Genomic DNA, 55,946 nt, shown 5'->3' with positions numbered 1-55,946 from the left:
AGGTTCTCGTAAGGAACCTCGCCAACGACAAGGAAGTTACGGTTGTTATCAACGACCGTTGCCGCAAGAAGAGTTTCCCGTTCATCGATCTTTCACGGGCTGCGGCAAGGAAGCTGGGTTTCTTCGGAGAAGGGAAGGCCAAGGTGGCCATCATCCCGCTCACCGAAGGCGAATCCTAGAAACATCAAAATACAATCTGGGCGAACAGAGGAAAAGGCCGGGGGCAACCCCGGCCTTTTTTCGTTGATGCGCAGTCAGGCGCGCGAGGAGCGGCGCCGCTTAAGGGGGAGGAGCGCCGCGCTCGCGAGGACCAGTGCCGCGGCGACCGGCGGGTGAAGCATGAGCCAGGCGAAGAGGATGGCTGGGAGCAGCGCTGCGCGCACCGGAGCCTTGAGCCAGGGGTGTTCCTCGATGGAGTGCGCCCAAGCCGGACCATGGCGGTAATACCAGGCCACGAAGGCGCGGCCGGGAGCGTTGGTGACAAGGTAGCGGTCCCTGAAGCTGCGCAGCAGTTGCACCTTGGGAGCGAGCGGCGAGCCGTAGGCGGCGGTGGCGATGAAGCATCCTTCCTTCAAAACGATGACCGGGCCTGCCGAGGTGGTTGTTGCGCTCATACTGTTGGAGAGCGGGCTCAACTGGAGCGTCCCGACGCCTTGGCTCGTTTCCTCTGAATAGACGCTCTCGTTGCCGCTTCCCGGGGCGGGCGCGAGCGCCGGGTTCACCACCGCGGTGACCGCGGCGTAGACGGTGCGCTGCGCCAGCGCTGAAACCGCCACGAAGTAAAATACGTTTTCCTCCAGGCCGGACAGGGTGGTCATGAGTGCCGTCGGGGTGGTGCCCCATTCCCCTACATCGATGAAGGTGTCAGGGCGCGCGTTGTCGTCGAAGTTGGTTTTACTGTAGTAGATGCGGTAACCGGTTGCGCCGGGTACCGTGTTCCAGGTCACCTGGAAGGCGCCTGCGGCCGGGGCGAGGGAGACGAGCCCGGGGGCGGGCGGCGTAGCAGGCGGTATGGTCGAAAGTCCGCTCAGGCTGGCGCTGTTGCTGGTCAGTGGGATTTGGACGGGTGAAGCCCCCTCGCGGGCCTCTACGCCGTTGTACGTTCCGGTGGCGTTGCCGTAGTAGACGCGGTAGGCGCTGATCCCGAGCGAGGTGGCGGGAGTCCAGCTGATCACCATGGTGTCGGGGGCGCTCAGGGCCGAGTTGACCCCGCCGGGGGGAGCCGGGGAGACTACCGCGGCGGCGAGAGCGGGTTCCAGGGGGGCGGGCGTCTCCTGGGCCGCAGCCGGCAGCAGGGCGAGCGCCGCCGCGATGCATGCGCCAGAAAGAGTCACCCGCAGACCGGGCTTCATGTGGCCTCCTCGCCGGGCGCCTCAACGAGGCGTCATTCCGGACCGTGGAAGATTAAGAGGATCATCACCTGTCGCTAATAGTAATGTAAGGGCGGCCGCGCGCAAGGGGGCGTAAGTGCGGGAAACGAAAAAGGCAGCCGTTACCGGCTGCCTTTTCGCGTGGATCGGGGCCGCGGCCGCGGCTCTAATCTTCCTTGTGCTTCTTCTTGGAGCTCTTTTTCTTCTTGGAGGACTTCTTGGACGGCTTGTCGTCGCTGTCCTTGGATTTCTTCCCCTTCTTTCCTTTCTTTGCCTTGCTCCCCTTCGAAGACTTGGAGGAGCTGGACTTGTGCTTGCGATAGCTTCTCGGCTCCGGGTTGAACTCGTCCTTGATGTTGCTCAAGAGGACCTGGGCCTCTTCGAGTTCCGGGTCGGCCTTGCGGGCCGCCTCCAGCGACTCCTTCGCCTCGGCGATGTGGCCGTCTTTCATCTGGACCCTTCCCATCGCGTTCAACGCCTTCGCGTGGTCGGCCTTGAGCTTCACCGCCTCCTTGTACTCGTCCGTCGCGGCGGCGTAGTTCTTCTGGAACTCGTAGACCAGGCCCAGCTTGTAATGGGCGTTGGCATCGGTGGGAGCAAGCTCCACCCCTTCCTTCAGGAGCTTCGCCAGGGCATCGTAGTTCTTATTCTTTACGTAGATCGCGGTGAGCGCGGTCCGGGCGTCCTGGTCGTCCTTTTTCAGGCGCAGCACCTCCTGGTACTCGCCGGCGGCCTGGTCCATTTCGTTTCGTTTGCGCAGGAGCCCGGCGAGCTCGCGGTGGGCATCCAGCGACTCGCTGTCCAGCTTGATCGCGGTCTGGTAAGCGGTGATCGCCGAGTCGAGGTTCTTCGCGTTAACGTAGGCCCGCGCGAGCTTCAACTGGGCCCCCGCATCAGTCGGGGTCAGCTTGACGAGTTCCTGGTACTGCTCGAGCGCCTGCGGGAAGCTCCCCCTCAGGGTGTAGATGTCGGCTAAGCGCTGTCTGGCCTGGACGTTGTCCGGCGTGCTCGCGAGCACCTGGCGGTACTCGACCACCGCCTCGTCTAGGAGCGCTTTTCTCTCGTAGATCCCGGCGAGGTTCAGGTGCAACTGCGGGTTCTCCGCTTTGTTCCTGATCGCGTCGCGGTAGTAGTTCATCGCCTCGTCTTCGCGGCCCGCTGCGATCAGGGCGTCCCCCAGGCGCTGCTGCGCCACCGCGTCGTTGGGCTCCTCGGCAAGCCTCAGGCGGTACTCGCTGATCGCCATGTCGAGGTCCTTGGCGGTCCGGTGCTGCTCGGCAAGCGCCATGTGGTCCACCTTGGGGGCGTCCTTCTCGGCCGAGGCTGTTCCGGCGAGCATGCGCTCGTAGTCGGCGCTCTTCTGGTCACCCTTCTTCGCGTACCCCTCGGAGAGGAGGCGGTGCACCTCCTTGTTCTTCGGGTCGGCGATGGCCGCCTGTTTCAGCTCGTTGACCCCCTTATCGGTCTCGCCGCGGGCGAGCAGGAGCGCACCAAGGCCCAGGCGTGCCCGTGCATTGCCGGGCTGGATGGCGAGCGCCTTGCGGTACTCGTCCTCCGCTTTTTGCTGCTGCCCGAGGGCCTGGTAGGAGACGGCAAGGTCGCCATGCAGGGAGGCGTCTTCCGGGAAGGCGGCGAGCGCCTCGGTGTAGTGGAAGACGGCGAGTTGGTGCAGATCTTTTTGGGCGAGGATGCGGGCCAGCCCGCCGTGGTAGCGCGGGTCGCCGGCCTTGAGCCCCTGGGAGAGCTCGACCGCGGCCTCTTCGCTTGCCCCTTTCTGCTGGTGCAAGAGCCCCAGGTTTCCGCTTGCCGGGTAGAACTCCGGGTCGAGCGCGAGCGTCTCGCGGTACTCCTGGATGGCCGCGTCGATGTTGCCGCTGCGCTCGAAAGCAAGCGCCTTAAGGTAGCGCCCGGGGGCGCCGGTGGGGCAGAGCTCTGCCACGCGCTTCTCGGCGTCGTTTCGTTTCTGCTCGCTCGCCTGCGGCGGGAGCTCCATGATGATCTTCTTCGCCTGCAGGCAGCTGTTCGTCGCCGGGAAAGGCCAGCTGAAGCCGGTGCCGAACAGGGTCACCGCAAAAAGCGATGAAAGTGCTACGTATCGTTTCATGTAAGGCCCTTTTGAAAATTTAATGAGGACATGGAAGGCGCCGTGGGCGCCGGCGGCTCGGTCCTGGGGACCGTGCGAGGATGGCGGATTATACACATCGGGGGTGCTAAATTCAATTCCAAAACGCCAATCATTAACGATACCGATCCTTTGCGCCCCGGAAGCCTTGCCTGGCGCGGGGGCTCCAAGGTTAAGGCGGATTACCTTGACTTTCATGATAAAGATGGTTAAATCATCTGCACCGGTCCGGGTGGGCACCACGGGGCCGGTTTTTCTTTAGCGGTCACGGCCCCGGCGGCCGGGAAGAGGGCGTCGGGCGAGAGGGTCGAAATGGCGGTGATTCCGAAGGAACCGTTGGAGTGGTTGAACCTGTTCCGCCAGCAGATGGACGAGATCTTCCGTTATCTCACCACGCTTGAGGGGCGGGAGGGAGTCGCCGAAAAGGAACATGCCCCGCTGGTGGACATCTACGAGACCGGCAACTCGTTCGTCGTCGAGGTCGAGCTCCCCGGTTGCAACCGCGAAGACATCACCCTGAGCCTTTGCTGTTCCACCCTGGTGATCGAGGGGAACATCCGCGAGGAGACCGACCCCGGCGCCACCTATATCTGCCTCGAGCGCCCCGCCGGGCGCTTCTGCCGGGCCGTCGAGGTCCCCCCAGGCGCCGACCTGGACGGGGTGAAAGCCGGCTGCCGCAACGGTCTGCTTACCGTGGCGTTCCCCTGGCGCAAGAACGACAAACCGCACATCCGGGAGATCCCGATAGAGTAAGGAGAAGTACATGGAAAACAGGCAGGAGACCGAAGAACTGAACATACCGGATGTTCTGCCGCTGCTCCCGGTTCGGGACGTGGTCGTCTATCCATACATGATTCTGCCGCTTTTCGTGGGGCGGGAGATATCGATCGCCGCCGTCGATCACGCACTCTCCAAGGACCGCATGATCTTCCTTGCGACGCAGCGGGACGTGGGGGACGAGGACCCGGCACCCGAGGCGATCTACGAGGTCGGCACGGTCGCCATGATCATGCGCATGCTGAAGCTCCCCGACGGCAGGGTTAAGATCCTGGTGCAGGGGCTCACCAAGGCGCGCATCACCGAATACCTGGCCGACAAGCCCTTCTACTCGGTGCGCATCGACCGCATCCTGGAGCCCGCCGCCCCTGAGAATACCCTCGAGGCCGAGGCGCTCATCCGTACCGTCAAAGAGGAACTCGCGAAGATCGTGGCGCTCGGCAAGGCCGTTTCCCCCGAGGTCATGGTCATCGTCGAGAACATGCAGGAGCCTGGTGCCCTGGCCGACCTGGTGGCGAGCAACATAGGGCTCAAGGTCGAGGAGGCGCAGGGGCTTTTGGAGGTGGTCGATCCGCTGGAGCGCCTGAAGCGCGTGAACGACCTCTTGAACAAGGAGAGCGAGCTTCTCAACATGCAGGCGCGCATCCAGTCCGCCGCCAAGGAGGAGATGGGTAAGAGCCAGCGCGAGTACTACCTGCGCGAGCAGTTGCGCGCCATCCAGCAGGAGCTAGGCGAGACCGACGCGCGCAGCGAGGAGATGGCGGAGCTCAGAAAGTCCATCGAAAACGCCAAGATGCCTCAAAACGTCGAGAAGGAGGCCCTGAAGCAGCTGGGGCGCCTGGAGCAGATGCATCCGGACGCCGCCGAAGCGGGTATGCTGCGGACCTTCCTCGACTGGATGGTGGACATCCCGTGGGGGAAGGCGACCAAGGACTCCCTCGAGATCAACCGCGCCTCCGAGATCCTCAACGAGGACCACTACTTCCTGGAGAAGGTGAAGGAGCGCATCCTCGAGTTCCTGGCGGTCAGGAAACTCAAGAAGAAGATGAAGGGCCCGATCCTCTGCTTCGTCGGCCCCCCGGGGGTCGGCAAGACGAGCCTCGGCAAGTCCATCGCCCGCGCCATGGGGAGGAAGTTCGTGCGCATTTCCCTTGGGGGCGTGCGCGACGAGGCCGAGATCCGCGGGCACCGGCGCACCTACGTCGGCGCGCTTCCCGGTCGCATCATCCAGGGGCTCAAGCAGGCCGGCTCGAACAACCCGGTCTTCATGCTCGACGAGCTCGATAAGCTCGGGAGCGACTTCAGGGGGGATCCCTCCTCGGCGCTTTTAGAGGTGCTCGATCCGGAGCAGAACAACAGCTTCTCGGATCACTACATAAACCTCCCCTTCAACCTCTCCAACGTGATGTTCATCGCGACGGCGAACCAGATGGACACCATCCCCGGTCCGCTTAGGGACAGGATGGAGGTGATCAACCTCGCGGGCTACACCGAAGAGGAGAAACTCGGCATCGCCAAGCGCTACCTCGTGCCGCGCCAGGTGAAGGAAAACGGCATCACCGAGGAGATCGTCGTCTTCTCCGAGGAGGCCTTGAGGGCGATCATCGCCAAGTACACCCGCGAGGCGGGGCTTAGGAACCTGGAGCGCGAGATCGGCAGCGTCTGCCGCAAGGTGGCGCGGAAGTACGCCGAAGGGAAGGGTGAGAAATTCGTCATCACCGCGGGCACCGTCGCCAAGTACTTGGGCCCTCCGAAGTTCCTGCGCGAGGAGGAGATGGATAAGAACGAGGTCGGCGTGGTCACCGGCCTTGCCTGGACCCCCGTGGGGGGCGAGGTGCTCTTCGTCGAGGCGACCGTGATGAAAGGGAAGGGGGGGCTGACGCTCACCGGCCAGCTGGGCGACGTGATGAAAGAGTCGGTCCAGGCGGCACTCTCCTACATCCGCTCCCGGACCACGGAACTGCACATAGGCGAGGACTTCAGCTCCGGCATCGACATCCACGTGCACGTCCCCGCCGGCGCCATTCCGAAGGACGGACCCTCGGCTGGGGTCACCATGGCGACCGCGCTGGTCTCGGCGCTCACCAAGATCCCGGTCAGAAAAGAGGTTGCCATGACCGGCGAAATCACCCTGCGCGGCAAGGTGCTCCCGATCGGCGGCCTGAAGGAGAAGATCCTCGCCGCGGCGCGCCTCGGCGTCACCACGGTGATCATCCCGGTGCAGAACAAGAAGGACCTCGAGGACGTTCCGAAGACCATCCTCAAGAAGCTGAAGATCGTCACCGCCTCCAACATCGACGATGTACTGGCGGTCGCCCTCGAGAAGTATCCCCCCCCGGCGCCCAAGCCTCAAAAGGCTGAGCCTCCGAAGACCAAGGTGAGGACCAGGGTCCCGGTATCCACGGTGAGGGGCAAGGCTTGAAACTTGCTGAACTCGGGGAATTCGGCCTCATCGACAGGATAAAGGCACACGTCGCCGCGTCACCCTCGGTGCTTCTGGGCATCGGGGACGACGCGGCGGCGCTCGTTCCCACCCAAGGATTCGTCACCCTCATCACCTCCGACATGCTCCTTGAAGGGGTCCACTTCGACCTCTCCTTCTGCGATCCGCGCACCCTCGGCAGGAAATCGCTTTCCGTCAACCTATCCGATGTCGCGGCCATGGGGGCGCACCCGCGCCACTTCCTGCTCGGCGTGGCACTTCCCAAGGACGTACCTCTGGAATTCATGGACGGCTTCATGGCCGGTATGCTGGAGCAGGCGGAGCGCTTCGGCGCGACCCTGGTCGGCGGGGACACCTGCGCCTCCAAGGGGGGGCTTGCCATCTCGGTCACCGCGCTTGGCGAGCAGCGTCCCGAGCTGGTCTTGAAGCGAAGCGGCGCGCAGCCGGGGGATTTGGTCTGCGTGACCGGGACGGTCGGGGACGCGGCGGCGGGGCTGAACCAGCTCATGCGCGGGGAGCGGGAGGGATTCCTGGTTTCGCGGCAGCTCGACCCGACCCCGAGGGTGGAGGCGGGGATCGCCCTCGCCGAGGCGGGGTGCGTCACCGCCATGATCGACGTAAGCGACGGGGTGCTGCAGGATTTGGGGCACATCTGCGAGATGTCAGGCGTGGGTGCGCGTCTGGAGCTTGCGAAGCTGCCGCTGTCCGACGAATACCTCTCCGAGTGCGCCGAAGACCCGTTCGCCCTGGCGCTCTCGGGTGGGGAGGACTATGAGTTGCTGTTTTGCATTCCTGAAGGTAGGGATGCTGAAGCCATGGAGGTCTGTGCCCGCGCCGGAGTCCCGGTTTCCGTGATCGGAACGGTCACCGCCGGCTCCGGAATCGAGCTCGCCGCTCCCGACGGGACGCCCTACCGCGCGCCGAGGCGCGGCTTCGACCATTTCGCCTAATCCCCGCTGATCCTCACCGCCACGCGCCGCTCACGCGGGCCGTCGAACTCGCAGAAGTAGAGCGCCTGCCAGGTCCCCAGCAAAAGCTTGCCCCTATCGATCAAGAGCCTCTGGCAGGTCCCCACCAGGGTCGATTTCACGTGCGCCGCGGAGTTTCCTTCCGCGTGGGTGAAGTAGTGCGCGTCCGGCACCAGCTGGTCGAGGCAGTTCGCGATGTCCCGCTTCACCGCCGGGTCGGCCCCTTCGTTCACGGTGACCCCGGCCGTCGTGTGCAGCACGAAGACATCACAGGTGCCGCCTCCCACCATTGCCGCCGCGACCAGATCCTCCACCCGCGCGGTGATGTCGATCAACTCCGTCCTCTCCCTGCTTTTCAGCGTAATGTATTGGATCATCCGTCCCCCCGTCCGTTTATATATGGATCTCTCCTCCCCCGGAGATAGTTCCCCACCCTGCGGCGCTTCGTGGCACCCGCCACGGCATTCCCGGATGAGCCTTTTACTTTTTGAAGAGGCTGCTCCTTATCTTGCCAAGATACTTGTTGACCGGATTCCCCCTGGAAAGGAACGGGAGCACCGGCCGTTCCCGCTGCCCAAGTGCCTGCAAAAGTTTCGTGATGGCGGGATTCTTTCCCACCCTGAGTCCCAGATGCAGCGCCCTGATCGCCTCTTTCTTTCTTCCGGCGGCTAGGTAGATTGTGCCAAGTCGCAGGTAATGGTTCGAATTCTTGGGCTCTCTCTTGACCGCCTCCTGGCAGAGGGTTACCGCCGTCTGCACGTTTCCTGTCGCCTGGGCCAAAGCCAGGGCGTAAAGGGAGAGGTGCTCTGGCGTGCGCTCCTTTTCCAGGGCGGCATGCAGGTAGCGTTGCGCCACAGTGAAGCGGCGCGTTTCCAGCGCCTCCTTCCCGAGATGCACCAGTTCGTCGGTTTCCATTTCGGCAATCTCTGCAGTGTTCACGCGTTCTCCTGTTGTTGCTTCGCCGGTCGGCCGGTGCACGGGGAGGTCCGCGCCCTTGGCAGATTAAGATGGAAAAGTATAGCATCTAATCCACGTGCTGTGAAACTTCGGACCATCCTATCCGCCATGCCCGCGTTTCCACGAGAAATTTTACGGGCCCGGCCCCTGCAGAGAAAAGCTGCGGCGATTTAGGCTGAACCGGAACCTGATTGGGGTGAACCGGAACGAGCCCGTGGGAATTCGGAACGCGCGCGTGGGAATTTGCAACTTGCGCGTGCAAACTTGCAACGTGGTGGTGCAAACTTGAAACGTGCGCGTGCAAACTTGAAACGTGCGCGTGCAAACTTGCAACGTGGACATGCAAACTTGCAACGTGGTCGTGCAAACTTGAAACGTGCGCGTGCAAACTTGCAACGTGGACATGCAAACTTGAAACTTGCGCGTGCAAACTTGCAACGTGGACATGCAAACTTGCAACGTGCGCGTGCAAACTTGCAACGTGGACGTGCGAACTTGCAACGCGGACGTGTGAACTTGAAACATGGACGTGCGAACTTGAAACGTGGACGTATAAGTTTGCAACGCGCGCGTACCAACTTGGAACGCGTCCGTGGGGTGAACCGGCGCCTGATCCGAATCGCGGGGCAGGGTTGAAAAAAAAAGGGATTTATGTTCTAATCTGCCACTGTGGAACAATGCGCGTACATAGGACTGGGGAGCAACATCGGCGACCGCGAGTTGAAGCTTCTGATGGCGATTGCCGAGCTCGGGAAGCTGCCGCAAACGCGTGTCACCGCGGTGTCCCCCTTCTACGAGACCGAACCGGTCGGAGGGGTGCCCCAGGATAACTTCTACAACGCCGTGGTGCGCCTCAACACGGAGCTTGCGCCGCTCGATCTCCTGGCCCGGCTGAAGCGGCTGGAAAAGGACGTCTTCCACCGGGCGCCGTCGCAGCGCTGGGGCGCACGCAGCATGGACCTCGACATCCTCCTCTACGGCGAGCTGGTCATGACCGGCGACGAGCTCACCATCCCGCATCCGCGCCTGGCCGAGCGTCGTTTCGCCCTCCAGCCGCTGGCCGACCTCGCCCCCGACCTGGTACACCCGACCTTGGGCAAGCGAATCATCGAACTGTTGACGGAACTGACCTCTCCCGAGAAGGTGGTCAGGATCTAGGGGGAAACGTGAAATTTTTGATCTGGGCGCTTTTGGGGTACCTCGTGTACCGCATGTTCGTGGGGAAAGCGCCCCAAAAGATAGAAAAGCAGGAAAAAAGCGCCGCCGAGACCTTTCAGGACCCGGTCTGCGGCGTGTACATAGCCGAGGCCGACGCGGTGGTCGGCAGGCTGGAGGGGAAGCGCTATCACTTCTGCTCCATGGAGTGCCTGAGAAAATTCGAAGCGATGCAACAGCGGCAATAAACAACCAACCGGAGGAAAGATGAAGTTTTTTATCGACACAGCGGATGTTAAGGAAATTCGGGAGGCCAACGAACTGGGCCTGGTGGACGGCGTCACCACCAACCCCTCCCTGATCGCCAAGAGTGGCCGGCGTTTTGAGGAAGTGATCAAGGAGATCACCGAGATCGTGGACGGCCCGATCTCCGCCGAGGTCATTTCCCTTGAGCACGACGGCATGATCGCCGAGGCAACCGAGCTCGCGAAGATCCACCCGAACATCGTCATCAAGCTCCCGATGACCCCGGAAGGGCTCAAGGCGACCAAGACCCTGCACAAGCAGGGGATCAAGACCAACGTCACGCTGATCTTCACCCCGATGCAGGCTCTCCTCGCCGCCAAGGCGGGCGCCACCTACGTCTCTCCGTTCGTCGGCCGCCTGGACGACATCTCCCAGGACGGCATGGGGATCATCGAAGAGATCAGGACCATCTTCGACAACTACGGCATGGACGCCCAGATCATCGTGGCGAGCATCAGGAACCCCATACACGTGCTGAACTCCGCCATGATCGGCGCCGACATCTGCACCATCCCGTACTCGGTCATGCTGCAGCTTGCGAAGCACCCGCTCACCGACGCGGGGATCAAGAAGTTCCTGGAGGACTGGGAGAAGGTTCCCAAGTAAGGCGGGAGTTTCGAAGGGTGACGCGGGGGGCTCCCCCCCGCGACGGGTAACAAAGGCGTTATCTGAGGGCGGGTCTTGGACCCGCCCTTCATTTATGTGGGGTTATTCCGGCGAGCTGGCGCCGTTTCTGCGCTGCAGCTTCACGTAGATGGTGATGATCACGGCGCTTACGATGACGACGCCGATGAGCGCCTGGTGCGAGTACTTCATGATCAGGTCCTGGTTGCTCCCGATGAAGTAGCCGATGAAGGTGAGCACGGTGACCCAGATCCCGGCGCCCAAAAGCGTGTAGAGCGAGAACTTCACGTGGTTCATCCCGGCAAGCCCGGCGGGAAGCGAGATCAGGTGCCTGACCACCGGCAGAAGCCTCCCGATGAAGGTGGAGATTTCGCCGTGATCCTTGAAGAAGCGCTCCACCTTGGCGAACTTCTCCTCGGTGATGAAGACGTACTTGCCGTACTTAAGAACCAGGGGACGGCCGAGGTAGTGGGCCGCGTAGTAGTTGGCGTAGGCGCCGATGAGGCTCCCCACGGTGCCGCAGACGATGGCCGCGAGCATGTTCATCTGCCCCTGCTGCGCCAGGTAGCCGGCGGGCGGCATTACGAGCTCGCTGGGGATCGGGAAGACGGAACTCTCCATCGCCATCAGGAGGAAGATCCCCGGGTATCCCATCGCGCCTATCGTTTCTACCAGCCACTGTACCGCTGCGTGCATGCCTGACTCTCCTTTTGACTTTTTGTGCGGCGGTCATTCTATACGGGTCGCCGCAAAAAAACGACCAATTTAATATTTATCTCCGCCTGCCGGAACTGCGGCGGGCGGATGAAGGGAAACATGGACAAACAGATCTTCGTAATCGGCCACAGGAACCCGGACACCGACTCGGTCGCCTCGGCCATCGCCTACGCCCATTTGAAACGAGAGCTCGGCAACGAGCGCGTTACCGCGGCGATGGCGGGGAGCCTGAACCCGCAGACCACCTGGCTCCTTCCCCGCCTGGGGATCGAAGCGCCGCTCTACCTGGCCGACGTACACCCTAAGGTGCGCGACGTGATCCAGCGCTCGCCGGTCACCGTGCCGGCCGGGGCGCCGCTGTTGAACGCGCTGGAAGAATTCCACCACAACTCCATCAGGATCCTCCCGGTGGTCGACGACGCGGGTGTCCCGAGGGGGGTGATCCCGCTCAGAAAGATCGCCGAGCGCTTCCTTGTCACCGGTCCGGACTCCCTGCGCCTGGTATCCGCCTCGCTCGCCTCGCTCGCCGACTGCCTCGGGGGCAGCTTCCTTGCCGGCGCTCCGGACACGGCAGTGGAACACCTGCATCTCTTCGTCGGCGCGATGGGGGAGGAATCCTTCCTCGACAGGATCGCCGCCTTCGACCCCGCCACCCTGATCGTGGTGACCGGCGACCGGGCCTCAATTCAGCTCGCCTCGATCGAGCGCGGCGTGCGTCTGCTCATCGTGACCGGCGGCCTTGCCGTCTCCGATGAGACCGTGCGTGCCGCCGCCTCCCGCGGCGTTGCTCTCTTGACGACGCCGCTCGACACCGCGGCGACCGTCTCCCGCGCCAGGCTCGCGACTCCGGTTCTCGAGCTTGCCGTTCCGAGTTTCGAGAGCGTCTCCGTGGACGAGCCGCTCGGGCGCCTGCGCGACAAGCTCCTGCATTCCGGGGAGACCGCGGTCCTCGCCCTCGAGGAAGACGGGACCCTCGCCGGCGTCGCCACCAAGTCTTCACTCTTCGCGCCGCTACCTTACGCCCTGATCCTCGTGGACCACAACGAGCTCGGCCAGGCTGTACCGGGCGCAGAGGACGTGGAGATCCTGGAAGTGGTGGACCATCACAAGCTTGGGAACGCCCCGACGAGCCACCCGATCCCGTTCATCACCGCGCCGGTCGGAAGCACCTGCACCATCGTCGCGTCACTCTACGACGAGCACCGCATGCTCCCCCCCGCCGAGATCGCTGCACTGCTGCTCGCCGGAATCCTCTCGGACACGGTGATCCTCAAGTCGCCGACCACTACGCAGCGCGACCGCAGCACCGTGGAGCGGCTCGCGGGCATCGCAGGGCTAGACTGGGAGTCCTTTGGCGCCGAGATCTTCGCCGCCTCCGGGGCCCTTTCCGGTTACGGAAGCCCCGAGCGCGTGGTCGGCTCAGACTTCAAGCTCTTCAGTCAGGGCGAGGTGACCTTCGGCGTCGGGCAGGTCGAGGTGTTCGGCTTCGATGAATTCAACGAGATGAAAGCGGAATTGCGCAAGGCGCTCGCGGCGCGGCGTGAAAAGGAGGGGCTGGAGCTTGCCGGCCTCATGGTCACCGATATTTCGAGCGAAAGCACCATGTTCGTCATGGAAGGGGGACAGGCCTTCGTCCGCTTCATGGGGTACCCGCAGCCCGAGCCGCACGTCTTCGAGATGAAGGGTGTCATGTCGCGTAAGAAACAGCTGGTTCCGCACCTGATGAAGGTGCTCGGGGGCGCCCGATGAGGGAAAGCTTTCTGGAGCGAATCGCGGCGGGTGTCCTTGTCGGCGACGGTGCCATTGGCACCATGCTCTACGCCAAGGGGGTGGCGCCGGAGGCGAACTTCGAGCACCTGAACCTGGTGCGTCCGGAACTCGTACTGGAGCTGCACCGCGAGTACCTCGACGCCGGAGCGCAGGTCATCGAGACCAACACCTTCGGTGCCAACTGCGCCAAGCTCTCCGCCATCGGTCTGGGCGCCAAGGTGGCCGAGATCAACCGCAAAGGGGCGCAGCTTGCGAAAAGCGCCGCGGCCGGTCGTGACGTCTTCGTGGCCGGCTCCATAGGTCCCCTCGGGCGCGGCAAGGCGGAACTCTCCGCCGAGCGGATCGCGGAGTGCTTCCGGGTCCAGTCGGCGGCACTCGCCGAGGGGGGCGTGGATCTGCTGATCCTCGAGACCTTCTCCGAGCTCGACGAGCTTCTCACCGCCCTGGCAGCTGCGAAAGAGACCGGGCTCCCGGTGGTCGCTAACCTCGCCTTCGGCGAAGGGGGGCGCCTCCCCGGCGGAACCCGCGCCGAGGACGCCGCGCAGCGTCTCGCCGCAGCCGGGGCCGACCTGGTCGGCGCCAACTGCGGCGCCGGGCCGCTAGAGCTCCTTGCGACGGTGAAGCGGATCGCCGCCGCCTGTTCCCTCCCGATCGCCGCCTATCCCAACAGCGGGTTCCCCGAATACCTGGAAGGGCGCTACATCTACCGCACCACGCCCGAGTACTTCGCCGACCGCGCCGAGGAACTGGTCGAAGCCGGCGCCTCCCTGGTGGGTGGGTGCTGCGGCACCACGCCGGAACACATCCGGGTGATGGCGGATCGGATGCAGGGGAGAAGCGCTCCTGCATCCGCAGTGGTGAGAAAGGCGTTGGCAGTAGATGGAGGCGTCGCAGTAGGCGAGGCGCCCATCCCCGTCCCAGACACCGTTTCCGGATCTGAGCCGGTCGCGTTGGGGAGCTTCCTCGACGCGTGGGGCGTGGAGCCGGTGATCACCGTGGAGCTCGATCCCCCGAAGGGGCTCGATTGCGAGAGGGTGCTGGCCGGGAGCCGCGCGCTCAAGGACGCCGGGGCGCATGCCATCAACCTCGCCGAGAATCCGCTCGCGCGCGTGCGCATGGGGAACCTCGCCCTCGCCGCGACCATCCGCCGCGTGGTCGGCATCGAGGTGATCGCCCACGTCACTTGCCGCGACCGTAACCTGATCGGGATGCAGTCCGACCTGATGGGGGCGAGCCTTTTGGGGGTCACCTCCATCCTCGCCGTCACCGGCGATCCCGCGAGCCTTGGCGACGAGGCCGGGGCCACCTCGGTCTTCGACCTCAACTCGTTCACTCTCCTTAAGCTTTTGAGCGATCTGAACCGCGGGGTGAACGCGCTCGGCAACCCGATCGGCGCCGGTACCGGCTTCACCTTGGGGGCCGCCTTCAACCCGAATACGCAGCGGATGGACGTACAGGTGGGGCGGCTCGAGAAGAAGGTTGCCAACGGCGCCCGCTTCGTGCAGACCCAGCCGATCTACGACATCGCGCGCTTCGAGGAGATGATGGAGCGCACCGCCGGTCTTGGCATCCCCATCCTTCCAGGCGTGCTGCCGCTGGTATCGGGGCGAAACGCCGAGTTTCTGCACAACGAGGTCCCCGGTATCGTCATCCCCGAGGCGATCAGGAAGCGGATGGCCGGCAAGACCGGCGAGGAAGGTGTCGCCGAGGGACTAGCCATAGCCCGTGAATTCATCGAGGCGGCCGGAGCGAAGGCGGGCGGCTTCTACCTGATCCCTCCCTTCGGCAAGTACGAGATCGCGGTGGAACTGGTTAGCTTCATAAAACAGAGAACCCGGAAAGCGGAACACAGAGGACACTGAGTATCACGGAGGGCACAGAGGTGAAATCAGGATTCCGGTTCTCCTCTATGGTGTTCTCTGTGACCTCTGTGCACCTCCGTGACCTCTGTGTTCCGGGGTGTGGTTTTTACTTATTTTGACCTGCATCAATTTCAATTGAGACCAAGGAGCAGATGATGACCGAGATGAAGAAAGACATCCTGGAAAAAGGCGCCATCCTGCAGCGCGACCGTGAAACCTACGCCATCGCACCGCACATCCCCGGGGGCTTCACCGACACCGCCACGTTGAGAAAGATCTGTGACGTGGCCGACAAGTACGGGCTCACGCTTAAGATCACTTCGGCGCAGCGCATCGCCATGTTCGGCGTGAAGGAAGAGGAACTGGACGCGGTCTGGACCGACCTCGCCCAGGAGCCGGGCGCCGCCATCGGCCTGTGCGTCAGGAGCATCAGGATCTGCCCCGGCACCCAGCAGTGCAAGCGCGCCGTGCTCGACTCCGCCTCGCTCGGTCTCAAGCTGGACAAGATCTACCATGCCATGGAGCTCCCCAACAAGATGAAGATGGGTGTCTCCGGCTGCCTGCTTGCCTGCGCCGAGTCCGGCGTTAAGGACATCGGCATCGTCGGCCACAACAAGGGGTGGCGCGTCCTCGTCGGGGGGAACGCTGGTCCCCGCCCGCGCCTGGGCGAGATGCTCGTGGACAACATCCAGACCGAAGAAGAAGTGCTCGAGGTGGTGGCGAAGGTGATCGAGGTCTACAAGAACGATCCGCAGCAGGGACGGCTGGGGAGGCTTATCGAGGAGATCGGCATCGAGGCTTTCCGCGCCCGCATCTTCGGCACGCAGCAGTAGGTCGGGATGAGAGCGGCAACGATGACAAGAAAAGATCTACGCGCGGGAGGGACACGTGGCGCTTATTGAGGACGCGCTCTTCACGCGCATCAAGAACAGGGTAGGCAGGGCGATTTCCGAGTTCGATCTTATCTCGGAAGGGGACCGCGTCGCGGTCGCTGTATCGGGTGGGAAGGACTCCTACGCGATGCTGCACGTGTTGGAGACCCTGCGTCGGCGCGCTCCGGTGCGCTACGAACTGGTCGCCATCAACATCGATTCCGGCTACCGGGGCTACCGCGCCGACATCATAGAGGAACACCTGAAGGAGCACGGCTTCACCTATCACATGGAGAAGACCGAGCACTACGACATCATCTCCGAGAAGCGGCGCCCGAACTCCTCCTACTGTTCGATCTGCGCAAGGCTAAAGCGCGGCACCCTGTACACCCTCGCGCAGCAGATGGGGTGCAACAAGCTCGCGCTCGGGCACCACATGGATGATTTCGTCGAGACGCTGCTTTTAAACCAGTTCTTCGTCGGCTCGCTGAAGGCGATGGCCCCCAGCATGCTGGCGGACAACGGCGTAACCACGGTCATCAGGCCACTGGTCTACGTTCCGGAGAAGGATATTATCCCGTTCTCGCGCAACAACCGTTTTCCCGTGGTTTGCTGCTGCTGTCCCGTCTGCGGGACCGCGGACCTGCAGCGCAAGAGGATGAAGGAACTCCTCTCCACCTTGGAGCGGGACAACCCCTTCGTGAAGAACAGCCTCCTGAAGGCCTTGTCAAACGTCCACCCGCGCCATTTGCTGGACAAAGGGTTGACGAGAAAGCCCTCCTGACGCAGGTCGGTGATGATGTCCTTCACGGTGATGTGCCCGCAGTAGATGACGATTCCCACGGCTCCTATGACCATCGGTTCCATGTGCTACCTCCGCTTCGTGTGATGATACGACGGTAGCAGGTGGTAGCGACAAAAAAAGTCGCAACTATATAAGCAAGGCAAAGCAAGGTGAGGTTCATGTCAGAAAAAAACGTGCAAAAGGTTCGCTTGGCCGTCCAGTGGGGCTTCCTTCTCTTCTCCCTGTACCTGGGAGTAACCTTCTACCGCTTCGTGCTGCACTTCCAAAGCGGCGGCGCCACCCCGTTCGTGGAGCGTCCGAACGGCGTCGAGGCCTTTCTCCCCATCTCCGCTCTGGTGAGCCTGAAGGGGTGGATCGTTTCCGGCACCATCAACGACGTGCACCCCGCTGCGCTCGTGGTCTTTCTGAGCGTGATCGCGATGTCGCTTCTCCTGAAGCGCTCCTTCTGCTCGTGGGTCTGCCCGGTCTCCACCATCACCGAGCTCTGCTGGAAGGCGGGGTTCAAGATCTTTGGGAAAAACTACAAGGTCTGGCTCTGGCTCGACTGGCTGCTGCGCCCCATCAAGTACCTGCTGCTCGCCTTTTTCGTGGTCTCCATCCTGGTGTTCATGGCGCCGGACAGCGTGAGCGACTTCATCGCCGGCGACTACAACAAGATGGCCGACATCAAGATGCTGGACTTCTTCGTGCACCTCTCGGGGACGCCGCTCGTGGTGATCGGCATCCTGCTCGCCCTGTCGTTTCTCTTCAAGAACCCGTTCTGCCGTTTCCTCTGCCCTTACGGCGCGCTTTTGGGACTCGTTTCCCGTCTGTCGCCGGTCAAGGTGCAGCGTAACGAAAGCGCCTGCATCTCCTGCGGCGGCTGCACCAGGGCCTGCCCCTCTTACATCGACGTGATGCACAAGGAGCGGGTCTGCTCCGAGGAGTGCGTCGGCTGCCTGCGCTGCGTGAGCGCCTGCCCGAAACCGGAGGCGCTGCAGCTGAAGGCGAAGAACGGCAAGGTGATCCCGGGGATGGTGTATGCGGCCCTCGTCGTTGCCGTCTTCGTCGGCGGGACCCTGATCGGACGCGCCACCGGCCACTGGCACAGCTCCATCACCAAGAGCGATTACCAGAGGCTCATCGCCGCACCGCCGGTGGAGCACCCGTAGTCCATACTCCCTCCCCCGGAGGGGGAGGGCTGGGGAGGGGGACGCGCCGCGGCCGGGTGCCCCCTTTCCCCCTTCCCGACCTCCCCCCTCCTGGGGGAGAAGTGACGAATGAAACGAAAAGAGGGGACGGTATCGCTACCGTCCCCTCTTGTTATTTTCAGAATGGCGAGGGTGAAAATGGATCGTGCCGTTTCTCCCCTTTTCCCGCCTGATTCTCCCTGCTTACCCTTCTTCTTCCTCGCCGAGGGCGATCTCGCGGTAGGCGCGGTCTTCCTCGAAGCGTTTGGTCTGTGCCTGCTGCTTCTCAAGGTCCGCCTTGCACTTGACGCAGTGGCGGGCGAAGGGGACGATGCGCAGCCTGCCGATCGGGATCTCCTCTTCACACTCCTCGCAGATGCCGTACTCACCTTCTTCGAGGCGAAGTAACGCCTCGTCTATATTACGCAATTTCTCGCGCTCCCGGTCCCCCAGCAAAAGGCCGAGCTCGCGGTCGCGCTCACTGGAAGCCTGGTCGTAGATGTCGCCGCTCGGCTCGTTGATCGGTGCATCAGAGCCGGACTTGACAGTCTTGTTAATCTCTTTAAGCGTCTCCTCTTTCATTTTGAGGAGCATCGCTTTCATTTCTTCTGGTTTTTCTGTCATGTATAAACTATCTCCATTGATTCTTAATACCCTCAAAAAGCGACGCAATCATACAGCAATAGAGGTTCATGTCAAGTTCAAAAGCCTAGTCGATGATCTCCCCTATGAGGTCATAGTCTGAGGAGTCTGTGATCTTCAATCTCACTATGTCGCCGACATTGGCATTGCCTGCGGTGATGTATACCTGGCCGTCCACGTCGGGTGCCTGCCGGGAGGAACGACCCTTCAGAAGCAGTTCGGTTTCCTCGCTGTACCCCTCGACCAGTACGTCCTCCTCGCTGTCGACCAGGGTGCGGTTGTGCTTGAAGGAAACGCGCGCCTGGGTGCGCATCAGCTTCTTGTGACGTTCGCGCTTCACGCGCTCGGAAACCTGGTCCGCCATCTCGGCGGCCGGGGTTCCCTCCTCGCGCGAGTAGCAGAAGACACCGAGGCGGTCGAAGCGGGTCTCTTCCACGAACTGCAGGAGCTTCTTGAAGTCCTCGTTGGTCTCGCCGGGGAACCCGACGATGAGCGAGGTGCGGATGGCGATGTCCGGGATCTCGCGGCGCAGCTTCTTGATCAGGGTGCGGATGTCGTCCTCGCCGCTTCTGCGCTTCATGTTCTTAAGGACCGGATCGGCTATGTGCTGGATCGGGAGGTCCAAGTACTTGCAGACCTTGGGCTCGTTCTTGATGAGCTCGATGAGCGAGTCCCTCACCCCGTCCGGGTAGGCGTACAGGAGCCGGATCCACTTGAGCCCTTCGAGTTTCGCGAGTTCGTGGATCAACTGCTCGAGGCTCGGCTTTTCGGGAAGATCACGGCCGTAGGCGGTGATGTCCTGGGCGATCAGGTTCAGCTCCTTCACCCCTGCCGCCACGAGCGTCTTGGCCTCCGCCATGAGCGTTGCGAAGGGGCGGGAGCGGTGTGCGCCGCGCAGCGAGGGGATGACGCAGTAGGAGCAGTTGTTCGAGCACCCTTCAGCGATCTTCAGGTACGCGGTGTAGTGCGGTGAGGACTGCAGGCGCGGCAGCTCGTCGTTGTAGACGAAGTTCGGGTCGCCGGTGTAGCAGAGCTGGGCGTCGGTCCCCTTCTTCTCCGCGATGATCTCCGCTATGCGCGGGTAATCGCCGGTGCCTATGAAGATGTCCACCTCGGGAAGCTCCTTGGCGAGCTCCTCCTGGTAGCGCTGCGGAAGGCAGCCGGTCACGATCAGGAGCTTGCAGCGCGCGTCGTGCTTTCGGTCCGCCAGGTCGAGGATGGTGTCGATGCTCTCCTGCTTCGCCTCTTTTATGAAGGAGCAGGTGTTCACCACGATGATGTCGGCCTGCATCTCATCGGTGGTGACTTCGTACTCGTCCTTGGAGAGGTAGCCCAGCATCACCTCGGCGTCCACCAAGTTCTTCGGGCAGCCCAGGCTCACCAGGCTCACTTTTTCCTTAATCTTCTGGTTCAAAAAATTCCCCTCTTCTTGATTAGCTTCTGAAGTTGACGAACTGCATGTCGATGTCGAGGTCCTTACCCTTGAGGGTCTTGATGACATCCTGCAGGTCGTCGATGTTCTTGCCGGTGACGCGGAGCTGGTCGTCCTGGATCTGGCTCTGCACCTTGAGCTTGGTCTCCTTGATCACCTGGCCGATCTCTTTCGCCTTCTCCTTGGAGATCCCCACTTGCAGGGTGATGATCTGGCGCACCATGCCTCCGGAGGCCTGCTCGACCTTGCCGTACTGCAGCGCCTTGGGCGAGATGTTGCGCTTCACGAACTTGGATTGCAGGATGTCGATGACCGCCTTCAGCTTGAAGTCGTCCTCGGAAAGGACCTTGATGCTTTCCTTCTCCAGGGTCACCTCGCTCTTGCTCCCCTTGAAGTCGTAGCGCTGGCTGATCTCCTTCACGGTCTGGTTGATGGCGTTGTCGACTTCCTGCATGTCGACCTTGGAAACGATGTCGAATGACGGCATAGAACCCCCTATTAAATTCAAGCTGCTGCTATCTGTTCTTGATGACCTGCACCCCCGAAGGGATCTTGAAGCTGAACTTGCCGCTGGAGATGCCGCGGTTCGTCCTCACGTTGCTGAAGTCCATCCTGGTCGTGTTCCCGATCTGGTCAATCACCGTGGAGGAGACCACCGGGAAGGGTGTGGAGGGCTTCCCCTTGGCTATGAAGCTTTCGACCGCATCGCCGGAGATGGTGAGCTGCAGCTTCGCCATGGCGGCGCTCTTCTTGTGCGGGGTGAGCTCCAACTGGTAGTTGCCGTTTTTGTCCTTCGCGTTATCGGCGAAGGCGATGGCGAAGTCCTTGGAGACCTGACCGAGACCGGTCAGGTAGTTCATGGCGATGCCGTTGCCCGCCTCGAACATCTGCGCGAGGTCCATCACCATGACCTGCTTCTGGTCCGGGATGTAGTACCAGACCGTCTTGCCGTTGGAAACGATCTGCTGCTTCGGTTTGGTGTAGTTGAAGCGGAACATGGAGTCCTTGCCCCCACCCTTCTTGATGAAGAGCTCGCCCCCCCCTTTTTCGTCGCGCCTGAGCGCTTTGACGTGGCTTTTCTGGCTGAAGTCCGCCTGCAGGTCGTTCAGGGAGGCGTACCCCTGCTCCAGGGTGCGCACCACCTGGGAGAGCTCGGCGCAGAAGGCGGAACTGACGGAAAGGGCGATCAGGGCGACACACAGGACGACGGTTCTGGCAAGTTTCATGTTCGACCTCTGAAAATTAGTGAAGGTCTCGGGCGTGAGCTCGGGACCCTCTTGGTGCCGCATAAGCGGCGGTTTGACCGGGCATTCTGACATACAACCGGATATCGTGCAACTGTTTCATTGACCTAGGGAGGTGAGCATGGCGCCCAGCGACGTGGGGGAGGGCATGAGGACGATGCTCCCCCCGCAGCGCGTGTCGGAAACGTCGAAGACCGTGTCGATCATGACCACTTTTTCCCCGTCGGCGCCGGGCTCCATGGCGCGTTCAAGGATCTCCCGGCCGTTTCCGGAGCAAAGTGCTGGGACCGAGGGGAGCAGGGTCATCTTGAGCGAGTTCCCCAGGGCGTTCAGGCAGGCCGAGGCGAGGATGTTGCCGACCTCCATGAGGGTGGCCCTTTCCATCTCGGAAAGCGGCTCCCCCGCCTTCGGGACCGCCCCGAGGAGGAGTTCGAGAATCCTGTTGGCGTTCTCCTCGAGAAGGAGGATGAGGATGCTGCCGCGCACGTTGCCGAGGATCTGCAGCTGCAGCACGGTCGCCTCGCGCGACTCCATCAAGCCGCTCATCCCGGGGCCGTCGAGCACCTGCAGGCGCGGCACCTGGATGTGCACCCCTTTACCCATGAGCTGCGACAGGGCGACCGCGGCGTGCTCCATGCCGAGGCTGCACACCTTGGTAAGCGTCTTCAGTTCGGCTTCGTATTCTGCCTGGTCAGCCATGTCAGCCTCCGGAGGTTCCCGCGCTGAAGCGGGTAACCGCGATGCGTCCTAAAGGAGTTCGGAAATGTCGAGGATGGTGACGATCTCGCCGTCGCCGAGCGTCGCCCCGCCGGCCAGCCCCGCCATCCCGTCGAGCGGTCTTCCCAGCCGCTTTACGAACAGTTCGTGCTGCCCCAGGAGGCGGTCCACCACCATCCCTACCCGGCGCCCCTTGGCCTCGGTGACGAAGAGCGGGAGGATCCCGTCGGGGAAACGCCCCAGGGGGAGCCCCAGCACCCGGTTCAGGGATAAAAGCGGGATCGACTCGTCGTCGAGCTGGAACATCTGCCTTCTCCCCACCGTCTCGATCTGGCGGCGGGAGAGCTCTACGGTGCGCTGCACCGCGTTCACCGGGATGGCGGTCTTGATCTGGCCGCACTGCACCAAAAGCGCGTGGATGATGGCGATGGTGAGCGGCAGCTTGAGCGTGATGGTGGTGCCCTGTCCCGGCTCGGACTCGATACCGAGGGTCCCCCCAAGTTTCGCGATGGCTGCGTTCACCGCGTCCATGCCGACGCCGCGCCCTGAGATGTCGGTCACCTCTTTGGCGGTGGAGAAGCCGGGGATGCAGGAGAGCATGAGCGCCTGGCGGGGGGAGAGGAGCTCCCCCTCCTCGGGGGTGATGAGCCCCTTGCGCACCGCGGCAGCGATCATCGCCTGCGGCTCCATGCCGCGCCCGTCGTCGCGCACCGTGATGTGGATCCGGTCCCGGTCCCGCGACACCGACAGCTTAACGCGCCCGCGTGCCGGCTTCCCGGCCCGCTCCCGTTCCTTCCCGTCCTCGATGCCGTGGTCCACGGCGTTTCTGAGGATGTGGTTCAGGGGATCGACGAGCTGCTCCAGGACGCCGCGGTCCAGGCCGATCTCGCGCCCGGTGAGCTCGAAGTTGATCTCCTTGCCGCTTTTCTTGGCGACGGCGCGCACCGAACGCTGGAAGCGGTCGCTGATCGCCTCGAAAGGCATCAGGCGCACCTTCATCACCTCGTCGTGCAGGGCGCGCAACAGCTTCGAGGTTTCCGATACCGCGTCGTCCAGGGCGGGGGACGCGAGCTCCCGGCCGATACTCAAAAGGCGCTGCTTGTTGGTGACCAGCTCGCCGGTCAGGTTGATCAGGTGGTCGAGGAGCTCGGTTTTCACCCGCACCGTGCCCCCCAGCTCGGGCGTGCTCTCCTTCGCACGTTCCGCTTCCGCGGCGGGGGCGGGCTCGGAGACCTGCGCGGGTTCGACAGCCGCAGGGGAGGCCTTGGGCGCTTCGTCCGGCTTTTTCGCCTTACTCGCCGGGGCGGCGACGAAGGCCGCGAGCCGCACGGCGTAGCCGTCGGTCGGAAGGCTCGAGGGACGCTCGTCCTCCACGTCCTTCAAAAGCGCGTCGATCAGGTCCACCCCTTCGAGCAAGAGGTCGGCCACCCCGGCTCCGAAGGGGAGTGCGCCGTCACGCACCCGCGCCATCATGTCTTCCATGCTGTGGGCCACCACGACCACGTCGCCGTACTCCATCGAGGCCGCCATCCCCTTCAGGGAGTGCGCGCCGCGAAACAGCGCGTCGATGGCGCTTCGCTCGGCCGGGGACTGCTCGAGCGCCACCACCTGCTCCGCGATGGTTCTCAAGTACTCCCGCGATTCCGAGAGGAAGAGGGCTTTGTACTGCGACATGTCCATCGGTTACCCCTGGACCACTTCCCGGAGCACCCGGGTCACGAGCTCCGGGTTGAACGGTTTGAGGATGAAGGCCTTGGCGCCCGCCTCGGTGGCGGCGGTGGTGAGGGCCTCCTGGCCTATGGCGGAGCACATCACCACGCGGGCGGCGGCGTCGTACGCCATGATCTCCTGAAGCGCCTCGATGCCCCCCTTGTTCGGCATGACGATGTCCAGGGTGACCAGGTCCGGGAGGGATTCGCGGTACTTGGCCACCGCCTCATCGCCGTCGGACGCCTCGGCGGTTATCTCGTAACCCTCTTCGGTGAGGATGTCACGCAGCATTTTCCTCATGAACAGGGAGTCGTCTACTATCATGACCTTGATGGCCATCAGTTACCTCCTGAGGCGGGCTTGGGGGCGGCCGCGCGCAGATCCTCCTCCAGGGAGGAGAGAAGCGTCTCGAGTCTCACCAGGCGCAGGTTTCCCTGCGTGGTCTCAAGGAGCGCCTCGATAAGGGGATCGTCGGAGCGGGTCGCCCCGATGATCCCCTGCGCGTCGATGATGGAACCGACGGCGTCGACCTTCAGGGCGAGGTGGGCGCGCTTCGTGTCGATCACGAGGAGCCTGCCGGGAAGGGGGCGGCTTCCCGCTCCCAGGTACTGTGCGAAGTCGAGGAGGGCGGTCAGGTTGCCGTGAAAGTTTATGAGTCCCAGGTAGTAGGGAGGGGCGCCGGCAAAGGGGTAGCTTTGCTGCGGCTCCATGACCTCGCAGACCTCGGTCAGGTTCAAGGCGAAGAGCTCCCGCCCCACGCTGAAAACGAGCAGGCGCTCCGCAGTCACGCCTCGGGCTCCGGCGCGGTCCCCGGGTCGACCTGGAAGCGCTCCACCGAGTGGAGCAGCTCGTCGGCCAGCTTCGCGAGTTCCTGGGTCTGGTACACCATTTCCTGCATCGCGGCGTGCTGCTCTTCGGTGGCAGCGGAGACCTCCTCGGTGGAGGCGGCGTTGTCCTCGGCCACCTTGGCGATCTCGTCGACCATGGTCACCATCTTGGCGGCACCTGTGGTCTGCATCTGCGAGAGATCGGCGATCGAGTTCGCCTTCCTCTCGGTATCCACGACGGTGGCGAGGATTTCCCTGAAGGCCTCGGCGGTGGTGTCCAGGTTCTTCTTGCCGCCGATGATGCCGCGCGAGCTGTCGGTGATGGTCTCCTGCACCCTGCGGCTTTCCACCTTGACGATGTCGATCAGCTCGACGATCTCGGTGGCGCTCTTCGCACTCCCGTCGGCGAGCTTTCTCACCTCCTCGGCCACCACGCCGAACCCCTTGCCGGACTCGCCGGCGCGGGCCGCCTCGATCGAGGCGTTCAGGGCGAGGAGGTTCGTCTGGCGCGCCATCTCGACGATGAAGTCGGCGATCTTGCCGACCTGCTGCAGTTTCCCGTTCAGGTCCATGAACTGCATCGAGATGAGTTCGACCGAGTCGAAGAAGCTCTTCATCCGCTCCACCGAGTCGGTGGCGAGCTCGCCCCCTTTCTGCGCGGTCTGGCTCGTCTCGCGCGCCGCCTTCGCGGTCTCCTTGGCGCGCCGTGCCACGAGGTCGATGGAGATCGCCATCTCGTGGATCACCTTGGCCCCCTTGGTCAGCATCTCGGCCTGGTTCTCCGCGCCGCCGGAGATGGTCTCGATGGCCTGGGCCACCTCCTCGGTGGAGGCGTTTATCTGCAGTGCGGTGGAGGAGAGGGTGCGCGCCGAATCGGAGACCCGCTCCGAGGTGTCGCGGATCTGGCGCACCAGGGCCCTCAGGCTCTCCAGCATGGTGTTGATGGACTGCGCCATGGAGTGGGTCTCATCCGGGAACCTGGGCTCTGGGAAGTCGACGTCGCTCGAGAGGTCCCCCCGGCTGATCGATTCGGTCGCGCCGGTCAGGATCGAGATGTTCTTGGTGAAGCTCTTGGAGAAGAAGGAGCCGAGGATGAGCCCGATGGTGAGCGCCACGACGTAGGAGATGACGCTGGTCATCTCGGGGGAGTATTCCAAAAGCTTCACACCGGACGGTACGAAGACCACGGCGGCGACGACGGCCAGAAAGCCTAGGATGAACTTGTAGCCGATTTGGATGTACATGAAGCGAGCTCCTTTTTGCTGCAAGAATCGGTGCGCTACACGGCCCGGTAGATCCGTTCCACCGGGCAGACGGTCCTGAACCGCCTGCGGGCCGTGCCGAAGAGGGTCTCGGACTTGCCGAGCACGAGGTAACCGTCGGGGGCGAGGGCGTCGGCGAAGGCGTTCAGGATGGTTTCCTGCCGCTCCCTCTCGAAATAGATGAGGACGTTGCGGCAAAGGATCAGGTCACACGGCTCCCACTCCCTCTGGTGGTTCAGGTCGGCCTGCGAGAAGGCGACCATGCCGGAGAGCTCGGGGCGCAGGCGAAAGCGTGCCCCCTCCGGCTCGAACCAGCGCTCCAGCTGGCCCGGGGCGAGCTCGCCCAGCCGGTCCGGGTGGTAGATCGCCTCGCGCGCCTGCTCGAGTGTCGTGGCATCGACGTCCACGCCGCGGATCTCGACTTTCCCGGCGTACTCGGCGAAGCGCTCCTTCAGGATCATCGCCAGGGTATAGGGCTCCTCGCCCCCCGCGCACCCGATGCTCATGAGCCTCAGCCGCTCGCGGGAGGCCAGGAGCTCGGGCAGTACCATGGTGGCGAGCTTCTCGAAGACGGAGGGGTTTCTGAAGAAGTGGGAGACGTGGATGGTGAGAACGCGCAGCAGGTGGTCCTGCTCCGCGGTGCTTTGGCCCAGGAGCTCGCCGTACGCCTCCGGGGAGGGGGACTGGGTGGCGCGCACCCGGATGTGGATGCGCCTCTTGACGCATTTGTCCTTGTACCCCTCCAGGGTGAACCCGGAGCGTGTCTTCAGGATGCGCCCGATGACCTCGAAGGTTTCCGGGGCGATATCCGGCTCGGCGCCGCCGCTTAAGCCGTCAAGCATCTGCCGCGCCGCGGGCGTTTGTCGCCGCTACCGTGCCTGGTGCAACCGAGGTCATGAAAAGCCCCTGTGAGCTTGGTGATTGGAGATGCCGTTCAAACAGCAAATCAGATAGCACAACTGCGGCTCAAAAGTCAATGAGGACGTCTACTTGCATGAAAAAAGCCCCGCCTTGTCCGGACGGGGCTTTTTGTCCTTCACGTGTGAAGGGGTGACTCTAGGATGCGAGGTAGGCGGCGATGTTCTCGGTGAGGGTGCGGTAGATCTTGCGGCACTCCTCCTCGTCGCGCTCAAGGAGCGTCACGCGGAAGCCCAGAAGCTCGGTGTTGAAGGAGGAGAGCGGCACCACGCAGATCCCGGTGTGGGCGAGGATGTAGTAGACGAAGCGCTTGTCCGGGGCCACTCCGGGCTGGTTCACGATCCCCTCCACTAGGGCGCGGACCTCGGGGTTCGCGATGGGGAGGCTCTGGGTGTCGTTCAGCACCCCCTTCTTGAAGGGGACCGCCATGTAGAACGCGCCGTTCGTCCGGTTCACCGAGAGCTCGGGCACCTTCGCGAGCGCCTCGTACATGATGTTGCTCATCTTCTCGTAGCGGGTGATGCGCTCCTTCAGGTAGTTGTGGTACTCCGGGTGCTTCATCACGGCGGGGAGGCAGCGCTGCGGCAGCGTCGTGGAGCAGACCTCGTTCATCTTGGTGGAGAGGATCGAGTTGACGAACTTCTTGAAGCGCGGGTCGCGCTCGCCGTTGTAGACCTCGATCCAGCCGCAGCGCGATCCGGGCCACGGCAGCTCCTTGGAGATCCCCTTCATGGCGATGGCCGGGACCTCGCCGATCACGTCCGAGATGGGAACGGTGTGCTCGCCGTTGTAGACGATGTTGCCGTACACCTCGTCCGCGATAAGGAACAGGTCGTACTTCTTGGCGATCGCCACGATCTGCTTGAGCACCTCGGGGGGGTACACCATCCCGGTCGGGTTGTCCGGGTTGATGAGCATGATGCCCGAGATCTGCGGGTTGTACTTCACGTGGCACTCGAGGTCCTCCATGTCGGGGTACCAGTTGTCCTCGGGTTTCAGGCGGTAGCAGACCGGGACGGCGTTCGCGTGGGCCGCCTCGCCGATGGAGTGGGTCGTGTAGGTGGGGGAGGGCATGAGCACGCGGCTCTCCGCCCTCAAGTTCCCGTACACCTTGGCGATGGCGTCGCCGAGACCGTTGAAGAAGATGATGTCGTCCGGGGTGATCTGCGCGCCGCCGCGGCTGTTGGTGATGCTGCAGATGAACTCGCGGGTCTCGAGGACGCCGCGCGTCGGGCAGTAGGCGTAGCTGTCGTCGTTCATCGCCTCTGCCGCCACGATCTCCTTCATCCAGAGCGGGATCTTCTCACCCTTGACGATGGGGTCACCGATGTTCTCCCAGTTGATCTTCACGCCGAAGCGCTGCACCTTCTCGGCCACGGTGACGATGTTTCGGATTTCGTAGGTAAGTTCTCCCGCGCCGGGAGTAACTATTTCGTTGCGCATCTCTTTCCCCCTGATGGTATGTATGCAGCCGTTGTTCGTGCGGATTTTGTATAAAAAAAGGCCGTGGGGGTCCCCCACGGCCTTTAGTAGAAATCTTTTGTTTTCTAATCAGCAGTGGCGGCTCTGGAAGTTTCTGGCCGCTGCTGCTGCGTGGACGATGCCACGTGATGTAACGCTGTTAGTATACATGACGCCTCTGATATCATGCGAAAATGTCAAAGTCAACGTTTTTTCTTTCTACCGGGCAAGTTCAGTCGCCACGGTGAGCCTGCCGTCCGGGTCGCGCCAGCGCATCCAGCCTGCCGGGCTCTCAAGCCGCGCCCAGGCGTCCTCCACCTCGAGGATGCGCACGCGCTGGTCGCGGGCGACGGCTCCCGCCGCGCTCCCCGCAGCACCCGGGGCGCTTTTCACCTGGTACCACTCCTTCTTCATGCCGGGGAGCACGCGTACGCTACGTCCCGGCAGGAACTCGCGCCAGGCGAGGTAGCGCCAGCTCCGGTCGTCCTGCACCCACCCCTGGCGCCCCGCATCGTCCAGGGCGACCCGGGACCAGCCGCGCCGCCTCTCGTACACCGCGACGAGCGCACTGTCAGCTGCTCCGCTAAGGTGGGGCAGGGAAAAGGGGGGCAGCTCGGTGAGCCGCTCCACGCCCGGCTCGCGGTAGAGCGGGACCGTTCCCGGCTCACGCCCCGGGGCGTCCTGCACCATGAGGACACCGCTGCCGCTGTAGGGGCGCGGCGCCGGCGGGGCGCCCGCCGCGGCACCGGCGGTAAGGGCCAGAAGCAAGGCTCCCAGCAAAAGGTGTCTCACATCTCCACCAGGGCGAACTCGTTGCCGTCCGGGTCGGCGACAACCGCCATTTTGCCCCACTGGCTCTTCTCCAGGGGCTCGGTGAAGCGCACCCCTTCGCGCACGAGCTTCGCGTAGAGTTCCTCGAGCCCCTTCACGGTCAAGGTGATGCCGGTGTGGCGTCCGACGAGCTTTATCGCCGCGTCGTGCATGGCGAGCGAGACGCCGAGCGCGGTACCCTCGCCGGGGAGGAACTCCATCATGTACTCGGTCTCCTGACCGGCGGGGAGCCCCAACTGCTCGCGATAAAAGCGGCGTGCGGCCTTGATGTCCTTGACAAATACAACAACATTCTTAATTTTCTCTACCATGGAAACCACCTTGAATGGTATGTTGTGACAGCGTTTTAACTACATAGCAGAGTGAGCGGGCGCTGGCAAGGTTAATCGGCCGCCGACTTTTCGTCCGCGGGAGGGATACGTGACGCAGCATTTCAAGCCCAGGGAGGTCTACGTCGCCTCCTCGTACATGGCCCCGGTGGGGCGCTACAACGGTCGCGAGCGCGAGGCGCTCACCTTCCTGCAGATGGCGGAAAAGGCGGGCGAGGTCTTCGCCGGGAGCCGCATCCGTCGCAGCGACGTCGGCGCGGTCGTGGTCGGCTGCCAGAACCCGGTCGCCTTCTCCGGGGTGGACAACACCGCGGCCAAAATCGCCGGGGTGCTCGGCATCTCCGGGGCGAAGTCGGTGCTGATCGACACCGCCTCTTCGTCGGGAGCCTCGGCGCTCGAGTACGCCTACCTGCAGATCGCCTCGGGGCGCTGCGACCACGTCCTCGCTATCGGGATCCAGAAGATGAGCGACGTCCCCACCGGGCAGGCGACCCGCATCGTGGCCGGGGTCATCGACCGCGACGAGGCTGAGTTCGGCCTCTCCATGCCCGCCTGCGGCGCCCTGGTCGCGCGCTCCCTCATCGAGCGGCTGAAGCTCTCCACCGAGGAGTGGACCGCCTTCTCGGCGCTTTTAACGCAAAGGGCGCATCGCTTCGCCGCGAAGAACCCGGAAGCGCACCTGAACTTCGAGATCCCGCTCGAGGATTACTACCGCCAGATCGTCACCGGGAAGAACTACCGCTACTGGTGGCCGCTTCGCTACCACGACTTCTGCCCCATGTCCGACGGGGTCGCCGCGGTCCTTTTGTCGGCCACGCCGCACGAGGTGATCGTCTCCGGCGTCGGGAGCGCCACCGACATCCCCACCATCGCGGACCGCCCCTACTTCCACAGCTTCCCCGCCTCGGTGCGCGCAGCTGCCGAGGCGTACGCCATGGCCGGGATAAGAAAGATCACCGACTTTGCCGGCAAGATCCACGTCAACATGCACGACCCCTTCAACGGCTTCGGCCCGATCAACATGGTCGACCTAGGCTTCGTGCACCGGCGCCGCATCCTTGACGGGCTACTGGACGACGAGCTCACCGGGGAAAATGGGGCTTTCCCCACCAACGTGACGGGAGGGCTCAAGGGGCGCGGCCATCCGCTCGGCGCCACCGGGATGATCCAGATCGTCGAGAACCACCGACTCATCACGCAGGGGCGCTTCCAGGCGGGGCTCGCCCACTCCATCGGCGGCCCGATCAACAACAACGTGGTGACCCTTTTGGAGAAGACCTCGCACTACCGGCAGCGCCCCCGTCCCGAGCTCGCCCCGTGGGGGCTTCCTCCCCTCGGGCGCATGAAGCCCAAGAACCTCACCGTGAACGAGCTCGTTAACGGCACCCCGGTAGCCGCGCGCTTCGTTGCCGCCACCACCCGCTTCAATTTCAAAAACGGCGAGCCGGAGGGGATCATCATCATCGTCTCCTGTTTCGCGGAAGGGAAGCGCTACTCCTTCCTCTTCGGTGTCGCAGGCGAGCACTACGCGGAGATCGTGCAACTGAAGACCGGTGATCCGGTGAGCCTCGAGCGCGCCGGGGAGGAGATCCTCGTGAACCGGATCCCGGTGCGCAAGTTCTACCGGCGCACCATGGATGGGGTGCTGGAGCTTGCCGGCAGCGGATGGAAGAAACTCACCGGCAACGGCTAGAGGGTTTGCCTTGACAGGGCGTGCCGGATCGGTATATTAGCCGCCGGTCCGGGGCTCCCCGGGCAAGCAAGCAGTGAAGGAGCAGGAAGGATGACCATGCTGTTCAAGATCCTGGGCGTGATCTTCGCCCTTTTTGTCGTTTTGTTCGTCGCCATCGTGATCGAGGAGTCTTTCCTCGGGGGACGCCGCAGGAGGCGGCTCGAGCGCAAGGCGCGCGCCGAGGCCGAGGCCAGTGGCGAGAGGGGGTAGGAGCCGGCGGCCGGCGGGGAAGGGGGCTTCATGGATGGCGCGGTGAAGGTCGTCGCGATCGTTGGGAGCTACGTGAGGGGGGGCGTCATCGACCAGGTGGTGGACGAGGTGCTCGCCGGGGCGGTCGCTGCGGGGGGGAGCGCAGAGAAGCTCTACCTCCTCGACACCCACGTGGAATTCTGCACCAACTGCCGCCTCTGCACCCAAGAGCCCGGGATGGCGCGCGGCATCTGCCCGATAGCCGACGAGATGTCCCGGGTGCTCGACCTGGTGGAGGGGTGCCAGGCGTTAGTCCTTGCCTCCCCCACCAATTTCGGCTCGGTGACCGCCGTTACGAAGCGCTTCGTGGAGCGGCTCGTCTGCTACGCCTACTGGCCCTGGGGGACGCCGGCCCCGAAGACACGCTCGCAGGAAAGGCCGCGGCGCGCCGTTCTCGTCGCCTCCAGTGCGGCCCCCGCCTTCATGGCGCGCCTTTTCACCCCGGTGCTGAAGACGCTCAGGCAAAGCGCGGATCTTTTGGGGGCTCGTTGCGTGGGGACTGTTTTCGTCGGTTTCGCGGCGCGGCAGGAGCGCCAGGGGGCGGGGAAGCGCGCCCTCATAAGGGCGCGTCTTCTGGGCGAGAAGCTGGTGCGGGAGCGGTAGCGGGCGCTAGCTGCGGGGTGAGGAGGTCGTGAAGCCGTCCTCGCGCCCCCAGATGCGGCGCGCACGCCTTGCCGGTACGCGGACCGGCGCCGTGGCGTGTCCCATGGTGAGCAGGTGCGGCAGGGCGGCGGCTGCGGCCAGGAGTGCCACCGGGGCGGCGGTCGTTCCCGCCTCCGCAAAGCTCTTTAAAATGGTGATCGTTTCGTGCGTCATGCTCCCTCCGTGGTTCCAAAGCTGCATCGGGATCGGGACAAGCAAGAGGCGTTCCCCTGCCGTAACTGACAGGTATCACTTGGTTGCGCCTTCCGGCCGCCCCGCTTTTGACGGAGGTTTTTTTGACTTTCGCCCCTTTTGTGACGGTAATTTGACGCGGGACGGGCTTCCCTCCCTCATGAGTATCTCGTTGATTTTTTCTCGACAACTTTAGTATATTGACCCGGATAGCCCAAAGCCAAAGGAAGGACTTATGGTACGAAGAATACTGACCTATCCGGACCCGGAGCTGAAGCAGCGCTCCCTGCCGGTCACCGTGATCACCGACAAGACCCGCGAGCTCGTGCGCGACATGGCCGAGACCATGTACGACGCCCCGGGCGTGGGGCTCGCCGCGCCGCAGATCGGCGTGCACCAGCGCATCGTCGTCATAGACGTCTCGGGCAAGGACGAAAAGCCCGAGCTGATCGTCGCCATCAACCCCGAGATCATCCACGCCGAGGGTGAGGCGTTCGAGGAGGAGGGGTGCCTCTCGGTGCCGAAGTTCTCCGCCAACGTGCGCCGCCATGCCCGCGTCGTGGTGAAGATGCTCAACCTGGAGGGGGAGGAAGTGGTGATCCGCGCCGATGATCTCCTCGCCATCGCCTTCCAGCACGAGATCGACCACCTGGACGGCGTCCTCTTCATAGACCACCTCTCCCCGCTCAAGAAGGGGATCTTCAGGAAGCGCTACCAGCGCGCCCTGGAGGAAGCAAAGGAGCAGCATTGATGACCGGTTTGCGCATCATCTTCATGGGAACCCCCGAATTCGCCTGCCCGACCCTGCGCACCCTCATCGACCGCGGTGAGAACGTGGTGGCTGTGGTCACCCAGCCGGACCGTCCTAAGGGGCGCGGCCAGCAGACCCTCCCCCCTCCGGTGAAGGTGTTAGCCGAGGAGCACGGCATCAAGGTCCTGCAGCCGGTGAAGGTGCGCCTTCCCGAGTCGATCGAAGAGATCCGCGCCCTCGAGCCTGACCTCATCGTGGTGATCGCGTTTGGGCAGATCCTTCCGAAGGCGCTCCTCGACATCCCGAAATACGGCTGCATCAACGTGCACGCCTCGCTTCTGCCGCGCTACCGCGGCGCCGCGCCGCTTAACTGGTGCATCATAAACGGCGAGAGCGAGACCGGTGTCACCACCATGATGATGGACGTGGGGCTCGACACGGGCGACATGCTCCTGAAAAGCGCCACCCCCATCGACCCGGACGAGGACACCCAGAGCCTGCACGACCGGATGTCCAAGCTCGGCGCGGAGCTTTTGGCCGAGACCCTGGACCGCCTGGTCGCGGGCGAACTCGTTCCGGAGAAGCAGGACGACTCCCTCACCTGCTACGCCCCGATCATGAAAAAAGAGGACGGGCTGATCGACTGGCAGAAAAGCGCCCGCGACATCAAGAACCAGGTGCGCGGCATGACGCCGTGGCCCGGCGCGTTCAGCTACCTGGACGACAAGCTCCTCAAGGTGTACAAGGTGCAGACCGCGGCCGGAACCGGCGTTCCCGGCACCGTGCTCGCCGCCTCGCGCGACGGTATCGAGGTGGCCTGCGGCGAGGGAAGCCTCCTGATCAGCGAGCTGCAGCTCGAGGGGAAAAAGAGGATGGCCGCCGGCGACTTCCTGGCCGGCTACAAGGTGCAGCCCGGCCTTGCCCTAGGTAGAAAGGATGCCGCCGTTGGCGTCTAAAGGAACCTATCAGAAGCCGCCCCAGAAGCGGCTCTTCGTCGCCCTCATGGGAGTGACGTGCCTGCTCGTGGTGGGACTCATCTACCTCGGGTGGTACATCCCCACCATGGGGCTTGCCAACATCCATCCGGATCTCCCCCGTATCGTCGGCATGGTGTTCGCCGTCCTCTCCGGTATCGCGGTGCTCGGTACGGCGCTTCTCGTGCTCACCACCGCGTTCGGCAAGGACATCCTCGGCACGAAGTTCATGCGCGGCGTGGTGATCAAGTTCCTCCTCCCGCTCATCGAGCAGATGGGGAAGCTCTGCGGCATCTCCAAGGACACCATAAGGCAGTCCTTCGTGGCGATGAACAACTCGCTGGTCATCTCGCAGCGCCTCAAGGTGAAGCCGGACCGGATCCTCATCCTGCTGCCGCATTGCCTGCAGCTTGCCGAGTGCGAGATCAAGGTGACCGGCGAGATCAACAAGTGCATGCGCTGCGGCCGCTGCGACATCATGGGGCTTGCCGACCTGGCGCAGCGCTACCAGGTGGATATCTCGGTGGCGACCGGCGGCACGCTCGCACGCAAGGTGATCATCGAGAAGCGCCCGAAGTTAGTACTCGCCGTCGCCTGCGAGCGCGACCTCACCTCCGGCATCAAGGACTGCTACCCCCTTCCCGTGATCGGGGTGCTGAACGACCGCCCCTTCGGACCTTGCTTCAACACCCGCGTCGACGTCGAAAAGATCGACGCCGCGCTCCGCTCCGTGCTGGCCTAGCCCCATGTCGACCCGCAAGACAACATCAAGCCGTTTTGCGCCGCTACGTGTAGCGGCGCTTTGCTTTACGCTCATGATGCTCGCCGCCGCCTGCGCGACCGCCTCGGAAATCACCGGCTACCGCGTGATGCGCGAAGCGGTCACCGACCGCGCCGGGCGTGCGCTCTGGGCCGTTCGGGGCTTCAAGAAGGACGGCATGGAGCACCGGCTCGCGGTCGATGCGGAGAGCTTCGCAAGCTACGACCTTCCGGCCGCCCAGCTTTTTCCCGTCAAGGACGCCCCGGCCGACTCCTTTCGGCGCACGCGGCTTGGCCGGACGGTGTACCGTTACACCGCTCCCCCCTACCGGCTGCAAAACGGCGGCGCCACGCGCGCCGAGAGCGGCGCGGACGGCCTGTTTCTCACCGTCGACCTTTGCCCCTCGAAGCGTCCCTTCGAGCGCGAGCTTTTCGAGGCGGCGGAGGCGCTTGGGAAGGGGGCACCGGTCCCGGTCCCGGTCGCGGTCATGGTCTCGGGGCTGTGGCTTGCAAGCCACCCGGAAGAGGTCGCCTACCTGAAAGGGGAGGTCGCGGCGGGGCGGCTCGCCGTCACCTGGGTGAACCATTCCTGGCACCACCACTACGACGCCAAGGCGCCGCTGGCCGAAAACTTCCTCCTTGCCCCCGGCACGGACCTGACCGCCGAGGTGCTTCACGTTGAGGAACTCCTCCTCGCCCGGGATCTCGTCCCGTCCCCCTTCTTCCGTTTTCCCGGCCTCGTTTCGGACCGCGCCGTCATGGAGCGCCTGGGCGAGCTCTCCCTGGTGCCGATAGGTGCCGACGCCTGGCTCGCCAAGGGTGAGGAGCCGCGCCGCGGCAGCTTCGTCCTCGTGCACGGCAACGGCAACGAGCCGAAGGGGATCAGGCTCGCGCTGCCGCTTTTGAGGGAGAAAAAGCCGCGCCTGCTCCCCCTTGCCGAGGCCTTCGCCCGCTGAAATCCCGCTCTTTTCCCCTTTACGCCGCGCGGCGCGTGCCGCGTACCACCGGCTGCCGGCCGCGTGCCGCAGCATTTTGCCGAGGTGCGTCATGAAGCCTTTCTTTCTCGTCATCCTCACCCTCGTGGCGACTTTCGCCGTCACCGTCCCCGGGCACGCCGGGGCGGCCGAGCGACACGTCGTTGCCCTCTCTTATGCCCCTGTTCTGAACACCCCCGACTTCGCAGGTAGCTTCGGCGGTACTGCCCGTCTCGACCCCTGCCGCGGCGTGCGTCCCGTCGAGTTCATCGCCCTGCCGGGAACCCTCTTCACCGTGCACGGCGAGCTTACGCGCTCCGGTGTGAAAGTCCTGCGCGTCACCACCAACGACTACCCGTACCCCTCGAAGACCGGGCTCTTCGTGGACGAGCGCTTCGTGAAGCAGGCGAGCTGTCCCGTCACGGAGCGCAGCCGCCGTCTTCCGGCGCTGGAAGAGATCCAGAAACGGCTCCTCTCCGCGATGGGGAAGCCGTACGTCTGGGGCGGCAACGTGAAGGACGGCGTGCCGCTTTTAAGGAAGTATTACCCGCAGGGGGACCCGCTCTCCGGGGTGGACTGCTCGGGGCTTTTGTACGAGGCGACCGACGGCTTCACGCCGCGCAACACCTCGACGCTCACCTCCTACGGCAATGCGGTTGCGGTGGCGGGGCTTTCCGCTGAGGCGATCGCGAGAAAGCTCGAACCGCTCGACCTTTTGGTGTGGAAGGGGCACGTGATGATCGTGCTCGATGAAGATTCGGTGATCGAGAGCAGGATGGGGTGCGGCGGGAAGCAAAGCGGCGTCATGATGACGCCGAAGCTGGAACTCTTGAAGGGGATCATGAAGACGCGCAGGCCCGCGGACCGTTTCCCGGAGGGAAGCGCGGGCGACCGGGCCTTCGTGGTGCGCCGGTGGTTTCCCCGCGTGGGTGGGGGCGCTTAGGCGTGGGCGCTCTTGAGGCTTAAAGAGACGCCCTTTCTGGTGAGAAGCGGGATCTCCCCCTGCAGATCCTCGGAGGTGGGAAGGGAGCCTTCCGGCACCACGGTGAGGAAGACCTCCACGACCGCCGGATCGAGCGCCTCGCCGCTCATGGCGGCTACCATCTCGCGCGCCTTGGCGAGGGGGTAGCGCTTGCGGTAGGAACGGTCCATGGTGAGGGCGTCGTAGACGTCGGCGACCGAGACGATGCGCGCCTCGAGCGGAATCGCCTCGCCGGCGAGCCCCAGGGGGTAGCCGGTGCCGTCGTATTTCTCGTGGTGGTGGCGGATGATGTTGCGGGCTGCCTCGGAGAGCCTCGCCTTGTCAGCCAGGTCGGCGCCCCAGTCGGTGTGCATCTTCATGGTGGCGAACTCGGCGGCGTTCAGGCTGCCGCTGCCGTTCAGGATCACCTCGGAGACGCCGATCTTGCCGCAGTCGTGCAGCCAGCTGCCGTATTTGATCTGTCGCTGGGTCTCCTTGGAAAGTCCCATGGCATCGGCGATTAAGAGGGCGTACACGGCGACCCGGTCGCAGTGCCCCTTGGTGCTCGGGTCCTTGAGCTCGATGGTCTGGGCGAGGGAACGGAGCACTGCCTCGTCCTCGCGCCGCATGGAGCGCACGGTGCGGAAGCGCCTGAGTCCCTCCTGCACCACGTCCAGGATCTCCTGCTCCTTCCAGGGCTTTAAAAGGTAGCGGTACACCTCGGAGTTGTTGATGGCGGCGAGGGCGGTGGCGAGGTCGACGTAGGAGGAGATGAGCACCTTCACGGTATCCGGTGAGACGTGGCGCAGCTCGGTGAGAAAATCGAGCCCCGACATCCCGGGCATTTGGTTGTCCGATACCACCACCGCGATCTCGTGGTGCCGGAACAGCTCCAGCGCCTCCTCCGCGTTGCCGGCGGTGAGGAGGTCGATACCCTTCGACTTGAAGAGATCTACGGATGCCTGCAGGATCAATTTGTTGTCGTCCACGAACAGAATTTCAGCCGCCATCGGTGCTTCCCCTCGCTCATAACACGCGCATATCCGCGCAGATGCAGTTCCGACCTGAGGTCGTTCGCGCTGCATGGTATGCCTTCATGAATTACTTGTCAATTCTAATCTAATGTAGGAAAAAAGCGCAGGAAGCGGTCATTCGGCGCAGCAGGAGAGCTGGCTCAAGTCCCTCTTGAAGGCCTGGGCGCAGAGGCGCAAACCTTCCCCCATCGAAGGGTAGACGTGCAGGGTGTCGGCGAGCTCGGCGACGGTCATGCGGCAGCGTATGGCGAGCGCAGCCTCGTTGATGATGTCGGCGCCGCGGTGCAGGCAGAGGTGGACGCCTAGGATGCGGTCGGTCGCGCGGTCGGCGACGATCTTGACGGCGCCGTCGAGCGAACCGGTGACGTGGGCCTTGGGGATTGCCGAGGCGGGGATGGTCTGGCATTCGACGTCGAAGCCCGCCTTTTTCGCGGACTCCTCGCCGTGACCGACCATGGCGACTTCCGGGTCGGTGAAGATGGCCATCGGGAGGCTTTCGTAGTCGAGGGCGCAGTGGCAGCCGGCCTGCAGCATGTTTTCGACGGCGGCGATCCCCTCGCGGGCCCCGACCGTGGCGATCTGCATCCCGCCGGTCACGTCGCCGGCGGCCCAGACGCCTGGGGCGGTGGTGCGCATCTCGCGGTCCACCTTGATGAAGCCGCGCGCGTCCAGTTCCACCCCAGCCTGCTCCAAGCCGATCCCCTCGGTGGCGGGGGCGGTCCCGACCGCGATCAAGAGCTGCTGCGAGCGGAACTCGCGCGGCTCCCCGTCGACGAGCACCTCCACCCTCACCCCGTCGCCGTCCCTTGCCGTCGAGCAGACCGCGGCACCGACCACCACCTGCATCCCCTCGTTCTCAAGGGCCTTTTGCAGGGCAAGCGCAGGCTCTGCCTCGACGGCCGGCAGGACCCGGGAGCCGTGCTCCAGGATGGTGACCGGAACGCCCAGGCGCAGGAACATCTGCCCAAGCTCCAGGGCGATCACGCCGCCTCCGACGATGGTGAGGCTCTCCGGGAGCGATTTCAGCAACAGGGCACTCTTGCTGGTGAGATACGGGGTCTTCTCGAGGCCGGGGATCTTCGGGACGCGCGGGTGCCCCCCGGTGGCGATGAGGATGCGGTCGCTTTCGATGACCTGGTCTCCCACCTGGATGGTTCCCGGGGCGGTGAAAACGGCCTTTCCCTTCACCAGGGAGAGCTCGGGCAGCCGCTGCAAAACGTCGAGGTACTTCTCTTCCCGAAGCCTTTGCACCACGGCGAACTTGTGTCCGTCGAGGATCTGGTACTCCACGCCGTCCCGGTGCACGCCGAGGCCGAGCCGCTCGCCAAGCTGCGCCTCGTGCCGGAACAGGGCGCAGTGGATCAGGGTCTTCGAGGGGATGCACCCCCAATTTATGCAGGTACCCCCGAGGATGCTCTGCTCGATCATGATCGATTTGACCCCGTGCTCCTTCGCCCTGAGCGCCGCGGCGAACGCGGTGGAACCCGAGCCGACTATGACGATGGTATCGCTGTCTCTCACGTGAAGATCCCCCCCGATGAGTTTACCGTAAAGGGGTGACCGGTAAACAGAAGAATTCACCGGTTTTTTTCCGGCTCCCTTTCCCCGCCCCCCGTCGCACGTTTGCCGCAGCCCGGTTTTCCGCCCTTTTCCCGGTGATATTCCTTGACAGGGCGCTTGCCGCTGTTGTAATCTGGCGAGCCTAACTGTTTGGATACAGTAAACTTTTTTCTGCCAAAAGCTGCACCACTTGAAAATATTGTTTAGATCGGAGGCGGCGTGTTGACATTTCAGGATCTGATCCTCTCCCTGCAGGGGTATTGGGCAGGGCAGGGGTGCGTAATCCAGCAACCCTATGATACCGAGAAGGGGGCGGGCACCTTCAACCCCGCTACCTTCCTGCGCGTGCTCGGACCCGAACCGTGGAAGGTGGCTTACGTGGAGCCCTCCAGGCGTCCCACCGACGGGCGCTACGGCGAGAACCCGAACCGCCTGCAGCACTACTACCAATTCCAGGTGATCATGAAGCCCTCCCCCATGAATATCCTGGACCTCTACCTCGACTCCCTGCGCGCCTTCGGCATCGACCCGAACAAGCACGACATCCGCTTCGTCGAGGACGACTGGGAATCGCCGACCCTGGGTGCCTGGGGCCTTGGCTGGGAGGTCTGGCTGGACGGCATGGAGATTACCCAGTTCACCTACTTCCAGCAGGCAGGCGGCATCGACCTGAAACCGGTCTCCTCCGAGATCACCTACGGCTGCGAGAGGATCGCCATGTACCTGCAGGGGGTGGACAACGTCTACGACCTCGAGTGGGTCAAGGGGGTCAAGTACGGCGACATCCACCACGAAAGCGAGGTGGAGTTCTCCACCTACAACTTCGAAGAGGCCGACGTCGACATGCTCCTCTCCCTGTTCAAGATGTACGAGAAGGAGTGCATCCGCCTGGTCGATAAGGGGCTCGTGCTACCGGCCTACGACTACGTCATGAAGTGTTCCCACACCTTCAACCTCCTGGACGCCCGCGGCGCCATCTCGGTCACCGAGCGCGCCTCCTACATCGGCAAGGTGAGGAACGTCGCGCGTCTTTGCGCCGAAGGTTACCTGCAGATGCGCGAGCGGCTCGGCTTCCCGCTCCTTAAAGGAGGTCGCTAATGGCAAAGGATCTGTTCCTCGAGATAGGATGCGAGGAGGTTCCCGCCGGCTTCGTCCCCAAGGCGATGGCCGACATGGAAGCCCTCATGAAACGCGAGCTGGAAACGGCCCGCATCGAGTACGGCGAGATCGTGACGCTTGGTACCCCGCGCCGCCTGGTGCTCGCGGTGAAGGGGATGGCCGAGCGCCAGCCCGACGCCGAGCTGACCGCGATGGGGCCGGCGAAAAGCGCCGCCTACGACGCCGACGGCAACCCGACCAAGGCGGCCCAGGGCTTCGCCCGAGGACAGGGTATGGACGTCGCCGACCTCAAGGTGGTCATGACAGCTAAGGGTGAGTACCTCGCCGCGGTGAAAAGCGAGGTGGGGCGCGACACCGCCGAGCTCCTCCCCGAGATGCTCCCGCGCATGATCGGCGCCATCCCGTTCAAGAAATCGATGCGCTGGGCCGATTTCGACGTCCGCTTCGCCCGTCCGATCCACTGGATCGTGGCGCTCTTCGACGGCGTCGTCGTTCCCTTCTCCTTCGGCAACATCGAAAGCGGCAGCGCCTCGCGCGGGCACCGCTTCATGGCCAACACCACCTTCCCGGTGCGCGACCTCGCGAGCTACCTCGAGGAGTGCGAGCGCCACTTCGTGATCCCGGACCCCGAGAAGAGAAAGGCGATCATCCGCCAGGAGATCGAGCGCGTGGCGCGCCAGGCGAAGGGGAACGTCCTCGCCGACGAGGCGCTCCTCGAGCAGGTCGCCTTCCTGGTCGAGTACCCCTCCGCGGTGCACGGCACCTTCTCGCCGGACTTCCTCGTCGTGCCGCGCGAGGTGCTCATCACCTCGATGCGCGAGCACCAGCGCTACTTCTCGCTGGTCGACGACCAGGGGAAACTCCTGCCCGGCTTCATCACCATCAACAACACCCTCACCGAGGATCCCTCCGTGGTGGTCAAAGGGAACGAGCGCGTGCTTCGCGCCCGTCTTTCCGACGCCCGCTTCTTCTTCGACGAGGACCACAAGGTTAAACTCGAGTCCCGCGTGGAGTCGCTCAAAAGCGTCGTGTACCAGGCGAAGCTCGGCACCTCCTACGAGAAGATGGAGCGTTTCCGCGAGCTGGCCAAGGGGCTCGCTGGACGTCACAACCCCGCCGTTGCCGACAAGGCAGCCCGCGCCGCCACGCTTTGCAAGGCGGACCTCGTCTCCGGCATGGTCGGTGAGTTTCCCGAGGTGCAGGGGATCATGGGGCGCGAGTACGCCCTGCATGACGGCGAGGACGCGGCGGTAGCCAACGCCATCGCCGAGCACTATCTCCCGACCCAGGCCGGAGGCGAGCTTCCCGCCTCAGACATCGGCGCCTTCGTTTCGCTCGCCGACAAGGTCGACACCATCTGCGGCTGTTTCAGCGTCGGTCTCATCCCGACCGGCTCCGCCGACCCCTACGCGCTGCGCCGCTCCGCGCTCGGGATCATCAACATCATCCTGGAGAAGCAGTACCGCGAGCCGCTCTCCGGCCTGATCCGTGCTTCCCTGGACCTCCTCGCCGCGAAGGCGACCCGCCCGGTCGAGGACGTCTACCGCGACGTGCTGGAGTTCTTCCGCGGCCGTTTCGTGAACCTCATGGCGGACCGCTACCCCTCCGATGTGGTGGAGGCGGTGGTCTCGGTCTCCTTCGACGACCTGGTCGAGGCGGCCGCCAAGATCGAGGCCCTTGCGGGCTTCAGAAAGCGCGAGGACTTCAGCGCGCTCGCCGTCGCCTTCAAGCGCGTCTGCAACATCGTGAAGGAGGGGGTGGACACCCCGGTGGACGCAGCACTCTTCCAGGAGGATGCCGAAGGCGGTCTCTTCCAGGCGCAGCAGGCGGTGAAAGGGAAGGTGGAGGCCGCCGTGGAGCGCGCCGACTACCTCTCCGCCCTCACCGAGATCGCCACCTTGAAACCCGCCGTGGACCTCTTCTTCGACAAGGTGATGGTCATGGCCGAGGACGAGCGGGTGCGGCAAAACCGCCTGGCCCTGCTCACCTCGATCGCAAGGCTCTTCGGTCGCCTCGCCGACTTCGCGAGGTTATCGGCATGATGAGACTGCGACAGCCGGAACCGGGATGCCAAAACCTCGGGAAGGGCGCCGCAGCGATAACACGAATATCTGACGCTCACGTAAACAGCCGTCCGGGTGGAACTCCCGGCGGCTGTTGCCTTTTTCGGTTTATGTGTATACTTTAAGCTCCAAATTAATTAACAAACTGTAAGGAGGGTGCACATGGGAACGCAGTACGTTTACTTCTTCGGCGCGGGCAAGGCTGACGGCAACGCCAAAATGAAAGAGCTCCTGGGGGGCAAGGGGGCGAACCTGGCCGAGATGACCGCAATCGGTCTCCCCGTCCCGGCGGGCTTCACCATCACCACGGAGGTCTGCACCGAGTACTACAAGAACAACCAGCAGTACCCGGCCCCGCTCGCCGCCGAGGTCGAGGCGAACCTCGCTCGTGTGGAAGCTCTCATGGGCAAGAAGTTCGGTGACGCCAAGAACCCGCTCCTCGTCTCGGTCCGCTCCGGCGCCCGCGCTTCCATGCCGGGGATGATGGACACCATCCTGAACCTGGGGTTGAACGACACCACGGTGCAGGGGATCATCGCCCAGTCCGGCGACGAGCGTTTCGCCTATGACGCCTACCGCCGTTTCGTGCAGATGTACTCCGACGTCGTCATGGGGATGCACAAGGACGAGCTTGAGCACCTTCTCGAGCGCAAGAAGGATGCGCGCGGCGTGCACCTCGACACCGAGCTTGCCGCGGCCGACTGGAAGGAGCTCGTCTCCGAGTTCAAGGCAAAGATCAAGGCGACCCTTGGTGTGGACTTCCCCGAGGACCCGAAGGAGCAGCTCTGGGGCGCCATCGGCGCCGTGTTCGGCTCCTGGATGAACCAGCGCGCCATCACCTACCGGAAACTGAACAACATCCCCGCCGAGTGGGGGACCGCGGTCAACGTGCAGTCCATGGTCTTCGGCAACATGGGGGATGACTGCGCAACTGGCGTCGCCTTCACCCGCGACCCCTCCACCGGTGAGAACTACTTCTACGGCGAGTATCTGGTGAATGCGCAGGGCGAGGATGTCGTTGCCGGCATCCGCACCCCGCAGCCGATCAACCGCGCCAAGTACAAGCCGGGCGACCTCCCCTCCATGGAGGAGGTGCTCCCCGAGTGCTACCAGCAGCTCGTGCAGATCCGCGACATCCTGGAGCGTCACTACAAGGACATGCAGGACATCGAGTTCACCATCGAGAAGGGGATCCTCTACATGCTGCAGTGCAGAAGCGGCAAGAGGACGGCGAAGGCCGCCATCAAGATCGCGGTGGACATGGTGGCAGAGGGGCTCATCGACGAGAAGACCGCCGTGCTGCGCGTGGCCCCCTCCCAGCTCGACCAGCTCCTGCACCCCTCCCTCGACCCCAAAGCCGAGAAGAAGGTGATCGCCAAGGGGCTCCCGGCCTCCCCGGGTGCTGCCGCCGGTGAGGTGGTCTTCACCGCCGACGAGGCGGAGAGCGCGGCGAAGCTCGGTCACAAGGTGATCCTGGTGCGCGTCGAGACCTCCCCCGAGGACATCCACGGCATGCACGCGGCGCAGGGTATCCTCACCGCCCGCGGCGGCATGACCTCGCACGCGGCGGTGGTCGCCCGCGGCATGGGCAAGTGCTGCGTCGCCGGCTGCGGCGACATCAAGGTCGACTACCACGCCGGCCAGTTCGTCGCGAAGGACGGCACCGTCATCAAGAAGGGTGACGTGATCACCCTGGACGGCTCCACCGGCGAGGTGATGAAGGGTTCGGTTCCCATGGTCGCGGCCGGGGTCGGGGGCGACTTCGCCACGGTCATGGCCTGGGTGGACAAGTTCCGCAGGATGAAGGTGCGCGCGAACGCCGACACCCCGCACGACGCGAAGACCGCACGCGACTTCGGCGCCGAAGGTATCGGCCTTTGCCGTACCGAGCATATGTTCTTCGAGGCGGACCGCATCGCCGCGGTGCGCGAGATGATCCTTTCCGCCGACCTCGAGGGGAGGAAGAAGGCGCTCGCCAAGATCCTCCCGATGCAGAAGGGTGACTTCAAGGGGCTTTTCCGCGAGATGAAGGGGCTCCCGGTCACCATCCGCCTCCTCGACCCGCCGCTGCACGAGTTTCTCCCCCAGGAGGACAAGGACATCGACGCGCTCTCCGCTACCATGGGCGTGTCGGCGCAGACCCTGAAGCACAAGGTCGAGTTCCTGCACGAGTTCAACCCGATGCTCGGCCACCGCGGCTGCCGCCTCGGGGTCACCTTCCCCGAGATCTACGACATGCAGGTGCAGGCGATCATGGAGGCGGCCTGCGAGCTGGTGAAGGACGAAGGGTTCCAGATCGTACCCGAGATCATGATCCCGCTCGTCGCGGTGACGAAGGAACTCTCCATCATGCGCGCCAACGCGGTTGCCGTCTGCGAGGACGTGCAGAAGCGCTACGGCGTCAAGGTCGACTACCTGATCGGGACCATGATCGAGCTGCCGCGCGCCGCCATCACCGCGGACAGCATCGCAACCGAGGCTGACTTCTTCTCCTTCGGTACCAACGACCTGACCCAGACCACCTTCGGCCTTTCCCGCGACGACGCCGGCAAGTTCCTCCCCTTCTACGTGGAGAACGGCATCCTCGAGGACGACCCGTTCGTCACCCTCGACCAAAACGGCGTAGGCGCGCTGGTGCGCATGGGTTGCGAGAAGGGACGCTTGACGCGCCCTAAAATCAAGCTCGGCATCTGCGGCGAACATGGCGGCGACCCCGCCTCGGTCATCTTCTGCGACTCGGTCGGGCTCGACTACGTCTCCTGCTCGCCGTTCCGGGTGCCCATCGCGCGCCTGGCCGCTGCCCACGCCACGCTGAACGCGCAGGCGGCCGCTCCCGCTGCCAAGGGTGCCGCAGCGGGAAAGGGGAGTGACGCCCAGCAGCAGCCCGTGGCAGGAGCCTAGTCCGGCAGGCACCACGGCAGGGACGTCGCAACCGCGCCGGAAACCTTGACATGCTGAAGGTAAACGTGTAATAGCCGATAACGCGTCCATGACGCGAGACGGGGGCGGCCGGCAACGGCCGCCGACAAAAACGAAGGCAGTACCAGGAGAAAGAGAATGGCAAAAGGTGTAGTGAAGTGGTTCAACGACGCGAAGGGGTTTGGGTTCATCGAGCAGGAAAACGGGGGGGACGTGTTCGTGCATTTCTCGTCCATCCAGGGGGACGGCTTCAAGTCCCTCGCCGAAGGTGACTCGGTGACCTTCGACGTGGTCCAGGGCGCCAAAGGGCCCCAGGCCGCCAACGTGGTCAGGAACTAGGCTCGCCTTTGTCCTTGATCGGGCCCCGACGATCTCGTCGGGGCCTTTTTAATGTCCGTCAGGACGGTGTCCCATGCGTATCAACGAAAAATCCGACTCCCGCTCCATAGCAAAGAAGGAAAAAGGGACCCCCGCGAAGGGGGTGGCGGCCCCGGGCGCCCCCCTGTTTGCCGGTCGGCTCGCCGCGGTCACCAAGGCGAACTCCGACTACTCCGGCGAGTTGCAGCGCCTGAAGGAGGAGATCGACCGGGCCGGGGACATCCTCGAGCAGGAGCCGACCATCGCCAACTTCAAGGCGTTTCGCGAGCTCCTTGGCACCATGGCGCGCAAGGTTTCCGCCGAGGCGTACCGGATGGAACTTCTGGGGGGCGGGGTGACCGGGCGCAGCCACGAGGTGATCAGCGTGATCGACAAGGAGGCCGACCTCCTCTACCACCTGGTCATGCGCGAGCAGAAGGACCACATCCGCATCGTCGCCCAGATCGTGAAGATAAAGGGGCTCGTCGTCGACTTCCTCCTCTAGCGGAGCTTTTCGAATTAAAAAGGGGGACCGGTTAGCCGGTCCCCCTTTTCGTTACTCACACTCGCATCCGCATCCCTTGGAGCCGTCGGGGCTCAGCGGGAGTCGTTTGCCGCACTTCTGGCACCGCCAGAAGAGGCCCCCTCAGCCGGGCATCAGGATCATGAGCCCCTGGCAGTCGGGGCAGCTTTTCTCGTTGGTCATCTCTTGACCCTCCTTTTCATTGAACATCAACTGTCAGCGGACCGAGACCTCGATCCGCCCCACGCCGCCGATTTCGGCGACCACGCGGTCCCCGCTTTTCACCGGGCCGACACCGGCCGGCGTGCCGGTAAGCACGAGGTCCCCCGGCTCCAGGGTGAAGACCGAGGAGAGGTAGCAAAGAAGCTCCGGGATGCGGTGGATCATCAGGTCGGTGCCGCCGTCCTGGCGCTTCTCGCCGTTCACGGTGAGGGTGATGCGCAGGGCCTGCGGATCGGATACTGCCCCGGCCGGGACGAAGGAGGAGAGGGGGCAGGCGGTGTCGAACCCTTTGGCGATGTCCCAGGGAAGCCCCTTCTTCTTGAGCTCCGCCTGCACGTCCCTGAGCGTCAGGTCGATGGCGACGCCGTAACCCGCGACGTGTGAGAGCGCGTCAGCGGCCGCGATCTCCTTCCCCTTTTTCCCGATGAGGAGCGCCAACTCCGCCTCGTGGTGGCAGTCGCCGGAGTAGGGGGGGATGACGATCTCCTCACCCTCGCCGATGACGCTGGAGGCGGGCTTGGTGAAGATGACCGGGCGCTCCGGCGTCTCGTTCCCCAGCTCCTTTATGTGATCCGCATAGTTGCGCCCGATGCAGAGGATCTTGCCGATCCTGACCGGCTCCGCGCTTCCCTTCACTTGTACGCTTTTCATGATTCTCCCGTTGCCCTAGGCCGCACGGACCGCACGGTCGAGCCGGCATCCCTGCCAGCTACCCCGCCGCTTGAGCTCGTTCAGCACGGCATACCACATCTCGTTGTTCTTGAGGTTCCAGTTCGGCGCCACCCGGATGGAAAGCGGTGCCGAGCCGTAGAGGCGCTGCACCGAGACCCGCGCGGGGAGCTCCTCCAGGAAGTCGCAGGCGGCGGCGATGTACTCGTCGACGCCGATCGGCTGCCAGCTCCCGTCGCGGTACATCTGGGCAAGCCGCGTGTTCTCGACGGCATGGAGCTGGTGCAGCTTCACCGAGGTGACCGGGAGCCCGGCGATGAGCCGCGCCGTCTTAAGGAACCCCTCCCGGGTCTCCCCGGGAAAGCCGTGGATCAGGTGCGTGCAGATCTCCATGCCGCGGCCGGAGAGGCGCTCCACCGCGTTTAAGTACTCGGCCAGGGTGTGCCCCCGGTTGATGCGCGCGAGGATGCCGTCGTCCATCGACTGAAGCCCCAGTTCGACGCAGACGTAGCGGTCCCGCGCGATCTCGGTCAAAAGGTCGATCGCCCCCGGCGCCAGCGAGTCCGGCCGCGTCCCCACCGAGATGCCGAGCACGTCAGGGTGGTCGAGGGCGCGCCGGTAAAGGTCGGCCAGCCGCTCCACCGGCGCGTAGGTGTTGGTGAACTTCTGGAAGTAGACGATGAACTTCTCGCTCCCGAGGCGCTCTCTATGGTACGCCATCCCCGCAGCCATCTGCTCCTCGATCGGGATCACCGCGACCGTCTCCTTCGGCGAGAAGGAGCTGTTGTCACAGTAGATGCACCCGCCGGTGCCCCGGCTGCCGTCCCGGTTGGGGCAGGTGAAACCGCCGTCCACGTTCACCTTGCTGACGCGGCAGGAGAAGCGGCGTCTAAGGTAAGAGCCGTAGGAGTTTATGCGCAGGTCGCTATGGATCAGTTCGCTCGTGGTCATCTAGTCGTTGTGCTCCAGTGTGGGGAGCTGTGCCAGCAGTTTCTTTGCGGCGTCGCGCGGCTCGGGTGCCGACAGGATCGCGGAGATGAGGGCGATGCCGTGGACGCCGCAGGCCACCGCCTCGGCGCAGTTCTCCTGGTTCACCCCCCCGAGGGCGAAGACCGGGATCTGCAACAGCTCAGCCACGTGCGCGAGCTTTTGCACCCCGACCGGCTCGCCGTACTCCGCCTTGCTCGGCGTGTAAAAGACCGGGCCGAAGGTGATGAAGTCGGCCCCCATCTCCTGTGCGGTGATCGCCTGGGTCTGGTTGTGGCAGGAGACGCCGATCAGCCGGCGCTCCCCTATAAGCCTCCGCACCTTGTAAAGCGGCAGGCTCGAACTCCCTATGTGGACCCCGTCGGCGTCGACGGCCAGGGCCACGTCGGTGCGGTCGTTGATGAAAAGCTTGGCGCCGTAGCGCGAGGTGAGACGCCTCAGTTCATGCGCGGTCTCGTACAGCTCCTTGCTGCTGGCCCCCTTGTCCCTTAACTGCACGGCGCGCACGCCGCCGCGCAGCGCCTCCTCGACGACGAACTCGAGGTTGCGCCCCAGGGTCTCCCCGCGCCCGGTGATCAGGTACAGGTTGAAGTCGATCCAGGGGGAGTGGAGTTCTCTCACGAGATGAGACCCGCAAGCGGCGACGAGGCGCTCGCGTAGAGCTTCCTCGGGATGCGTCCCGCCTTGTAAGCGAGGCGCCCGGCACGGACGGCGAGGTTCATCGCCAGCGCCATGGCGACCGGATCCTGGGCACCGGCGATCGCGGTGTTCATGAGCACGCCGTCGCAGCCAAGCTCCATGGCGATGGCCGCGTCGGAGGCGGTGCCGACACCGGCATCGACGATAACGGGAACCTTCACCGTCTCCAGGATGATCTGGATGTTGTAAGGGTTCCGGATGCCGAGTCCCGAGCCGATCGGAGCGCCCAGCGGCATGACCGCGGCGCACCCCATATCCTCGAGGCGCTTGCAGACTATGGGGTCGTCGCTCGTGTAGGGGAGCACGGTGAACCCTTCGGCGATGAGAACCTTCGCCGCCTTCAGGAGTTCCTCGTTGTTCGGGTAGAGGGTCTTCTCGTCCCCGAGTACCTCGAGTTTCACGAAGTCGGAGAGGCCGGCCTCGCGGGCGAGCCTGCAGGTCCTGATGGCATCCTCGGCGGTGTAGCACCCCGCGGTGTTCGGCAGGAGGGTATATTTCTTAAGATCGATATGGTCAAGGAGGGACTCCTTGGCCCGGTCCGTGATGTTGACGCGTCTCACCGCGACGGTGATGATCTGGGCGCCGGAGACCTCGATGGCGCGCACCATCTGCTGGAAGTCGGCGTACTTGCCGGTCCCCACCATGAGGCGGGAGTCGAATTCACGTCCTGCGATGACGAGCTTGTCGTTTGATTCGGGCATCACTGTTCTCCAATCGGTGTATCGCGTTGGTCGGCTCCGGTCGCTCGCCGCCAGGCGAAGCGCGGAGGAAAGAGGCCGTGGTGCTGGATCAGGCGCGCGCGGCCCCGCCGCCTACGAAGTGGACTATCTCCAGGGTGTCCCCGTCCTTCAGCTGCGTGGTCTCGTATTGCGCCTTCGGGAGGATCTCGAGGTTCAGCTCTACCGCAACCCGCCGCGGGTCGATGCCGAGGGAGACCAGGTATTCCTGAATGGTAAGGGGATTAATCGATACGGCCTCGCCGTTGGTGGTGATGTTCACTGCTGCTCCGTCTTTAAGCGTGGGGTTCGATGCTGCCGGTGTGGTGGGGCAAAAAGCTGGGTCCGGGGATGCCCCGACCGTAAACTAGCAATACGGCCTCTCCCTGTCAATCGTTTTCTTCCGCGCAGTTGCGGCCGGAAGGGGGCGTTTTGCGGGGGATGTAGCGGATTTGTATACGGCTTAGGCCGGGGCGGAGTATTCGGCGCCCGCGTCATCGGGAGCCGGCAGGGAAGGGCTCGGGGCAGGGTGCAGCGGCAGCAGTACGGTGAAGGTGGTCCCAACCCCCTCCTGGCTCTCCACTTCGATCCTTCCCCCGTGCTCCTGGACGATGCCGTAAGAGACGGAGAGGCCGAGCCCGGTTCCCTTGCTCGACTTGGTGCTGAAGAAGGGGTCGAAGATCTTGTCCAGGTTCGCCTCCGGGATGCCGCAGCCGTTGTCGGTGATCTTCACGGAGGCGGTCTCCGTTTTCTGGTCGAACCCGGTCACCACGATGAGCATCCCTTCCCCCATCATGGCGTGTCCCGCGTTGACGAACATGTTGACCAGGACCTGTTCGATCTGGTTCGAGTCGAGGTGCAGCGCGGGGAGCCTCCCGGCGTATTGCCGTACGATGGTGACGTCCTGGAACAGGATCTGGTGCCGGACCAGCTCGAGCGCGGCGTCGGAGATGTCGTTCAGGGAACAGGGGGCCTTCTGGGGCGGGGCGCAGCGGGCGAACTCGAGAAGCCCCTTGACGATGTCGGCGCAGCGCTTGGTCTCCCGCAGGACCGTCTCGATGTCGCGTTTGAGTGCCGGGTCGAGGGTCGGCGCGCTCTGGATCAGGGAGGAGAACACCATGATCCCGGTGAGCGGGTTGTTGATCTCGTGCGCGATCCCCGCCACCAGCTCCCCCAGTGAGGCGAGCTTTTCCGAGCGGATCAGCTGCGCCTGCATGCGGGTCACCTCGAGGGTGCGCTGCTGCACCATCTGCTCCAGGTCGCGTCCCCACCCCTCGAGCTCCTCACGCGCCTTCTTCAGGTTGAGCGTCATCGCGTTGAAGGAGTCGGCGAGCTCGCCAAGCTCGTCGTTGGCGAAGCTGGGCACCGAGCCGTCCAGCTCCCCCCTTGAGAGCATGTGGGTGTGTTTCAGGAGTTCGCGCACCGGTCGGTTCACCAGCTTCTGGGTGAAGAAGGTGAGGCTGATCGAGGTGAGTGTAATGAGGAGCAGGGTGAGGAACAGCATGCGGTCGCGGTAGGCGACGATCAGGGAGTGCATCCGGTCAAGGGGCACGACCACGTCGAGCACTCCGAGTACCTTGAGCTTTTCGGGGTGGAAGTGGCAGCTTGCCGTGTAGCAGCTCTCCTCGTTGTAGATGGCGTTGGTGATGCCAAGGAACTCCTCTCCGGAAGGGGCGTAGAAGCGGCGGCTGCGGTGCATGGAGGAAGCGGTGAGCAAGAGCTGCGGGCCGCCGTGGCACACGCCGCAAACCTCGGAGTACTTGCTGAGCACGGTGCCGATTTCCGCGTCGTCGGTGGAAAAGATGATGCGGCCGGTCTTGTTGATGAGGCGGATCCTCTCCACCCCCTGCTGAGCGCCCAGCTCCTGTATCGTCTTGTAGAACAGCGGCCGGTCATCCCTGAGCATCTGGTTGTGCGTGGTCCGGATGATCGTTTCGGAGACGCGATCCGCCTCGGCGATGGCCTCCTGCAGTAGGAGCCCCTTAAGACTTCTCAGATTAAGATAGGCGAAGAGGGCGATGGTGCAAAGGAGCACGAGGCCGGAAGCGAGGGCAAGCTTGGAAATGAGGTTGAGGCGCACGTTCCCCCTCCGCCGGCGTGACGGCCCCCAGGGGGGCGCCGGGTAGTCAAGATGCCAGTACATCGTTAGTTTTTTGGGGCTTGACTTCTTTAGAACATAATTCTATATTTTGGCTACAAACAATCCCTGAGGGGCTCATTTTCCCCTGTATGACGGGACTCTTTGTTTTAACCCGGTGTCATACGATCCATGATGCGCGGTTTGGGATACGGCGAGTTTAAACACATTAAAAGGGTTTATCAAGCGATTAATTTTCTTGACACGGCTGGTCAAATGGCCTAGTTACTATTGTTTGAAATTTTTTTGACATAAGAATAGGTGCAGCCAATGGCGAAAAAAGAGAAATCAGAGTACATCATCCAGGCCGTCTCGCATGCCCTCGACCTCCTGGAACAGTTTCACGACGAGGTGGACGAGCTGGGGGTAACCGAGCTCTCCAAGCGGCTGAAACTCCACAAAAACAACGTTTTTAGGCTCCTGGCGACCCTTGAGTCCAGGAACTATATAGAGCAGAACAGGGTAACCGAGAATTACCGGCTGGGGCTCAAGACACTCGAGCTCGGGCAGACCTTCATTAAGCAGATGGGGCTTTTGCGCCAGTCCCGCCCGGTACTCGAGGCGCTGGTTAAGGAGTGCAACGAGACTACCTACGTCGCCATCCTTAAGGAGTTCCACATCGTTTACCTCGACGTGGTCGAGACCGACCTGACGGTTCGGGTCGTGCCGCGCGTCGGCGCCCGTCTTCCGGCCTACTGCACCGCGGCCGGCAAGGTCCAGATCGCCTACATGGCCGACGAGGAGCTTGAGAATTACCTGCCGACCAAGGAGATGAAGCGCTATACCCAGAAGACGGTCACCGACCGCGAGGAGCTCAAGAAGCACCTGAAGGTGATCGCCGACCAGGGGTACGCCATCGACGACGAGGAGATGGATGTCGGGGTGAAATGCGTCGGCGCACCGATCCGCGACTACACCCGCCGCATCATCGGCGCGGTCAGCATCTCCGGTCCCTCGATGCGCTTCAATGACGAGCGCATGGAAAAGGAACTCATCCCGCTGGTGATCAAGGCGGGCGAGGAGATCTCCCACAAGCTCGGCTACCACAAGTAGCCGTACATACCCCGAACGAAAAAAAGGCCCCGTCACCATGGGGCCTTTTTCATTTCAGGGACGTGGAGCCCCTACCGGTGCTCCGCTTCCCGGTGCGCTATCTCTTTCTCCCACAGCCTCAGTACCTGGGCCTCCAGCTCTTCCCTGCTTCCCCGGTTGTCGATGACGATCCTGCCGAGTTTCTTCTTCTCTTCCATGGGCATCTGCGACGCGATGCGCGATAGTGCCGCCTCGCGGGAAAGGCCGTCCCGCTCCACGAGCCGCTCCAACTGGGTCTCCCGGTCGAGGTATACCACCCAGACCTCGTGCACGCGGGAGGTGATCCCCGCCTCGATGAGAAGCGGGGCAACGTAAAACGCGGTCGCCGTTCCCGCCTCCCTGAGCCTTTGCAGCTTTTCTTCTGCGAGTTTTCTTATCGCGGGGTGGGTGATCCCCTCCAGGATGCGACGGGCCGCCGGATCGGCGAACACCACCGCCCCCAGTTCGGTCCGGTTCAGGGTGCCGTCCGGATTCAGGACCTTGGCGCCGAAGGCGTCGACGATGCGGGCCAGCCCTTCCGTCCCAGGTTCCACCACTTCCCGCGCCAGTTGGTCCGCGTCGATCACCGGCGCCCCCAGCTTCTCGAAGAGACGGGCGACGGTGGTCTTGCCAGAGGCGATCCCCCCGGTGAGTCCTATGATACGCATGCTGCTCCTTTTCAGTAGGTGATCCCATCCTCCCCGAGGGTGAAGGTCGGGGAGGTGAGGTCCTCCTCGATCTGGGTGACGCTCGAGCCGATCCTGATCTGCGCGCCGAGGAAGGCATCCCGCTCCACCTCCACGCGCGCCTGTGCGTTTATCTCCATCCGTTTTTGCAAACGCTTTTTCTCGCCGGTCAGCTCGGCGATCTCGCCTTGGTATTTCGTATAGATCCGCTGTTTCAGATTGAAAAGCCCCGGGTCCATGCTCCCCGGATTTTCCTGGACGTAGGCTATGGTCTTCGTCAGTTCATCCATCTGGCGCTGCTTTCCCGCCAGGGTTTCCTGCACCATTTCCAGTTTGCGGTTGAGGGCCGGGTCGACGCCGACCTCTATCACGGTGGGCACTCCAGCGTGCGAACCGATTACCACGGCGTGGACGAGGGTGGCTGCGCGGCAAAGCCCGCCGATGATGTGTCCCTTGCGCCCCCCACGCTCGCCGACCAGGATGCTTCCGCCGGAGGTGAGATCGCTCTGCATGGCGAGTTCGCCTATGGTGATGTCGCCGCCGGCGGTGATGGCGGCGTTCTCGGCGAACTGCACCGTCACCGCCCCCCCCGCCTCGAGCTGGGCCATTTCCTGCCGGCTGACCATCCTCCCCTGAACGGCGTGGCCGTGCCCGATGACACCTCCCTGTACCACGATGTCCCCTCCGGCCTTGAGCCTTGCCGCTTCGACAAGCCCCCCCACGGTGATGTTTTCCGTGGCGGCGACCTCCATCCCCTCGGAGACATCGCCGGAAATCTCCAAGGAGCCCTTGAAGTGGAGGTTTCCCGTGGAGAGGTCGACGCGTTTCAACTTGAAGACAGGGTCCACGATGACCCCGTGCGGTACGATGACCGGGTATCCGGAAATGGCGGCGACGAGTAGGTCGCCGTCTTCGACGTCGCAGGCGATGCCGGTCAGGTTTTCGGCGAAGGGGATGTCGACGCCGTCGGTGGCGGGAAGTTCCACCCCCAGCAGATTCACCCCTGGGGTCCCCTGGGTGGGCCGGGTCCTGCGCATAACTGGGTCGCCCAGGCCAACGCTGACGATGTCTCCAAGGTTTCGGTAGTCAGCGGTCTCATCGTCGGACAGCAGTGGTACCTGCTCGGCCATCTCGGGAATGAGGCTGATGAACTGGCTGTCTTCACCGGGTACGGGCGGGGTCCCCTGGGCGATGACGAGCCGGGATGCCTTGCCGGCCGCCAGGGCGCCCCTGATCTCGTCGTAGAGGATGCCGCAGACCACCCCGAGCCGGGACAGCTCCTTCTCGACCTCTTCGAAGGTGATGGTTCGGCCGCCGCAGGCTGGCTGTATCGTCATAGTCGCTGTCATGGCGTCGTCGGAGAGCTGGACCGCGAGCGTGGCATCGCGCCTTTCGCCTATGCGCTGCGTGAAGCCAAGCGGGGTCACGGCGCATTTTTGCAGCAGCTGTTCCAGCGCCTCAGGGGGGACGAAGAGCTCGCCGAAACCTAGCTCGATAAGCGCCTCCTGCAGCTGGCTTACCTCGAGGGCGCGACGTTGGACGAGCGGGGTGAACTGCGCCTGGAGCGACTGCCCGTCCGGGGTGAGCTGGAGGGTTAGGCCGGTGCCGTCGAGCAAATGGTTCTTCTCCATGAACGCCTCCCGAAGACGCCCAGTGCGTATTCATGGGCGCTTTGCCATTATTATCGGCGCAGCCGGGCAAAAGTTGAGTCTTCTTGATGCGGCGCCGGCAGCACGGGGTGTGGTACTCGGTGCGGACGGGGCGATGTTAGGGGGGAACGGAGATAAAAACAACCATTAATTGCAGCCATGCATGCGCTCACCCTTCGGGGCGAGGCGTCGCTTTGTATACGACGTACAGCGGCGATAATCCGAATGATTTTTCGCTTGATTAGAGCAGAGTGATGTGGTAAAAACTGGATACTGTATACAATGTGACCGGCAAAATTTACTTAATAAATGTAAATATTTAGCCGATAAAGCGGCAGATTTTACAGCTATTTCGGAGGCCTAAGTGGCAGAGGTGGTTTTTTCCAGCTGGGGCAGAAACATAGTTGACAACCGCAAGGGTGGCGAGAAGAAGGACCTGTCCTTCAAGCTGCCTGCCACCTACGATGGCGAGCGCCCCCTTTCGGCTTTCATCGGGTGGGACGGGATCATCCTGTACAACAAGGATGTCGACATCCCGGCCATGGTTACCGAGTACATGAAGCGGGTGCAGACGAAGTACGTCTGCGGCAAGTGCACCCCGGGCAAGAAGGGGACCCGCGTCATCATGGACGCCCTCGCCGGCATTCTCGAGGGGCGCGGCAGTGAGGAGGACCTCGACACCATCCTCGACGTCGGGAGCGTGCTCGCCCATTGCAAGTGCACCCTCTGTCCGAGCTCCTCGGTGCCGGTGATCGACGCGGTCACCCACTTCCGCGATGCCTTCGTCAACTATATCCGCGGCGCGAAGAGCCTCTCCTCCGAATTCCGTTACATCGAGAAGTACACCGCCCCCTGCATGGACAAGTGTCCGGCCCACATCGACATCCCGACCTACATCGAGGCGGTGAAGGACTACCGCTTCGGCGATTCGCTCGCCACGATCCGCGAATCGATGCCGCTTCCTTCGGTCTGCGGGCGCGTATGCCCGCATCCGTGCGAGACCGCCTGCCG

56 protein-coding genes (2 of these 56 cut by a window edge) are annotated in these 55,946 nt (G+C 63.6%); 27 read left to right on the top strand and 29 right to left on the bottom strand.

What is annotated here, in order from left to right:
- Window positions 1-179 carry the final stretch of a septal ring lytic transglycosylase RlpA family protein gene (locus E8L22_RS02130; protein ID WP_136523632.1) on the top strand. It extends 286 nt beyond the left edge of the window, so only the last 179 of its 465 coding nucleotides appear in the window; the start codon falls outside the window, past its left edge; it ends in the stop codon at window positions 177-179.
- Window positions 180-254: 75 nt separating this feature from the next.
- Here the strand turns inward: E8L22_RS02130 and E8L22_RS02125 are convergent, their stop codons facing one another.
- Both E8L22_RS02125 and E8L22_RS02120 read right to left on the bottom strand, forming a co-directional pair.
- A complete protein-coding gene (locus tag E8L22_RS02125) occupies window positions 255-1,352 on the bottom strand; it encodes a CFI-box-CTERM domain-containing protein (protein ID WP_136523631.1) in 1,098 nt (365 codons plus the stop codon).
- A gap of 184 nt (window positions 1,353-1,536) precedes the next feature.
- Window positions 1,537-3,474, bottom strand: a complete 1,938-nt coding sequence (locus E8L22_RS02120; RefSeq protein ID WP_136523630.1) for a tetratricopeptide repeat protein — start codon at window positions 3,472-3,474, stop codon at window positions 1,537-1,539.
- Between the two features lie 330 nt (window positions 3,475-3,804).
- On the opposite strand from E8L22_RS02120, the gene E8L22_RS02115 reads away from it, so the two are divergent.
- The 3 genes from E8L22_RS02115 to thiL are packed head-to-tail and all read left to right on the top strand — an operon-like array spanning window position 3,805 to window position 7,662.
- Window positions 3,805-4,245, top strand: a complete 441-nt coding sequence (locus E8L22_RS02115; protein ID WP_136523629.1) for an Hsp20/alpha crystallin family protein — start codon at window positions 3,805-3,807, stop codon at window positions 4,243-4,245.
- 10 nt (window positions 4,246-4,255) lie between these two features.
- Window positions 4,256-6,691, top strand: coding sequence for an endopeptidase La (lon, locus tag E8L22_RS02110; protein ID WP_136523628.1), 2,436 nt, complete (start codon window positions 4,256-4,258; stop codon window positions 6,689-6,691).
- Entirely contained in the window at window positions 6,688-7,662 is a 975-nt protein-coding gene (gene thiL / locus E8L22_RS02105; RefSeq protein WP_136523627.1) for a thiamine-phosphate kinase, read from the top strand. The genes lon and thiL overlap by 4 nt, the downstream gene beginning before the upstream one ends.
- Here thiL and E8L22_RS02100 read toward each other — a convergent pair.
- Window positions 7,659-8,057, bottom strand: a complete 399-nt coding sequence (locus tag E8L22_RS02100) for a secondary thiamine-phosphate synthase enzyme YjbQ (RefSeq protein WP_136523626.1) — start codon at window positions 8,055-8,057, stop codon at window positions 7,659-7,661. The genes thiL and E8L22_RS02100 overlap by 4 nt on opposite strands.
- Window positions 8,058-8,160: 103 nt before the next feature.
- Window positions 8,161-8,619, bottom strand: a complete 459-nt coding sequence (locus E8L22_RS02095; protein WP_246044517.1) for a tetratricopeptide repeat protein — start codon at window positions 8,617-8,619, stop codon at window positions 8,161-8,163.
- A gap of 687 nt (window positions 8,620-9,306) precedes the next feature.
- Here E8L22_RS02095 and folK point away from each other — a divergent pair.
- The 3 genes from folK to fsa are packed head-to-tail and all read left to right on the top strand — an operon-like array spanning window position 9,307 to window position 10,704.
- Window positions 9,307-9,795: a 2-amino-4-hydroxy-6-hydroxymethyldihydropteridine diphosphokinase gene (gene folK / locus E8L22_RS02090; protein ID WP_136523625.1), complete on the top strand. Its 489-nt coding sequence runs from the start codon at window positions 9,307-9,309 to the stop codon at window positions 9,793-9,795.
- 8 nt (window positions 9,796-9,803) lie between these two features.
- On the top strand, window positions 9,804-10,040 hold the full coding sequence (locus tag E8L22_RS02085) for a YHS domain-containing protein (RefSeq protein WP_198419364.1): 237 nt from the start codon (window positions 9,804-9,806) through the stop codon (window positions 10,038-10,040).
- A gap of 19 nt (window positions 10,041-10,059) precedes the next feature.
- On the top strand, window positions 10,060-10,704 hold the full coding sequence (gene fsa, locus E8L22_RS02080) for a fructose-6-phosphate aldolase (protein ID WP_136523624.1): 645 nt from the start codon (window positions 10,060-10,062) through the stop codon (window positions 10,702-10,704).
- 102 nt (window positions 10,705-10,806) lie between these two features.
- Here the strand turns inward: fsa and E8L22_RS02075 are convergent, their stop codons facing one another.
- On the bottom strand, window positions 10,807-11,418 hold the full coding sequence (locus E8L22_RS02075; protein WP_136523623.1) for a DedA family protein: 612 nt from the start codon (window positions 11,416-11,418) through the stop codon (window positions 10,807-10,809).
- 120 nt (window positions 11,419-11,538) lie between these two features.
- Between E8L22_RS02075 and E8L22_RS02070 the strand changes: the two genes are divergently transcribed.
- The 5 genes from E8L22_RS02070 to E8L22_RS02050 all read left to right on the top strand — a co-directional run bounded on the left by E8L22_RS02070 (window position 11,539) and on the right by E8L22_RS02050 (window position 17,899).
- Complete coding sequence (locus E8L22_RS02070) at window positions 11,539-13,188, top strand: putative manganese-dependent inorganic diphosphatase (RefSeq protein ID WP_136523622.1); 1,650 nt, start codon at window positions 11,539-11,541, stop codon at window positions 13,186-13,188.
- Window positions 13,185-15,071: a bifunctional homocysteine S-methyltransferase/methylenetetrahydrofolate reductase gene (locus E8L22_RS02065; RefSeq protein WP_136523621.1), complete on the top strand. Its 1,887-nt coding sequence runs from the start codon at window positions 13,185-13,187 to the stop codon at window positions 15,069-15,071. Before E8L22_RS02070 ends, E8L22_RS02065 begins: the two co-directional genes overlap by 4 nt.
- A gap of 164 nt (window positions 15,072-15,235) precedes the next feature.
- A complete protein-coding gene (locus E8L22_RS02060) occupies window positions 15,236-15,904 on the top strand; it encodes a nitrite/sulfite reductase domain-containing protein (RefSeq protein WP_136524799.1) in 669 nt (222 codons plus the stop codon).
- Between the two features lie 55 nt (window positions 15,905-15,959).
- Window positions 15,960-16,727, top strand: coding sequence for a tRNA 2-thiocytidine(32) synthetase TtcA (ttcA, locus tag E8L22_RS02055; protein ID WP_136515816.1), 768 nt, complete (start codon window positions 15,960-15,962; stop codon window positions 16,725-16,727).
- Window positions 16,728-16,906: 179 nt separating this feature from the next.
- Window positions 16,907-17,899 carry a 4Fe-4S binding protein gene (locus E8L22_RS02050; protein ID WP_136523620.1) on the top strand — a complete coding sequence of 331 codons (993 nt, stop codon included), beginning with the start codon at window positions 16,907-16,909 and terminating at the stop codon, window positions 17,897-17,899.
- Between the two features lie 222 nt (window positions 17,900-18,121).
- Here the strand turns inward: E8L22_RS02050 and E8L22_RS02045 are convergent, their stop codons facing one another.
- The 13 genes from E8L22_RS02045 to E8L22_RS01985 all read right to left on the bottom strand — a co-directional run bounded on the left by E8L22_RS02045 (window position 18,122) and on the right by E8L22_RS01985 (window position 29,272).
- Window positions 18,122-18,541, bottom strand: a complete 420-nt coding sequence (locus E8L22_RS02045) for a TraR/DksA family transcriptional regulator (RefSeq protein WP_129127241.1) — start codon at window positions 18,539-18,541, stop codon at window positions 18,122-18,124.
- Window positions 18,542-18,626: 85 nt separating this feature from the next.
- The gene (rimO, locus tag E8L22_RS02040; protein WP_136523619.1) at window positions 18,627-19,973 is read right to left on the bottom strand and encodes a 30S ribosomal protein S12 methylthiotransferase RimO; all 1,347 of its coding nucleotides are present in this window, start codon (window positions 19,971-19,973) and stop codon (window positions 18,627-18,629) included.
- A gap of 19 nt (window positions 19,974-19,992) precedes the next feature.
- Window positions 19,993-20,478: a YajQ family cyclic di-GMP-binding protein gene (locus E8L22_RS02035; protein ID WP_136523618.1), complete on the bottom strand. Its 486-nt coding sequence runs from the start codon at window positions 20,476-20,478 to the stop codon at window positions 19,993-19,995.
- 28 nt (window positions 20,479-20,506) lie between these two features.
- Entirely contained in the window at window positions 20,507-21,217 is a 711-nt protein-coding gene (locus tag E8L22_RS02030; protein WP_136523617.1) for a LolA family protein, read from the bottom strand.
- Window positions 21,218-21,334: 117 nt separating this feature from the next.
- The gene (locus tag E8L22_RS02025) at window positions 21,335-21,934 is read right to left on the bottom strand and encodes a chemotaxis protein CheC (protein WP_136523616.1); all 600 of its coding nucleotides are present in this window, start codon (window positions 21,932-21,934) and stop codon (window positions 21,335-21,337) included.
- 48 nt (window positions 21,935-21,982) lie between these two features.
- Window positions 21,983-23,632, bottom strand: a complete 1,650-nt coding sequence (locus E8L22_RS02020) for a chemotaxis protein CheA (RefSeq protein ID WP_136523615.1) — start codon at window positions 23,630-23,632, stop codon at window positions 21,983-21,985.
- Between the two features lie 3 nt (window positions 23,633-23,635).
- A complete protein-coding gene (locus tag E8L22_RS02015; protein ID WP_136523614.1) occupies window positions 23,636-24,001 on the bottom strand; it encodes a response regulator in 366 nt (121 codons plus the stop codon).
- Complete coding sequence (locus tag E8L22_RS02010) at window positions 24,001-24,450, bottom strand: chemotaxis protein CheW (protein WP_136523613.1); 450 nt, start codon at window positions 24,448-24,450, stop codon at window positions 24,001-24,003. The genes E8L22_RS02015 and E8L22_RS02010 overlap by 1 nt, the downstream gene beginning before the upstream one ends.
- The gene (locus E8L22_RS02005; protein ID WP_136523612.1) at window positions 24,447-25,733 is read right to left on the bottom strand and encodes a methyl-accepting chemotaxis protein; all 1,287 of its coding nucleotides are present in this window, start codon (window positions 25,731-25,733) and stop codon (window positions 24,447-24,449) included. The genes E8L22_RS02010 and E8L22_RS02005 overlap by 4 nt, the downstream gene beginning before the upstream one ends.
- Before the next feature lie 35 nt (window positions 25,734-25,768).
- Window positions 25,769-26,593, bottom strand: coding sequence for a CheR family methyltransferase (locus E8L22_RS02000; protein WP_136523611.1), 825 nt, complete (start codon window positions 26,591-26,593; stop codon window positions 25,769-25,771).
- A gap of 214 nt (window positions 26,594-26,807) precedes the next feature.
- The gene (locus tag E8L22_RS01995; RefSeq protein ID WP_136523610.1) at window positions 26,808-28,112 is read right to left on the bottom strand and encodes a pyridoxal phosphate-dependent aminotransferase; all 1,305 of its coding nucleotides are present in this window, start codon (window positions 28,110-28,112) and stop codon (window positions 26,808-26,810) included.
- A 237-nt stretch (window positions 28,113-28,349) separates the two neighbouring features.
- Window positions 28,350-28,922 carry an SH3 domain-containing protein gene (locus E8L22_RS01990; RefSeq protein ID WP_246044515.1) on the bottom strand — a complete coding sequence of 191 codons (573 nt, stop codon included), beginning with the start codon at window positions 28,920-28,922 and terminating at the stop codon, window positions 28,350-28,352.
- Window positions 28,919-29,272, bottom strand: a complete 354-nt coding sequence (locus tag E8L22_RS01985) for a VOC family protein (RefSeq protein ID WP_136523609.1) — start codon at window positions 29,270-29,272, stop codon at window positions 28,919-28,921. The genes E8L22_RS01990 and E8L22_RS01985 overlap by 4 nt, the downstream gene beginning before the upstream one ends.
- A 109-nt stretch (window positions 29,273-29,381) precedes the next feature.
- On the opposite strand from E8L22_RS01985, the gene E8L22_RS01980 reads away from it, so the two are divergent.
- From E8L22_RS01980 to E8L22_RS01975, 3 genes are all read left to right on the top strand, one after another.
- Window positions 29,382-30,983: a thiolase family protein gene (locus E8L22_RS01980; protein ID WP_136523608.1), complete on the top strand. Its 1,602-nt coding sequence runs from the start codon at window positions 29,382-29,384 to the stop codon at window positions 30,981-30,983.
- A 90-nt stretch (window positions 30,984-31,073) separates the two neighbouring features.
- Window positions 31,074-31,232: a hypothetical protein gene (locus tag E8L22_RS21350; protein WP_162604746.1), complete on the top strand. Its 159-nt coding sequence runs from the start codon at window positions 31,074-31,076 to the stop codon at window positions 31,230-31,232.
- A 30-nt stretch (window positions 31,233-31,262) separates the two neighbouring features.
- The gene (locus E8L22_RS01975) at window positions 31,263-31,874 is read left to right on the top strand and encodes a flavodoxin family protein (RefSeq protein WP_136523607.1); all 612 of its coding nucleotides are present in this window, start codon (window positions 31,263-31,265) and stop codon (window positions 31,872-31,874) included.
- 6 nt (window positions 31,875-31,880) lie between these two features.
- On the opposite strand, the gene E8L22_RS01970 is transcribed toward E8L22_RS01975, so the two are convergent.
- Window positions 31,881-32,087 (bottom strand): hypothetical protein, encoded by a 207-nt coding sequence (locus E8L22_RS01970; RefSeq protein ID WP_136523606.1) that lies wholly within the window; start codon window positions 32,085-32,087, stop codon window positions 31,881-31,883.
- A 253-nt stretch (window positions 32,088-32,340) separates the two neighbouring features.
- On the opposite strand from E8L22_RS01970, the gene def reads away from it, so the two are divergent.
- The 5 genes from def (at window position 32,341) to E8L22_RS01945 (ending at window position 36,506) form a co-directional block, all read left to right on the top strand.
- On the top strand, window positions 32,341-32,856 hold the full coding sequence (gene def, locus E8L22_RS01965) for a peptide deformylase (protein WP_136523605.1): 516 nt from the start codon (window positions 32,341-32,343) through the stop codon (window positions 32,854-32,856).
- The gene (gene fmt, locus E8L22_RS01960) at window positions 32,856-33,812 is read left to right on the top strand and encodes a methionyl-tRNA formyltransferase (protein ID WP_136523604.1); all 957 of its coding nucleotides are present in this window, start codon (window positions 32,856-32,858) and stop codon (window positions 33,810-33,812) included. The genes def and fmt overlap by 1 nt, the downstream gene beginning before the upstream one ends.
- Entirely contained in the window at window positions 33,802-34,572 is a 771-nt protein-coding gene (locus tag E8L22_RS01955; protein ID WP_162604703.1) for a DUF116 domain-containing protein, read from the top strand. Before fmt ends, E8L22_RS01955 begins: the two co-directional genes overlap by 11 nt.
- Window positions 34,573-34,576: 4 nt before the next feature.
- Window positions 34,577-35,545 (top strand): polysaccharide deacetylase family protein, encoded by a 969-nt coding sequence (locus E8L22_RS01950; protein ID WP_136523603.1) that lies wholly within the window; start codon window positions 34,577-34,579, stop codon window positions 35,543-35,545.
- 91 nt (window positions 35,546-35,636) lie between these two features.
- Window positions 35,637-36,506, top strand: coding sequence for an NlpC/P60 family protein (locus E8L22_RS01945; protein WP_136523602.1), 870 nt, complete (start codon window positions 35,637-35,639; stop codon window positions 36,504-36,506).
- Here E8L22_RS01945 and E8L22_RS01940 read toward each other — a convergent pair.
- Window positions 36,503-37,534 carry an HD-GYP domain-containing protein gene (locus tag E8L22_RS01940; RefSeq protein ID WP_136523601.1) on the bottom strand — a complete coding sequence of 344 codons (1,032 nt, stop codon included), beginning with the start codon at window positions 37,532-37,534 and terminating at the stop codon, window positions 36,503-36,505. The genes E8L22_RS01945 and E8L22_RS01940 overlap by 4 nt on opposite strands.
- Before the next feature lie 138 nt (window positions 37,535-37,672).
- Entirely contained in the window at window positions 37,673-39,079 is a 1,407-nt protein-coding gene (gene merA, locus E8L22_RS01935) for a mercury(II) reductase (protein WP_136523600.1), read from the bottom strand.
- A gap of 261 nt (window positions 39,080-39,340) precedes the next feature.
- Here merA and glyQ point away from each other — a divergent pair, with 261 nt between their 5' ends.
- The 5 genes from glyQ (at window position 39,341) to E8L22_RS01910 (ending at window position 46,081) form a co-directional block, all read left to right on the top strand.
- Window positions 39,341-40,216, top strand: a complete 876-nt coding sequence (gene glyQ / locus E8L22_RS01930; RefSeq protein ID WP_129127418.1) for a glycine--tRNA ligase subunit alpha — start codon at window positions 39,341-39,343, stop codon at window positions 40,214-40,216.
- A complete protein-coding gene (gene glyS, locus E8L22_RS01925; protein WP_136523599.1) occupies window positions 40,216-42,279 on the top strand; it encodes a glycine--tRNA ligase subunit beta in 2,064 nt (687 codons plus the stop codon). The genes glyQ and glyS overlap by 1 nt, the downstream gene beginning before the upstream one ends.
- 183 nt (window positions 42,280-42,462) lie before the next feature.
- Entirely contained in the window at window positions 42,463-45,201 is a 2,739-nt protein-coding gene (gene ppdK, locus E8L22_RS01920; protein ID WP_136523598.1) for a pyruvate, phosphate dikinase, read from the top strand.
- 156 nt (window positions 45,202-45,357) lie between these two features.
- On the top strand, window positions 45,358-45,558 hold the full coding sequence (locus E8L22_RS01915) for a cold-shock protein (protein WP_129127217.1): 201 nt from the start codon (window positions 45,358-45,360) through the stop codon (window positions 45,556-45,558).
- A gap of 73 nt (window positions 45,559-45,631) precedes the next feature.
- Window positions 45,632-46,081 (top strand): YaaR family protein, encoded by a 450-nt coding sequence (locus E8L22_RS01910; RefSeq protein WP_136523597.1) that lies wholly within the window; start codon window positions 45,632-45,634, stop codon window positions 46,079-46,081.
- A 234-nt stretch (window positions 46,082-46,315) separates the two neighbouring features.
- On the opposite strand, the gene E8L22_RS01905 is transcribed toward E8L22_RS01910, so the two are convergent.
- The 6 genes from E8L22_RS01905 to E8L22_RS01880 all read right to left on the bottom strand — a co-directional run bounded on the left by E8L22_RS01905 (window position 46,316) and on the right by E8L22_RS01880 (window position 51,472).
- Entirely contained in the window at window positions 46,316-46,972 is a 657-nt protein-coding gene (locus E8L22_RS01905; protein WP_136523596.1) for a fumarylacetoacetate hydrolase family protein, read from the bottom strand.
- 15 nt (window positions 46,973-46,987) lie between these two features.
- Window positions 46,988-47,941, bottom strand: coding sequence for a TIGR01212 family radical SAM protein (locus tag E8L22_RS01900; RefSeq protein ID WP_136523595.1), 954 nt, complete (start codon window positions 47,939-47,941; stop codon window positions 46,988-46,990).
- A complete protein-coding gene (gene thiE / locus E8L22_RS01895) occupies window positions 47,942-48,598 on the bottom strand; it encodes a thiamine phosphate synthase (protein ID WP_136523594.1) in 657 nt (218 codons plus the stop codon).
- Entirely contained in the window at window positions 48,595-49,377 is a 783-nt protein-coding gene (locus E8L22_RS01890) for a thiazole synthase (protein WP_136523593.1), read from the bottom strand. The genes thiE and E8L22_RS01890 overlap by 4 nt, the downstream gene beginning before the upstream one ends.
- A gap of 88 nt (window positions 49,378-49,465) precedes the next feature.
- Window positions 49,466-49,675 carry a sulfur carrier protein ThiS gene (gene thiS, locus E8L22_RS01885; protein ID WP_136523592.1) on the bottom strand — a complete coding sequence of 70 codons (210 nt, stop codon included), beginning with the start codon at window positions 49,673-49,675 and terminating at the stop codon, window positions 49,466-49,468.
- A gap of 180 nt (window positions 49,676-49,855) precedes the next feature.
- The gene (locus E8L22_RS01880; RefSeq protein WP_136523591.1) at window positions 49,856-51,472 is read right to left on the bottom strand and encodes a sensor histidine kinase; all 1,617 of its coding nucleotides are present in this window, start codon (window positions 51,470-51,472) and stop codon (window positions 49,856-49,858) included.
- 327 nt (window positions 51,473-51,799) lie between these two features.
- Here E8L22_RS01880 and E8L22_RS01875 point away from each other — a divergent pair, with 327 nt between their 5' ends.
- Entirely contained in the window at window positions 51,800-52,582 is a 783-nt protein-coding gene (locus E8L22_RS01875; protein WP_136523590.1) for an IclR family transcriptional regulator, read from the top strand.
- Window positions 52,583-52,653: 71 nt separating this feature from the next.
- Here the strand turns inward: E8L22_RS01875 and coaE are convergent, their stop codons facing one another.
- Window positions 52,654-53,268, bottom strand: coding sequence for a dephospho-CoA kinase (gene coaE / locus E8L22_RS01870; RefSeq protein WP_136523589.1), 615 nt, complete (start codon window positions 53,266-53,268; stop codon window positions 52,654-52,656).
- A gap of 11 nt (window positions 53,269-53,279) precedes the next feature.
- Window positions 53,280-54,917, bottom strand: coding sequence for a DUF342 domain-containing protein (locus tag E8L22_RS01865; RefSeq protein WP_136523588.1), 1,638 nt, complete (start codon window positions 54,915-54,917; stop codon window positions 53,280-53,282).
- Window positions 54,918-55,299: 382 nt separating this feature from the next.
- On the opposite strand from E8L22_RS01865, the gene E8L22_RS01860 reads away from it, so the two are divergent.
- Window positions 55,300-55,946, top strand: the 5' end (the start) of a protein-coding gene (locus E8L22_RS01860; protein ID WP_136523587.1) for an FAD-dependent oxidoreductase. The gene runs 1,366 nt beyond the window's last position; only the first 647 of its 2,013 coding nucleotides appear in the window; its start codon is at window positions 55,300-55,302; its stop codon lies off the right edge, out of view.

Source organism: Geomonas ferrireducens (genome assembly GCF_004917065.1).
Lineage (GTDB): Bacteria > Desulfobacterota > Desulfuromonadia > Geobacterales > Geobacteraceae > Geomonas > Geomonas ferrireducens.
This window is presented reverse-complemented; position numbering and strand designations above follow the sequence as displayed.

What these genes read in the sequence shown, in the direction of transcription:
- E8L22_RS02045 (WP_129127241.1), bottom strand. Translation starts at nt 18,541, where the DNA reads ATGACAGAAAAACCAGAAGAAATGAAAGCGATGCTCCTCAAAATGAAA.
- ppdK (WP_136523598.1), top strand. Translation starts at nt 42,463, where the DNA reads ATGGGAACGCAGTACGTTTACTTCTTCGGCGCGGGCAAGGCTGACGGC.
- E8L22_RS02120 (WP_136523630.1), bottom strand. Translation starts at nt 3,474, where the DNA reads ATGAAACGATACGTAGCACTTTCATCGCTTTTTGCGGTGACCCTGTTC.
- E8L22_RS02060 (WP_136524799.1), top strand. Translation starts at nt 15,236, where the DNA reads ATGAAGAAAGACATCCTGGAAAAAGGCGCCATCCTGCAGCGCGACCGT.
- E8L22_RS02005 (WP_136523612.1), bottom strand. Translation starts at nt 25,733, where the DNA reads ATGTACATCCAAATCGGCTACAAGTTCATCCTAGGCTTTCTGGCCGTC.
- E8L22_RS02070 (WP_136523622.1), top strand. Translation starts at nt 11,539, where the DNA reads ATGGACAAACAGATCTTCGTAATCGGCCACAGGAACCCGGACACCGAC.
- E8L22_RS02000 (WP_136523611.1), bottom strand. Translation starts at nt 26,593, where the DNA reads ATGCTTGACGGCTTAAGCGGCGGCGCCGAGCCGGATATCGCCCCGGAA.
- E8L22_RS01875 (WP_136523590.1), top strand. Translation starts at nt 51,800, where the DNA reads ATGGCGAAAAAAGAGAAATCAGAGTACATCATCCAGGCCGTCTCGCAT.
- E8L22_RS01905 (WP_136523596.1), bottom strand. Translation starts at nt 46,972, where the DNA reads ATGAAAAGCGTACAAGTGAAGGGAAGCGCGGAGCCGGTCAGGATCGGC.
- E8L22_RS02065 (WP_136523621.1), top strand. Translation starts at nt 13,185, where the DNA reads ATGAGGGAAAGCTTTCTGGAGCGAATCGCGGCGGGTGTCCTTGTCGGC.
- E8L22_RS01865 (WP_136523588.1), bottom strand. Translation starts at nt 54,917, where the DNA reads ATGGAGAAGAACCATTTGCTCGACGGCACCGGCCTAACCCTCCAGCTC.
- E8L22_RS01985 (WP_136523609.1), bottom strand. Translation starts at nt 29,272, where the DNA reads ATGGTAGAGAAAATTAAGAATGTTGTTGTATTTGTCAAGGACATCAAG.
- E8L22_RS02030 (WP_136523617.1), bottom strand. Translation starts at nt 21,217, where the DNA reads ATGAAACTTGCCAGAACCGTCGTCCTGTGTGTCGCCCTGATCGCCCTT.
- E8L22_RS02015 (WP_136523614.1), bottom strand. Translation starts at nt 24,001, where the DNA reads ATGGCCATCAAGGTCATGATAGTAGACGACTCCCTGTTCATGAGGAAA.
- E8L22_RS01970 (WP_136523606.1), bottom strand. Translation starts at nt 32,087, where the DNA reads ATGACGCACGAAACGATCACCATTTTAAAGAGCTTTGCGGAGGCGGGA.
- E8L22_RS01900 (WP_136523595.1), bottom strand. Translation starts at nt 47,941, where the DNA reads ATGACCACGAGCGAACTGATCCATAGCGACCTGCGCATAAACTCCTAC.
- E8L22_RS01945 (WP_136523602.1), top strand. Translation starts at nt 35,637, where the DNA reads ATGAAGCCTTTCTTTCTCGTCATCCTCACCCTCGTGGCGACTTTCGCC.
- E8L22_RS01995 (WP_136523610.1), bottom strand. Translation starts at nt 28,112, where the DNA reads ATGCGCAACGAAATAGTTACTCCCGGCGCGGGAGAACTTACCTACGAA.
- E8L22_RS01950 (WP_136523603.1), top strand. Translation starts at nt 34,577, where the DNA reads ATGTCGACCCGCAAGACAACATCAAGCCGTTTTGCGCCGCTACGTGTA.
- E8L22_RS02100 (WP_136523626.1), bottom strand. Translation starts at nt 8,057, where the DNA reads ATGATCCAATACATTACGCTGAAAAGCAGGGAGAGGACGGAGTTGATC.
- E8L22_RS02050 (WP_136523620.1), top strand. Translation starts at nt 16,907, where the DNA reads ATGTCAGAAAAAAACGTGCAAAAGGTTCGCTTGGCCGTCCAGTGGGGC.
- E8L22_RS01890 (WP_136523593.1), bottom strand. Translation starts at nt 49,377, where the DNA reads ATGCCCGAATCAAACGACAAGCTCGTCATCGCAGGACGTGAATTCGAC.
- E8L22_RS02020 (WP_136523615.1), bottom strand. Translation starts at nt 23,632, where the DNA reads ATGGACATGTCGCAGTACAAAGCCCTCTTCCTCTCGGAATCGCGGGAG.
- coaE (WP_136523589.1), bottom strand. Translation starts at nt 53,268, where the DNA reads ATGCGTATCATAGGACTCACCGGGGGGATCGCCTCTGGCAAGACCACC.
- E8L22_RS02115 (WP_136523629.1), top strand. Translation starts at nt 3,805, where the DNA reads ATGGCGGTGATTCCGAAGGAACCGTTGGAGTGGTTGAACCTGTTCCGC.
- E8L22_RS02025 (WP_136523616.1), bottom strand. Translation starts at nt 21,934, where the DNA reads ATGGCTGACCAGGCAGAATACGAAGCCGAACTGAAGACGCTTACCAAG.
- def (WP_136523605.1), top strand. Translation starts at nt 32,341, where the DNA reads ATGGTACGAAGAATACTGACCTATCCGGACCCGGAGCTGAAGCAGCGC.
- E8L22_RS21350 (WP_162604746.1), top strand. Translation starts at nt 31,074, where the DNA reads ATGACCATGCTGTTCAAGATCCTGGGCGTGATCTTCGCCCTTTTTGTC.
- fsa (WP_136523624.1), top strand. Translation starts at nt 10,060, where the DNA reads ATGAAGTTTTTTATCGACACAGCGGATGTTAAGGAAATTCGGGAGGCC.
- E8L22_RS01940 (WP_136523601.1), bottom strand. Translation starts at nt 37,534, where the DNA reads ATGGCGGCTGAAATTCTGTTCGTGGACGACAACAAATTGATCCTGCAG.
- glyS (WP_136523599.1), top strand. Translation starts at nt 40,216, where the DNA reads ATGGCAAAGGATCTGTTCCTCGAGATAGGATGCGAGGAGGTTCCCGCC.
- E8L22_RS01975 (WP_136523607.1), top strand. Translation starts at nt 31,263, where the DNA reads ATGGATGGCGCGGTGAAGGTCGTCGCGATCGTTGGGAGCTACGTGAGG.
- E8L22_RS02075 (WP_136523623.1), bottom strand. Translation starts at nt 11,418, where the DNA reads ATGCACGCAGCGGTACAGTGGCTGGTAGAAACGATAGGCGCGATGGGA.
- lon (WP_136523628.1), top strand. Translation starts at nt 4,256, where the DNA reads ATGGAAAACAGGCAGGAGACCGAAGAACTGAACATACCGGATGTTCTG.
- E8L22_RS02125 (WP_136523631.1), bottom strand. Translation starts at nt 1,352, where the DNA reads ATGAAGCCCGGTCTGCGGGTGACTCTTTCTGGCGCATGCATCGCGGCG.
- E8L22_RS01910 (WP_136523597.1), top strand. Translation starts at nt 45,632, where the DNA reads ATGCGTATCAACGAAAAATCCGACTCCCGCTCCATAGCAAAGAAGGAA.
- fmt (WP_136523604.1), top strand. Translation starts at nt 32,856, where the DNA reads ATGACCGGTTTGCGCATCATCTTCATGGGAACCCCCGAATTCGCCTGC.
- E8L22_RS02035 (WP_136523618.1), bottom strand. Translation starts at nt 20,478, where the DNA reads ATGCCGTCATTCGACATCGTTTCCAAGGTCGACATGCAGGAAGTCGAC.
- E8L22_RS01915 (WP_129127217.1), top strand. Translation starts at nt 45,358, where the DNA reads ATGGCAAAAGGTGTAGTGAAGTGGTTCAACGACGCGAAGGGGTTTGGG.